Annotated in this window: 54 protein-coding genes, 2 tRNA genes and 1 pseudogene (1 of these 57 running past the window's edge); 36 read left to right on the forward strand and 21 right to left on the reverse strand. The window is 45.9% G+C overall.

From position 1 onward, the window contains the following. Positions 1-132: 132 nt before the first annotated feature. Positions 133-423 (forward strand): ComEA family DNA-binding protein, encoded by a 291-nt coding sequence (locus NXS09_RS02310; RefSeq protein WP_259290957.1) that lies wholly within the window; start codon positions 133-135, stop codon positions 421-423. Between the two features lie 304 nt (positions 424-727). Here NXS09_RS02310 and ileS read toward each other — a convergent pair whose 3' ends face one another. Then, positions 728-3,514, reverse strand: coding sequence for an isoleucine--tRNA ligase (gene ileS, locus NXS09_RS02315; RefSeq protein WP_259290958.1), 2,787 nt, complete (start codon positions 3,512-3,514; stop codon positions 728-730). Positions 3,515-3,753: 239 nt separating this feature from the next. Here ileS and NXS09_RS02320 point away from each other — a divergent pair, with 239 nt between their 5' ends. From NXS09_RS02320 to nfsA, 3 genes are all read left to right on the forward strand, one after another. Next, complete coding sequence (locus NXS09_RS02320) at positions 3,754-4,140, forward strand: MliC family protein (protein WP_259290959.1); 387 nt, start codon at positions 3,754-3,756, stop codon at positions 4,138-4,140. Between the two features lie 114 nt (positions 4,141-4,254). After that, positions 4,255-6,297, forward strand: a complete 2,043-nt coding sequence (gene recG, locus NXS09_RS02325) for an ATP-dependent DNA helicase RecG (RefSeq protein WP_259291304.1) — start codon at positions 4,255-4,257, stop codon at positions 6,295-6,297. Between the two features lie 178 nt (positions 6,298-6,475). Next, positions 6,476-7,207: an oxygen-insensitive NADPH nitroreductase gene (gene nfsA, locus NXS09_RS02330; protein ID WP_259290960.1), complete on the forward strand. Its 732-nt coding sequence runs from the start codon at positions 6,476-6,478 to the stop codon at positions 7,205-7,207. Positions 7,208-7,309: 102 nt separating this feature from the next. On the opposite strand, the gene NXS09_RS02335 is transcribed toward nfsA, so the two are convergent. Beyond that, positions 7,310-7,756: a hypothetical protein gene (locus tag NXS09_RS02335; protein ID WP_259290961.1), complete on the reverse strand. Its 447-nt coding sequence runs from the start codon at positions 7,754-7,756 to the stop codon at positions 7,310-7,312. Further along, a complete protein-coding gene (locus NXS09_RS02340; RefSeq protein ID WP_259290962.1) occupies positions 7,749-8,138 on the reverse strand; it encodes a YbjO family protein in 390 nt (129 codons plus the stop codon). The genes NXS09_RS02335 and NXS09_RS02340 overlap by 8 nt, the downstream gene beginning before the upstream one ends. A gap of 704 nt (positions 8,139-8,842) precedes the next feature. On the opposite strand from NXS09_RS02340, the pseudogene NXS09_RS02345 reads away from it, so the two are divergent. The 8 genes and pseudogenes from NXS09_RS02345 (at position 8,843) to NXS09_RS02380 (ending at position 17,807) form a co-directional block, all read left to right on the forward strand. Further along, positions 8,843-9,254: pseudogene (locus NXS09_RS02345) on the forward strand (YqaA family protein). Between the two features lie 98 nt (positions 9,255-9,352). After that, a complete protein-coding gene (gene hemH / locus NXS09_RS02350; protein WP_259290964.1) occupies positions 9,353-10,375 on the forward strand; it encodes a ferrochelatase in 1,023 nt (340 codons plus the stop codon). Between the two features lie 249 nt (positions 10,376-10,624). Then, the gene (gene erpA / locus NXS09_RS02355) at positions 10,625-10,981 is read left to right on the forward strand and encodes an iron-sulfur cluster insertion protein ErpA (RefSeq protein WP_259290965.1); all 357 of its coding nucleotides are present in this window, start codon (positions 10,625-10,627) and stop codon (positions 10,979-10,981) included. Positions 10,982-11,419: 438 nt separating this feature from the next. Continuing rightward, positions 11,420-12,082 (forward strand): hypothetical protein, encoded by a 663-nt coding sequence (locus NXS09_RS02360; protein ID WP_259290966.1) that lies wholly within the window; start codon positions 11,420-11,422, stop codon positions 12,080-12,082. Between the two features lie 263 nt (positions 12,083-12,345). Continuing rightward, positions 12,346-13,737, forward strand: coding sequence for a chloride channel protein (locus NXS09_RS02365; RefSeq protein WP_259290967.1), 1,392 nt, complete (start codon positions 12,346-12,348; stop codon positions 13,735-13,737). Continuing rightward, positions 13,738-14,958 (forward strand): bifunctional glutamate N-acetyltransferase/amino-acid acetyltransferase ArgJ, encoded by a 1,221-nt coding sequence (gene argJ / locus NXS09_RS02370; RefSeq protein ID WP_259290968.1) that lies wholly within the window; start codon positions 13,738-13,740, stop codon positions 14,956-14,958. It begins immediately after the preceding gene. Positions 14,959-15,852: 894 nt separating this feature from the next. Further along, positions 15,853-16,344: a MarR family winged helix-turn-helix transcriptional regulator gene (locus NXS09_RS02375; protein WP_151052710.1), complete on the forward strand. Its 492-nt coding sequence runs from the start codon at positions 15,853-15,855 to the stop codon at positions 16,342-16,344. A gap of 50 nt (positions 16,345-16,394) precedes the next feature. Next, positions 16,395-17,807, forward strand: a complete 1,413-nt coding sequence (locus NXS09_RS02380; RefSeq protein ID WP_259290969.1) for an efflux transporter outer membrane subunit — start codon at positions 16,395-16,397, stop codon at positions 17,805-17,807. Between the two features lie 49 nt (positions 17,808-17,856). Here NXS09_RS02380 and rsmI read toward each other — a convergent pair whose 3' ends face one another. Beyond that, positions 17,857-18,726 (reverse strand): 16S rRNA (cytidine(1402)-2'-O)-methyltransferase, encoded by an 870-nt coding sequence (rsmI, locus tag NXS09_RS02385; RefSeq protein WP_259291305.1) that lies wholly within the window; start codon positions 18,724-18,726, stop codon positions 17,857-17,859. 50 nt (positions 18,727-18,776) lie between these two features. Between rsmI and NXS09_RS02390 the strand changes: the two genes are divergently transcribed. From NXS09_RS02390 to NXS09_RS02420, 7 genes are all read left to right on the forward strand, one after another. Further along, positions 18,777-19,124 (forward strand): YraN family protein, encoded by a 348-nt coding sequence (locus tag NXS09_RS02390; protein ID WP_259290970.1) that lies wholly within the window; start codon positions 18,777-18,779, stop codon positions 19,122-19,124. A 3-nt stretch (positions 19,125-19,127) separates the two neighbouring features. Next, positions 19,128-19,721: a phosphoheptose isomerase gene (locus tag NXS09_RS02395; protein WP_259290971.1), complete on the forward strand. Its 594-nt coding sequence runs from the start codon at positions 19,128-19,130 to the stop codon at positions 19,719-19,721. An 84-nt stretch (positions 19,722-19,805) separates the two neighbouring features. Beyond that, positions 19,806-20,423 (forward strand): BON domain-containing protein, encoded by a 618-nt coding sequence (locus NXS09_RS02400; protein ID WP_259290972.1) that lies wholly within the window; start codon positions 19,806-19,808, stop codon positions 20,421-20,423. A 95-nt stretch (positions 20,424-20,518) separates the two neighbouring features. Further along, a complete protein-coding gene (locus NXS09_RS02405) occupies positions 20,519-21,226 on the forward strand; it encodes a hypothetical protein (protein WP_259290973.1) in 708 nt (235 codons plus the stop codon). A 73-nt stretch (positions 21,227-21,299) separates the two neighbouring features. After that, complete coding sequence (gene map / locus NXS09_RS02410; RefSeq protein WP_353617882.1) at positions 21,300-22,100, forward strand: type I methionyl aminopeptidase; 801 nt, start codon at positions 21,300-21,302, stop codon at positions 22,098-22,100. Positions 22,101-22,379: 279 nt separating this feature from the next. After that, positions 22,380-22,676, forward strand: coding sequence for a helix-turn-helix domain-containing protein (locus NXS09_RS02415; RefSeq protein ID WP_054599660.1), 297 nt, complete (start codon positions 22,380-22,382; stop codon positions 22,674-22,676). Between the two features lie 260 nt (positions 22,677-22,936). Next, entirely contained in the window at positions 22,937-25,762 is a 2,826-nt protein-coding gene (locus tag NXS09_RS02420; protein WP_259290975.1) for a valine--tRNA ligase, read from the forward strand. 265 nt (positions 25,763-26,027) lie between these two features. Here the strand turns inward: NXS09_RS02420 and NXS09_RS02425 are convergent. Next, positions 26,028-26,103, reverse strand: a tRNA-Arg gene (locus NXS09_RS02425). A gap of 430 nt (positions 26,104-26,533) precedes the next feature. Between NXS09_RS02425 and NXS09_RS02430 the strand changes: the two genes are divergently transcribed. Continuing rightward, positions 26,534-27,334: a c-type cytochrome gene (locus NXS09_RS02430; protein ID WP_259290976.1), complete on the forward strand. Its 801-nt coding sequence runs from the start codon at positions 26,534-26,536 to the stop codon at positions 27,332-27,334. Positions 27,335-27,390: 56 nt separating this feature from the next. Here the strand turns inward: NXS09_RS02430 and NXS09_RS02435 are convergent, their stop codons facing one another. Together NXS09_RS02435 and NXS09_RS02440 are read right to left on the reverse strand one after the other, a co-directional pair. Continuing rightward, on the reverse strand, positions 27,391-28,824 hold the full coding sequence (locus NXS09_RS02435) for an NAD-dependent succinate-semialdehyde dehydrogenase (protein WP_259290977.1): 1,434 nt from the start codon (positions 28,822-28,824) through the stop codon (positions 27,391-27,393). Between the two features lie 357 nt (positions 28,825-29,181). Beyond that, positions 29,182-29,850, reverse strand: a complete 669-nt coding sequence (locus NXS09_RS02440) for an isochorismatase family protein (protein WP_259290978.1) — start codon at positions 29,848-29,850, stop codon at positions 29,182-29,184. 444 nt (positions 29,851-30,294) lie between these two features. On the opposite strand from NXS09_RS02440, the gene NXS09_RS02445 reads away from it, so the two are divergent. After that, the gene (locus NXS09_RS02445; protein ID WP_259290979.1) at positions 30,295-30,642 is read left to right on the forward strand and encodes a helix-turn-helix domain-containing protein; all 348 of its coding nucleotides are present in this window, start codon (positions 30,295-30,297) and stop codon (positions 30,640-30,642) included. A 26-nt stretch (positions 30,643-30,668) separates the two neighbouring features. Then, positions 30,669-31,442 carry an IS3 family transposase gene (locus tag NXS09_RS02450; protein WP_259291306.1) on the forward strand — a complete coding sequence of 258 codons (774 nt, stop codon included), beginning with the start codon at positions 30,669-30,671 and terminating at the stop codon, positions 31,440-31,442. Positions 31,443-31,716: 274 nt separating this feature from the next. Here NXS09_RS02450 and pmbA read toward each other — a convergent pair whose 3' ends face one another. Next, the gene (gene pmbA / locus NXS09_RS02455; protein ID WP_259290980.1) at positions 31,717-33,045 is read right to left on the reverse strand and encodes a metalloprotease PmbA; all 1,329 of its coding nucleotides are present in this window, start codon (positions 33,043-33,045) and stop codon (positions 31,717-31,719) included. A gap of 127 nt (positions 33,046-33,172) precedes the next feature. Between pmbA and yjgA the strand changes: the two genes are divergently transcribed. Then, positions 33,173-33,697 carry a ribosome biogenesis factor YjgA gene (gene yjgA / locus NXS09_RS02460; protein ID WP_259290981.1) on the forward strand — a complete coding sequence of 175 codons (525 nt, stop codon included), beginning with the start codon at positions 33,173-33,175 and terminating at the stop codon, positions 33,695-33,697. An 81-nt stretch (positions 33,698-33,778) separates the two neighbouring features. On the opposite strand, the gene NXS09_RS02465 is transcribed toward yjgA, so the two are convergent. Further along, complete coding sequence (locus tag NXS09_RS02465; protein WP_259290982.1) at positions 33,779-34,732, reverse strand: MBL fold metallo-hydrolase; 954 nt, start codon at positions 34,730-34,732, stop codon at positions 33,779-33,781. Between the two features lie 583 nt (positions 34,733-35,315). On the opposite strand from NXS09_RS02465, the gene NXS09_RS02470 reads away from it, so the two are divergent. Genes NXS09_RS02470 through NXS09_RS02480 form a run of 3 tightly spaced genes read left to right on the forward strand, consistent with a single transcriptional unit; the run spans position 35,316 to position 38,316 of the window. Further along, on the forward strand, positions 35,316-36,440 hold the full coding sequence (locus NXS09_RS02470) for an ABC transporter ATP-binding protein (protein ID WP_259290983.1): 1,125 nt from the start codon (positions 35,316-35,318) through the stop codon (positions 36,438-36,440). 17 nt (positions 36,441-36,457) lie between these two features. Further along, positions 36,458-37,435, forward strand: coding sequence for an ABC transporter permease subunit (locus NXS09_RS02475; protein ID WP_259290984.1), 978 nt, complete (start codon positions 36,458-36,460; stop codon positions 37,433-37,435). Next, on the forward strand, positions 37,435-38,316 hold the full coding sequence (locus NXS09_RS02480; protein ID WP_259290985.1) for an ABC transporter permease subunit: 882 nt from the start codon (positions 37,435-37,437) through the stop codon (positions 38,314-38,316). The genes NXS09_RS02475 and NXS09_RS02480 overlap by 1 nt, the downstream gene beginning before the upstream one ends. A gap of 282 nt (positions 38,317-38,598) precedes the next feature. On the opposite strand, the gene xerD is transcribed toward NXS09_RS02480, so the two are convergent. The 4 genes from xerD to NXS09_RS02500 are packed head-to-tail and all read right to left on the reverse strand — an operon-like array spanning position 38,599 to position 41,032. Next, entirely contained in the window at positions 38,599-39,474 is an 876-nt protein-coding gene (gene xerD / locus NXS09_RS02485) for a site-specific tyrosine recombinase XerD (RefSeq protein ID WP_151052668.1), read from the reverse strand. A 20-nt stretch (positions 39,475-39,494) separates the two neighbouring features. Then, positions 39,495-39,956 (reverse strand): methylated-DNA--[protein]-cysteine S-methyltransferase, encoded by a 462-nt coding sequence (locus NXS09_RS02490; RefSeq protein WP_259290986.1) that lies wholly within the window; start codon positions 39,954-39,956, stop codon positions 39,495-39,497. A gap of 14 nt (positions 39,957-39,970) precedes the next feature. Then, positions 39,971-40,558, reverse strand: a complete 588-nt coding sequence (locus NXS09_RS02495; RefSeq protein WP_259290987.1) for a GNAT family N-acetyltransferase — start codon at positions 40,556-40,558, stop codon at positions 39,971-39,973. 36 nt (positions 40,559-40,594) lie between these two features. Then, the gene (locus NXS09_RS02500) at positions 40,595-41,032 is read right to left on the reverse strand and encodes a peroxiredoxin (RefSeq protein WP_151052664.1); all 438 of its coding nucleotides are present in this window, start codon (positions 41,030-41,032) and stop codon (positions 40,595-40,597) included. 202 nt (positions 41,033-41,234) lie between these two features. Between NXS09_RS02500 and NXS09_RS02505 the strand changes: the two genes are divergently transcribed. Both NXS09_RS02505 and NXS09_RS02510 read left to right on the forward strand, forming a co-directional pair. Then, on the forward strand, positions 41,235-42,512 hold the full coding sequence (locus tag NXS09_RS02505) for a NupC/NupG family nucleoside CNT transporter (RefSeq protein ID WP_259290988.1): 1,278 nt from the start codon (positions 41,235-41,237) through the stop codon (positions 42,510-42,512). A 35-nt stretch (positions 42,513-42,547) separates the two neighbouring features. After that, entirely contained in the window at positions 42,548-43,162 is a 615-nt protein-coding gene (locus NXS09_RS02510) for a riboflavin synthase subunit alpha (RefSeq protein WP_151052660.1), read from the forward strand. A gap of 102 nt (positions 43,163-43,264) precedes the next feature. Here the strand turns inward: NXS09_RS02510 and NXS09_RS02515 are convergent, their stop codons facing one another. From NXS09_RS02515 to NXS09_RS02525, 3 genes are all read right to left on the reverse strand, one after another. After that, positions 43,265-43,864, reverse strand: a complete 600-nt coding sequence (locus tag NXS09_RS02515) for a ubiquinone biosynthesis accessory factor UbiJ (protein ID WP_259290989.1) — start codon at positions 43,862-43,864, stop codon at positions 43,265-43,267. A gap of 66 nt (positions 43,865-43,930) precedes the next feature. Then, positions 43,931-44,707, reverse strand: coding sequence for an SDR family oxidoreductase (locus NXS09_RS02520; protein WP_259290990.1), 777 nt, complete (start codon positions 44,705-44,707; stop codon positions 43,931-43,933). A gap of 78 nt (positions 44,708-44,785) precedes the next feature. Further along, complete coding sequence (locus NXS09_RS02525; protein WP_259291307.1) at positions 44,786-45,580, reverse strand: 3'-5' exonuclease; 795 nt, start codon at positions 45,578-45,580, stop codon at positions 44,786-44,788. A 299-nt stretch (positions 45,581-45,879) separates the two neighbouring features. Here NXS09_RS02525 and NXS09_RS02530 point away from each other — a divergent pair, with 299 nt between their 5' ends. From NXS09_RS02530 to rpoH, 4 genes are all read left to right on the forward strand, one after another. Then, the gene (locus tag NXS09_RS02530) at positions 45,880-46,749 is read left to right on the forward strand and encodes a DsbC family protein (protein WP_259290991.1); all 870 of its coding nucleotides are present in this window, start codon (positions 45,880-45,882) and stop codon (positions 46,747-46,749) included. 183 nt (positions 46,750-46,932) lie between these two features. Continuing rightward, positions 46,933-47,811 (forward strand): DUF808 domain-containing protein, encoded by an 879-nt coding sequence (locus NXS09_RS02535; RefSeq protein ID WP_259290992.1) that lies wholly within the window; start codon positions 46,933-46,935, stop codon positions 47,809-47,811. A 63-nt stretch (positions 47,812-47,874) separates the two neighbouring features. Continuing rightward, entirely contained in the window at positions 47,875-49,440 is a 1,566-nt protein-coding gene (lnt, locus tag NXS09_RS02540; RefSeq protein WP_259290993.1) for an apolipoprotein N-acyltransferase, read from the forward strand. 328 nt (positions 49,441-49,768) lie between these two features. Further along, a complete protein-coding gene (rpoH, locus tag NXS09_RS02545; protein ID WP_434802997.1) occupies positions 49,769-50,632 on the forward strand; it encodes an RNA polymerase sigma factor RpoH in 864 nt (287 codons plus the stop codon). A gap of 165 nt (positions 50,633-50,797) precedes the next feature. Here rpoH and plsX read toward each other — a convergent pair whose 3' ends face one another. The 4 genes from plsX to NXS09_RS02565 form a co-directional block, all read right to left on the reverse strand. Next, positions 50,798-51,859, reverse strand: coding sequence for a phosphate acyltransferase PlsX (plsX, locus tag NXS09_RS02550; RefSeq protein WP_259291309.1), 1,062 nt, complete (start codon positions 51,857-51,859; stop codon positions 50,798-50,800). A gap of 347 nt (positions 51,860-52,206) precedes the next feature. Beyond that, positions 52,207-52,737, reverse strand: coding sequence for a phosphoribosyltransferase (locus tag NXS09_RS02555; RefSeq protein WP_259290994.1), 531 nt, complete (start codon positions 52,735-52,737; stop codon positions 52,207-52,209). Between the two features lie 153 nt (positions 52,738-52,890). Further along, positions 52,891-53,070, reverse strand: coding sequence for a 50S ribosomal protein L32 (gene rpmF / locus NXS09_RS02560; RefSeq protein WP_259290995.1), 180 nt, complete (start codon positions 53,068-53,070; stop codon positions 52,891-52,893). 42 nt (positions 53,071-53,112) lie between these two features. Beyond that, positions 53,113-53,616: a YceD family protein gene (locus NXS09_RS02565; RefSeq protein ID WP_259290996.1), complete on the reverse strand. Its 504-nt coding sequence runs from the start codon at positions 53,614-53,616 to the stop codon at positions 53,113-53,115. 51 nt (positions 53,617-53,667) lie between these two features. On the opposite strand from NXS09_RS02565, the gene NXS09_RS02570 reads away from it, so the two are divergent. The 4 genes from NXS09_RS02570 to NXS09_RS02585 all read left to right on the forward strand — a co-directional run bounded on the left by NXS09_RS02570 (position 53,668) and on the right by NXS09_RS02585 (position 55,707). After that, complete coding sequence (locus NXS09_RS02570; RefSeq protein WP_259290997.1) at positions 53,668-54,258, forward strand: Maf family protein; 591 nt, start codon at positions 53,668-53,670, stop codon at positions 54,256-54,258. An 86-nt stretch (positions 54,259-54,344) separates the two neighbouring features. Next, positions 54,345-55,055 (forward strand): SAM-dependent methyltransferase, encoded by a 711-nt coding sequence (locus NXS09_RS02575; protein ID WP_259290998.1) that lies wholly within the window; start codon positions 54,345-54,347, stop codon positions 55,053-55,055. Between the two features lie 53 nt (positions 55,056-55,108). Further along, a tRNA-Pro gene (locus NXS09_RS02580) sits at positions 55,109-55,185 on the forward strand. Positions 55,186-55,494: 309 nt separating this feature from the next. After that, on the forward strand, positions 55,495-55,707 hold the full coding sequence (locus NXS09_RS02585; RefSeq protein WP_259290999.1) for a cold-shock protein: 213 nt from the start codon (positions 55,495-55,497) through the stop codon (positions 55,705-55,707). A gap of 367 nt (positions 55,708-56,074) precedes the next feature. On the opposite strand, the gene NXS09_RS02590 is transcribed toward NXS09_RS02585, so the two are convergent. Next, positions 56,075-57,215 carry the 3' portion of a BCCT family transporter gene (locus tag NXS09_RS02590; RefSeq protein ID WP_259291000.1) on the reverse strand. It continues 683 nt past the right edge of the window, so 1,141 of the gene's 1,824 nt are visible here — the last part of the coding sequence; its start codon lies off the right edge, out of view; the stop codon is at positions 56,075-56,077.

The raw sequence follows: 57,215 nt of genomic DNA on the forward strand, positions 1-57,215 counted from the left end.
TTATTGTGACGTCATAACAACAGATATGGTAAAGGTAGTGACAATAATTGTTTATGCCGATGTACTGCTTTATGATGGGGTTGTTATTTGAGAAGAAGATAGCATTTAATACATTATGGAAAAGGAGTAGAGATGAAGCGTTATTTGTTGGGGATGTTAGCGGCGGCGTCAATGGCGATGGCGGGAGCGGCGGTGAATATCAATACGGCGGGTGCCGAGGAGTTGGCGGAATTGCCGGGGATTGGTCCGTCGAAGGCGGCGGCGATTGTGGCGTACCGTGATGAGAACGGTGCGTTTAAGACGGTATCGGAGTTGAAGAATGTGAAGGGGATAGGTGACGGTATTTTAGCGAAGGTGCGGGAGGAGGCGGTGACTTCTGACAAACCTAGCAAACGTAAGGCCAAACCCGCTTTGAAGAAATAAACCGTCATCGCGGTAGTGGTAGAAAAACAATACAACAAAGCCCCGTCAAGATGATGGGGCTTTGCTTTGGCTTGAGGCGGGTGGAAATCAAATAGATTACCATATCGGCCAAACCGGGGACAGACTGAGCGGGAAGATAAACAGCCGGGCTTGTATATGAGACCGGCTTGTTTAGGTTTGGGAAATTAAGGGGATATTATGCCTTTCCAACTTGCTTGATTATCAGCTTAATACATAGAGCCGTCTGAAAATATAAATTGAATATTTTCTGTTTACTCTTAGTTTAACGTATTAAATTAATATATCAAGCATATAGGCGCTCTTCGCCTTTTCCGCCAATATTATCAGCGCAACGTTTACAGATATGAGGGTATTCAGAAACTGAACCTACATCATCGGTATAGTGCCAGCAGCGTTCGCATTTTTCACCATCGCTGACTTTAGCGGTAACATTTAATTCGCTACCTTTGGTTAGGGTAGCTTTGGATACTAGCAGTACAAAACGCAATTCATCACCTAGTGTTTCCAGATAATGAGCCAGTTCTTCAGGGGCGGTAATTTCTACTTCGGCCTGTAATGAAGAACCGACGGTTTTATTGCTGCGTAATGGTTCGATAGCGGCAGTAGTGGCTTCGCGTACTTCGCGTACGGCCTGCCATTTTTTTACCAGCTCGGCTTCGCTTTTTTCATTGATGGGTGGGAATTCATGCCATGTATGGAATAAAACGCTGTCTTCTTCACCACCGCCGATAATATTCCATGCTTCTTCCGCAGTAAAACAAAGAATGGGTGAAATCAGCAAAACCAGACTACGGGTGATGTGATACAGCGCGGTTTGGGCGCTGCGGCGGGCATGGCTGTCGGCTTTGGTTGTGTAGAGGCGATCTTTTAAGATATCCAGATAGAATGCGCCCAAGTCCTCCGAGCAGAAGCTTACAATATCTTTAACCGCATAATGGAAAGCATAGCGTGGGTAGTGATCTCCTGCTAAGCGCTCTTGCAGACGGCGGGCCAGAATCAGAGCATAACGGTCGATTTCCACCATTTGATCTTGTGGTACGGCATGTTCGATGGGGCTGAAATCACTAAGATTGGCAAATAGAAAGCTGAGGGTGTTACGGATACGGCGATAGCTTTCTGTCACCCGTTTGAGAATTTCTTTAGAAATTGCCAATTCGCCACTGTAGTCCGTTGAAGCTGTCCATAGGCGTAGAACATCGGCACCAAACTCATTGTACACTTCTTGAGGCGCGACTACGTTACCGATAGATTTCGACATTTTCCTACCGTTTTGATCCACTACAAAACCATGAGTCAATAGTTGTTTGTAGGGCGCACGACCTATAGAGGCGCAACCTGTCAGCATAGAAGATTGGAACCAGCCGCGGTGTTGATCGCTGCCTTCTAAGTATAAATCAGCCGGCCAGGCTAACTCTTTGCGCTGCTTCAGTACTGAAAAGTGAGTGCTACCTGAATCGAACCACACATCCATTGTATCTTTTAGTTTTTCATAGTCCGCGGCTTCTTCGCCCAACATTTCTTCGGCAGAAAGTGAAAACCAAGCTTCAATCCCTTTTTCTTCAATGCGTTTAGCGACTTCTTCGAGTAGTTCGGCAGATCGGGGGTGCAGCTCGCCGGTTTCTTTGTGCACAAAGAAAGTCATCGGTGTGCCCCAATACCGTTGACGGGAAACTACCCAGTCGGGTCGGCCTTCGATCATGGCTTCCAGTCGTGCGCGGCCCCAAGATGGGAAGAATTCAGTATCGTCTACGGCAGTCAGCGCTTTATTACGCAAAGTTTTACCATCTGTGCCGGCTTTATCCATACCGATAAACCATTGGCCGGTGGCACGGTAAATCAACGGGGTTTTATGCCGCCAGCAGTGGGCATAACTGTGTTCGATTTTTGCGTTGGCCAATAGGCGGTTTTCTTCAGTAAGCCACTCGATAATTACGGGGTTCGCTTCCCAAACCGTCATGCCGGCTACACGCGGTACATCGCTGCGGTAGCGGCCTTCGCTGTTAACCGGGTTGTCGAGTTTGATGTTGTATCTGAGGCAGACGAAATAGTCTTCCAAACCATGTGATGGTGCGGTATGTACCAAACCGGTACCGGCGTCGGTGGTAACGTGTTCACCGTTTAACATGGGAATATCGCGCTCTAAGAACGGATGGCTCATGTGTAGGTTTTCAAGTTTATCGCCGGTAGTTTCTGCTAAGACTTTGGTTTCACCTGCTTCAATACCATAGCGTTTTAGTGCTTCTTCTGCCAAGTCTTTGGCTAAGACTAAAATGCCTTTAGGTGTGTCAATCAATTGATATACCACTTCGGCACCAGCGCTGACCGCTTGGCTGGCGGGTAATGTCCATGGCGTGGTTGTCCAGATCACTGTAAATGCCTCGCCGTTAATGCTTTCCAAGCCAAAAGCTTGGGCGAGTGCTTTGGTATCTTTAAATGGATAGGCAACATCAATAGCCGGGGAAATTTTGTCTTTATATTCAACTTCTGCTTCCGCCAATGAAGAGCCGCAGTCTAAACAAAACTGAACAGGTTTTTCACCACGGTAGAGATAGCCGGCTTTATAAATTTCACCCAGCGTTCTTACGGTATCGGCTTCGGTTTTGAAGTCCATAGTCAGATAGGGATTGTTCCAATCGCCTAATACACCTAAACGGATAAAGTCTTTTTTCTGACGGGCAATTTGCTCGGCAGCATATTCGCGGCACAATTCACGGAATTTTGCATCGGGCATGTTTTTGCCGTGCAATTTTTCAACCATTACTTCAATTGGTAAGCCATGGCAGTCCCAACCGGGCACATACGGCGCATCGAATCCTGCCAGTGTTTTACTGCGGATAATAATGTCTTTAAGAATTTTATTGACGGCATGGCCGATATGGATATCGCCATTGGCATAGGGTGGGCCGTCGTGCAGAATAAATTTCGGGCGGCCTTGTGCTTTTTGGCGTAGTTTTTGGTAGCGTTGCTGATCCTGCCAATCTTTTACCCAATTCGGTTCGCGCTTAGCCAAATTGCCGCGCATGGGAAAAGGTGATTCGTGAAGATTGACGGTTTTGCTGTAATCGGTCATGGTTTTCTCGTGATGGAAACGTTGATTTATTAAAGTTTTTAGACTGTCTGCTTAACAGATACAGTAAATTTTCTCATTTTATAAGGGATTGGGCCGTCTGAAAAGCACAACAGAGCGGGAAAACACAAGTAAATTCAGGTTAAGCGGAACGGTTGGTGCCCGAACAGGCAGTAGTATTGCATTCAGCCGTATATGAACCGGCTGTTATATTTTAGTTTTAATTCATTAAGGAAATATTGATGAAAACTTTAAAAATGCTTTTACCTTTGACTGCTGCTCTGGCTTTGGCCGCATGTGTGTCTGGCGAAACTCGCCAAGGTTTTGAAAGCAATGATAGTGCACAGGCAGGTTATAACCGTACACCACGTCCTACCCAAATGTTTACTTGCCGTAATGCATTTACTGTAACCGTTAAAGATGCAGGAACAGACAGAGTGGCTGTTGAATACGGTTTGAATGATAGAAAATACAATGCCGTATTGGATATTGCCGTATCCGGTTCAGGCGAGCGTTATGTATCTGCCGACAAAAAAACATCATGGCATCAAAAAGCCGGTGACGGTATCTTGTCCTTTACCGATCCTTATGGCAATGTAACTGAAACGACTTGCCGTCTTGCCTCATAAAGCCAATACCGTTTCTTAAGAATGTCAGGCCGTCTGAAAAGTTTTCAGACGGCTTTTTTAATTAAGGTATTGAGAAAATCGTTTAAAATAGCCGTCTGAAACCGTTTCTTGAATATTATGACCCCCGAACATCAAAAGCTGCTAAAAGTTACAGAAGCGACTGCCAAGAAATTAGACAAGCTTCGTCTTCAAACACCGTGGGATGTGGTGCTGCACCTGCCGCTGCGTTATGAAGACGAAACCCATATTATGCCGATAAAAGATGCGCCCTTCGGCGTGCCGTGTCAGGTTGAGGGTGAGGTCATTCATCAGGAAGTTCGGTTCAAACCGCGCAAACAGCTTATCGTTCAGATACGCGATGAGGGCGGCAGTGTTTTGTTTTTACGTTTTATCCACTTTTACCCCAGCCATCAAAAACAAATGGCGGTGGGTAAACGTATACGGGCAGTGGGTGAAATCAAACACGGCTTCTATGGCAGCGAAATGATTCACCCGAAAATCCGTGATGCCGAAAACAGTGGTTTGGCGGAAAGCTTAACGCCGGTTTATCCCAGTGTGAACGGATTAAACCAGCCCACTTTACGGCGGATTGTTCAGACGGCCTTAGAAGCCGTATCGTTACATGACACCTTACCGGATGAATTATTAGGCCGTCTGAAATTGCCGCACTTGGCCGAAAGCCTGCGGTTGTTACATGCACCGCCGCCCGAATACGGTATTTATCAGCTTTCAGACGGCACTTTGCCGGCATGGCAGCGTTTGAAGTTTGATGAATTATTGGCACAACAACTTTCCATGAGGCTGGCACGGCAGAAGCGTATCAGTGGCCAGGCTAAGCCGTTGGTGGGGACGGGAGCATGGTCGGATAAATTACTGGCGGCGTTACCGTTCGGGCTCACGCAGGCGCAGCAACGCGTATTGTCTGAAATTCGGACGGATATGGCGCAAACCCACCCTATGCACCGTTTATTACAGGGTGATGTCGGTAGTGGTAAAACCATTGTGGCCGCATTAGCAGCGCTGACTGCGGTGGAAGCCGGTTTTCAAGTGGCAGTGATGGCACCGACTGAAATTCTGGCCGAACAACATTATTTTAAGTTTAAACAATGGTTCGAGCCCTTGGGTTTGGCGGTGGCAAGGCTTTCCGGTAGCCAACGTAAAAAGGCCAAAGAACAAAATAAAACGGCTATTTCAGACGGCCTGGCACCGATTGCCGTCGGTACGCATGCTTTGTTTCAAGATGATGTTCAGTTTCAGCGTTTGGGATTGGTGATTGTGGATGAACAGCACCGTTTCGGGGTGGCGCAAAGGTTGGCATTGAAAAACAAAGGCAGCGATGTTCACCAGCTGATGATGTCGGCAACACCGATTCCACGCACATTGGCCATGAGTTTTTTTGCCGATTTGGATGTTTCGGTGATTGACGAGCTGCCGCCCAATCGGACACCGGTGAAAACCCGTTTGGTGAATAGTGCACGCCGTGCCGAAGTAGAAGGTTTTGTATTGAATACCTGCCGCAAAGGGCAGCAGGTGTATTGGGTTTGCCCGCTAATCGAAGAAAGTGAAGTATTACAGCTTCAGACGGCTGTTGATACGCAGGCAGAGCTTCAGACGGCCTTGCCTGAATTAACCGTCGGATTGGTGCATGGGCGGATGAAAGCGGCTGAAAAAGCAGCGGTTATGGATGAGTTTTCCTCAGGCCATCTGAATGTTTTGGTGGCTACTACGGTGATTGAAGTCGGTGTGGATGTGCCCAATGCGAGCTTGATGGTGATCGAACATGCCGAACGTATGGGCTTGGCTCAGTTGCACCAGTTGCGCGGCAGGGTGGGGCGTGGTGCGGCGGTTAGTACTTGCGTATTGCTGTTTTCGGAACCGTTAAGCGATTTAGCTAAGGCGCGTTTAAAAGTTATTTATGAGCATACCGACGGTTTTGAAATCGCACGCCAAGATTTGAATATCCGCGGGCCGGGCGAGTTTCTTGGTGCCCGCCAAAGCGGTGTGCCGATGTTACGTTTCGCTAATCTTGAAGAAGATTTGCATTTGCTCGAATATGCCCGTGAAATCGCCCCCCGTTTAATTGCTGAACGGCCGGATATTGTCGAAGCACATTTGGCACGATGGTTGGCCAGTAGGGAAAATTATTTGGGTGTATAACGAAGTTTCGGCCAAAGTATCGTTTTGGTTTATAGCTGTGCTTAGGTTGTATCGGAACTACTTCGGGTAGTATAGTAGCAAGTGATGTAAATTTCCGGCCGTCTTCGATCAATATGATTGCCATTAACTTGGTTAGTTGATGTACCGGATTGTGAATAATGACAACAGGAGAATACTCATGTCCGTTTTACCAAGCAAACCCGCGTTGGAAACAGCGTTAAACCACCGCTCCATCCGTAAATTCACTGAAGAGCCGATTACAGCTGAAATGCTGGAGGCCATTTTGAAAGCCGGTCAGGCCGCTTCGACTTCAAGCTTTATGCAGCCTGTGCATATTATCCGTGTAACCGATACTGAAAAACGTAAACAATTGCGTGCGGTAGGTGCCAATCAACATTATATTGAAACCAGTGCCGAGCTTTTGGTGTTCTGTATTGATTTTGCCAAACACAAAAAAATTGCAGAAGATGCGCAAGTAGATTGGACGGAATTGACGTTAATGGGCGCGATTGATGCCGGCATTATGGCGCAAAATGTATTGCTGACCGCAGAATCTTTGGGTTTGGGTGGCGTGTATATCGGCGCTTTGCGTGATGATATTAATTCTTTTGACCGTGTTCTAGATTTGCCGGAGCATGTTGTGCCGCTATTCGGTATGTGTTTGGGCCATCCTGCTCAAGATCCTATTATGCGCCCGCGTTGGCCGCTGACATGTGTGATTTCTGAAAATGGTTATAAACCGTTAGATGAAAAAGTATATGAAGAATATGATGAACTTATTAGCGATTACTACAAACGCCGTAGTAATTTGGATTTAAATTACACCAAGCAGGTGCGTGCCACTCTTTGTCATGAAGTCCGCCCGGATATTCTGCCGTTTTTACAACGCAAAGGCTTTGCGAAACGATAATTTACGTTTGAATATTCATTGCTGATATTTTGTAATAAGAAAGGCCGTCTGAAAAGTTTTCAGACGGCTTGCTTTCGTGAGGGTAGGATAAAATCGACTGTGTTATAAGCGCTGTATTCTTTGTTTGAGTGCAGTAATTTTATCGTTTAATTCGGTTACTTTGTAATGCCTTATTGTTAATAGGCCGGAGATAATTAGGAAAGCCGTTAAAATACTGCCTCCTGTTTTATAGTCTCCAAAATCTTTTAAAGACATAACACTACCGTTTCCTGCAATGACTAAGATTCCGGGTGCTGCCATAATGGTAAATAAAACACCGCAAACTATCAGACAGGCAGCCAAAAGTGTGAGTGCGGTATTTAAGCGCCAGTTTTTAAAGCGGCGTAATGCCAAGCCTATAAACAAACATACTAAACCTACTGCCGCAAAAAACACTGCTGCCGACCATTTATCCACTGTAGTTTGTGTCGAGATAAATGAAGTTAGTCCCAACATATAAAAACAAAGCACGACAACTAGGCAAAATATTATACTGATAAAGTTACGCATTACTTACACCACTAGAGGTTTGAAAATAACAATGTGTTTGTGAATGGAATAGAAAATATACGATACAGATGAATAATACAATACCATAAAGTATCATCGGGCGGTCAGGTGAAATAATGAACTCTGCCAAAATACCGATCGAACTGCATAATACATATAACCAACGCCCCCAGTTTTTCGCTTTAAGCATAGCAAATCCTGCTACTGTATTGATAGCAGAATCTGAACACAAGGTAATATGTACCCCCATGGGAACAGGTATTTGTTTCACCATTTCTTGTATCGCCTGATTATGTGGGTTTAGCAGTATGATGGTGGCTGAAGCCACGGATGTCATAATCAAAAACCAAGCAAGCACCGTAACAAAAGTCGGCCGTTTCATAAGTTATCTTAAAAAAACATAATTTAACAAACATTATTATGCCAAATAAATTATGAGTGCGCTATTTTTACAGTGATTTATACAATATAAATAATGCAAAGGTTTTTTTCAAAACCCTATATTCTTATGGAATATAGGGGTCGGCTAGAGTATTGAATATAGCAAATAAATTATTTTTTATATGGTAATCAAATGACTAAAATAAAAAATAATGAGTACATAGGCGACACCTTAATACATATTTATTTTGAATAAAATTGAACCAAGTTTACAACAAATTTACTTAAATTGACTTTTAGGTCTTTTCTTAAAGAACAGGATTGCTATTTCTTACTCAAATTATCTATTTGGCAATAGAGAAAATGATGTATTGATGCCATTGTTTGCTTAGTTTGATATATTCCCAACGCTATTTTTCGACGCATACATTGGATGTGCGCGATTTTCATTCATATATGAAAAAATAATATGAATGTATTGAAAAGCTTCGAAAGGGCGATATAGAAATACAAAACAAATTTTAACAAAATATCTACGTTATTTCACAAAATGCTATTTTTAGTCAACCCGAAATATATGAATGGTAATAGTGACAGTTTGGCGGTATTGCGGTATTGATTAAATCAATTAATAAGAAGAAATACATTGGGTGTTTATGTGTATACAATAACACTTATTTTTTGACACCGCTTATTTAATATACAATGGCATCATTCAGCCTTTATACAGCACTTGCAGCTTCGGCGTTTACATCGGCAACTATTTTGCCCGGTACATCAGAGGTTTCTTTGGCTTTGTTTGTTCAAAACCATCCTGAGGAAATGTCGAATGCATTATTTATTGTGGGTTTTTTTTAATAGCTTGGGCAGTATTTTTTCTTATTGGATGGGTAGGCTTTTACCGGCTCCTCAAAAAATATCTGAAAAGACTTCCGGCATGCTTAATCATTATGGCATTTGGGCTTTATTATTGGCATGGGTTCCGATTATTGGAGACGGATTGCCGATTACTGCAGGATGGCTTAAATTGAATGCCGGTAAATGTATGGTGATGTTATCCATAGGAAAAATGTTGCGTTATACGGCTTTATTGCTGGGAATGGAGATATTTGTTTAAATTAATGCAATTGATTGAAAAACATAATATTTATTCGTATTTTGTATCGGATAAATACTTTAGAATATTGACTAAAAAATAATAGGATACCGACTTTTATGTCTCGTTTTCTTCCTGAACCCGCATTGCCTTATACCCGTCAAAATAAAACAGCTGTCTTATTGCTTAATTTGGGTACGCCTGAAGCGCCGACGGCTGAAGCTGTTAAGCCTTATTTGCGCGAGTTCCTATCGGATACGCGAGTCGTAGAGCTGCCAAAGTTATTGTGGCAGCCGATATTACATGGTTTGGTTTTAACACTTAGACCTAAAAAAAGTGCTCGTGCGTATCAGAAAATTTGGTTGGATAAAGGTTCGCCTTTGGCGGTATATACAGAAAGGCAGGCGGAGCTGCTTGCGGATAAGCTTCCCAATAATATAATTGTGCGCCATGCCATGACGTACGGGCAGCCATCGGTGGCAAACGTGCTGGCAGAATTAAAAAGCGAGGGAGTTGCGCAAGTTTTGGTTATACCCCTTTATCCTCAGTATGCTGCGTCAAGTAGCGGAGCCGCTTTGGATAAAGTATTCGAACAGATTTTAAAACAACGTAATCAGATGAGCGTCCGCACGATAGCCCGCTTTTATGATGATGCACGTTATATCAGTGCCATGAAGAATCACATTGAAGCATTTTGGTCGCAAAACGGTAGAGGGCAAAAATTGATGTTAAGTTTTCATGGAATCCCTCAAAAAAATCATGATGAGGGAGATCCTTATCCCAATGAATGCTATCGCACTGCAGAGCTATTGGCTACAGAACTTTCTTTAACTGAAAACGACTATATTGTTTCTTTCCAAAGCCAGTTTGGTAAGGCTAAATGGATTAAGCCCAGTACACAGGCGTTGTTTGATGAATTGCCAAAGCAAGGCGTGACCGAACTGGATGTATTTTGCCCGGGCTTTGTTAGTGATTGCTTGGAGACCATGGAAGAATTGGCTATTGAAGGAAGAGAGCAGTTTTATGAAGCAGGAGGAAAGCAATTTCAATATATTCCTTGCTTAAATGCTAATCCAGATTGGATTGATGCATTAGCCGGATTGGCGAAGCGCCACTTGGAAGGGTGGTGTACGGCGATTTAAATTTCATAGAATTTGAATATTGTGCATCCCATTCTTTGATTTATTAGGTTAGAAAGTATCATAGTATCGGATAAAAAGGTGTTTATATCTGTATAATATTATTGTCAGAATATCTTAAATAAAACATCTATTTTTGATAAGCTATTGAAATTCGGTATAAAAGCCCTAAAATAATAGAAAAATGGTTTGTTTGGGCGTAAACTAGATAGAAAATATTTTTCAATATACTAAGTAAAAAGGAATCACATCATGTCAGAAGAAGCAACTGTTGTTGAAGAAACCCCTATTGTTTTTACAGAAAGCTGCTGCGCTAAAGTGGCGGATCTGATTGCAGAAGAAAATAACCCGGATTTGAAACTACGCGTCTTTGTTAATGGCGGCGGGTGCTCGGGCTTCCAATATGGGTTTACTTTTGATGAAATTAAAAATGACGATGACTTTGAAATTGAAAAAAATGGTTTAACCTTTTTGGTTGACCCAATGAGTTATCAGTATTTGGTTGGTGCGGAAATTGATTATACGGAAAGCCTGCATGGTTCTCAGTTTGTCATTCGTAACCCTAATGCAACAACCACATGTGGTTGCGGTTCTTCTTTTTCAGTATGATGATCATTTAAAAAATGTATCAATGTCTTTAGCATGTGCGAAAACCGGTTATTGTTTGAACTTATTAAAATAAATTGGTAAGTGGAGCAATAACCGGATTTAGTTTACAAAATATCACTATTTACATTGTCTTGAATATAACTATATTTATAATTTCTAAAGTAGATAATTTTTTACAATTATTCACATTTAATTTATAATCATAAAATCTTTTTAAAATATTCCATTGTTATATAAGTGTCATTTTTTTTGTAAGGCATCAGACTGTTGAGTAAATTATCGTAAATATATGCCGTTTATATGCATGGGCTGACAAGGGTCAGAGAATAAAATATTCTATCATCCTAACGTAATGTGGCTGTTTAGAAAGCAGCATAACATTTGGAATATAATTGATACTTAAAAATAATCTAATACTGGCTATTGTACGGAATAATCATGAAAGAAAAATATTACGATGTTTATGTATCCTATCCGCCCAGTGTTGATAAGGAACGTATTAATGCCTGCCTCCGTGACAATCTGCCGGAAAATCAAGCGGATGATTTAATTCAGGCATTAGCAGAAAGACCACAAGCAATTATTGCGGAAAATTGTTCTAAAGAAGAGCGGGAAAATGCACAACATTACTTCAGTTATTTGGGGTTGGATGTCATTATCAGGCATTCTTTGGAGTTAATTCCTGAAGAAAATCAGGAAGAAAATGCAAAGAAAATTGTTGAGCAGTGCCCGGTTTGTCGTACCATCATTGATGAACCGGAGGTCACTGAGGAATGTCCTACCTGTCATTTACATTTTGCAACAGCTACTGATGCGGTAATTGAGCGCAAACGGATTGAGTGGGAAGAAAAAGTTGCTTTTGAGCGCAAAAAACAACAAGAAATAGCATTAAGGCTGCAATTGGAAAAACAAGAAGAAGAAAAGCGGTTGCGTAAACAAATCCGTTCCGAGTTGGAGCAAAAATTAATACAAGAAAGAGGGGGCTTTAATTGGCGTTTTTGGTTTAAAGGAACCAGGGCATTTATTTCAATTGGCATTATTTTGTTGATAGTGTTTATTTTAATTGCTATCGGCTATTTTTTAGCTTCTTTTATGAATTAAAAATATTTTGTGATTAATTGAAAATAAGTGAATTATTAAAAGTTAAGAAAAGGCTGTCTTTAATCATTAAAAAGCCGTCTGAATGTTTCAGACGGCTTTTTAATATATAAGATTTTGTGTAAGACATGTATAAATCTTTTTTGAAAAGTTGCAAACGGTAAAGCAAAGCAGATTATAATAAAGCGATTGCATTGAAAGGAATACGGACTCTCTATTTTCTAAAGAAGGCTGTTTGAAAACTATATGGCACAGGTTATTTTTCTATGAATGTCTTTTTATCTATTCGTTTTCATAAATTCAAACGTAAAATTCTACACAAACTCAAACAAACACAGCGGCTTTCAAAAAAGACACTGGCTTTCACTTTTTTATTGGTTGGAGCGGCATTTGTTGCACTGGTATCGTTGGCTTTTGCAGAGGCTGCCGATTGGGCATTAGAGGAAAATGCGCGATTGGTTCAGGAGTATCCGTGGTTTGCATGGGTTGCGTTGCCATTAGGTCTGCCTTTGATTGTTTGGCTGACCCGACGTTTTGCGCCTTATACGTCAGGCAGTGGCATTCCACAAGTATTAGCCTCGTTGTCATTGCCTTACGGGGCACAAAAAATACGACCGATTGTGTTTGTACAGACCATATTGAAAATCCCACTCACCTTTTTAGGTATGCTTGTCGGTGCATCTATCGGACGCGAAGGGCCCTCTGTACAGGTTGGTGCCGCGGTAATGGCTGCGTGGGGTGCGTGGTGCAAAAAGCATAATTTGGCTTTTAAGGGTATGCAGGAAAATGATTTGATTGCCGCAGGTGCGGCGGGGGGCTTAGCGGCCGCATTTAATGCGCCGCTTGCAGGAGTGGTATTTGCGATTGAAGAACTGGGACGGGGTGTGTTGTTACGTTGGGAGCGGCAGATTTTTATCGGCGTATTGGCAGCAGGTTTTATTCAGGTTGCCATACAGGGTAATAACCCTTACTTTTCAGGTTTCCACGGTATCGAATTAGATGATATGTTGGTTTGGGTATTGGTTTGCGGCTTAGTTTGCGGTTTAGCCGGTGGGTTGTTTGCCCGTTTGCTGTATAAGGGGGCGACATCTGTAGTACCCGAAAAGTATAGAGGATGGGTTCGTCGGCATCCTATTTTATTGGCGGGTCTGATCGGTATTATATTGGCGGCTTTAGGTACGTTTTATCAAGGGCAGACGTTTGGTACGGGTTATCAGGAAGCATCGGAAGCCCTACGCCGTTTATATGATGCGCCACAAGGTGTCGCCATAGCCAAATGGGCGGCAACCATTTTATCTTATTGGGCGGGTGTTCCGGGTGGAATTTTTACTCCGTCTTTAGCTGTTGGTGCTATGCTTGGACAGCATATGGCTGATTTTGCCGATCTGCAAACCGGTGTGAACGTAGTTGTGTTAATTTGTATGGCCGCTTTTCTTGCGGCTGCGACACAAGCGCCATTAACCTCAAGTGTGGTGGTCATGGAAATGACAGGAGGGCAGAATTTGTTGTTTTGGCTGTTGATTGGTGCTATTTTTGCATCTCAGGTATCACGGCAGTTTTCACCCAAACCGTTTTATCATGCTGCAGGTGCGCGTTTCAGGCATCGTGTTCAGGAAGAACATGCAGCTAAACAGGCGGAAACAAAGGAGAGTTCATAAATGGCAGTTAATTTAACAGAGAAAAAAGCGGAAGACTTATTGATTATCGATGGTGTTCAGGTTTTTGTAGGCCAAGCCGGTATTAAGAAAAATGAACATAATGATTTAACCTTGATTGTGTTGAATCATAACAATACAACAGGCGCCGTATTCACACAAAACCGATTTTGTGCTGCTCCGGTTTATCTTGCCAAAGAACATTTGTTTGATGAAAACGGTGTGCGTGCATTGGTGGTTAATACCGGGAATGCCAATGCCGGCACGGGGGCGGAAGGCCGTTCGCGTGCGCTGACTATTTGTGAGGCTGTCGCAAAACAGGTTGGTTGCAAATCAACTCAAGTATTGCCGTTTTCTACCGGTGTGATTCTTGAACCGTTACCTCATGAGAAAATCCTTACTGCATTGCCTAAGGTTAAACCTGTTCACTGGAATGAAGCGGCCCGTGCCATTATGACAACCGATACCGTGCCTAAAGCAGCCAGCCGCGAGGGTAAAGTGGGAAAAAATCATACCGTGCGCGCTACGGGTATTGCTAAAGGCTCCGGCATGATTCACCCTAATATGGCGACCATGTTGGGTTTTATTGTGTGTGATGCTCATGTTTCTCAGCCGGTTTTACAGTTAATGACACAAGAAATTGCTGATATGTCGTTTAACTGCATTACGGTCGATGGCGATACCAGTACTAATGACAGTTTTGTGATCGTTGCGACAGGAAAATCCGGACAGAGTGAAATTGATAATATTGTCGACCCGCGTTATGACGAATTAAAGAGTCTGCTTGGCGAATTGGCTTTGGAGTTGGCGCAAGCGATTGTGCGCGACGGTGAAGGTGCTACTAAATTTATTTCTATTATGGTAGAAAATGCCGTTGATAAAAATGAAGCGAAAAAAGTTGCTTATGCTATTGCGCACTCACCATTGGTAAAAACGGCTTTCTTTGCTTCGGATCCTAATTTAGGACGGTTGCTGGCAGCCATAGGTTATTCCGGATTGGATAACTTTGATACCGATAAAGTAAGGTTGTGGCTGGGGGATACTTTGGTGGCGGAAAACGGAGGAAGGGCGGAAAGTTATACGGAAGAAATGGGCCAGGCAGTAATGAATCAGCCAGAGATTACCGTTCGCGTCGATTTACAACGTGGTAAGCATAAGGCAACGGTTTATACTTGTGATTTATCACATGAGTATGTGTCTATTAATGCCGATTATCGGAGTTGATGCTTGTGGTATTTGTGGTGCGATAGATTTTGGTTGGAATTAGGCACTAAGTATTTTTGTTATAACGACTGATTAATTGGCCGGTACGGGTTATTTTGCAAATCCGACACTGTTTACTGTTGTTTTAAACGGTAAACAGTGTCGGATTTTATTTAAATTGTTATTTTCAGACGGCCTGATTTAGGGAAGTTAAATATATTTCTGTTGATTAGGAATAGATATATTGGATTTATGTTGGTTATTGTTTGTGTGAAATGACGGTATAGAAATGACGGTATAGGAAGAGAAGTTTATTGGCGTGCAAACATATCCAAACGGATATGGTAACGGCAGGGGTATAAGATTTTATTGTTTTGGAATATGAATCCGCTAGAAAATCGACAGTGGTTTTTATGTGATTTCATTATATCTGGAAAGTAAGTTATTTGATTGTTGTGGAAAAAATAACTTTATATTATTTTTAATTAGCATGCATTATGCGTAAAGATATGTTGTGTACCCGAACTATATTGCAAAGTACACACTCTAAAAATACCAGTTCGAATGAGATGGATGACGTTGTATAAAAAGTCCGATGGTATATTCGATAATCGAGGCTATGTTGGCTTAGATAAAAAATGATAATCGGTTATTTTTTTTCTTAAAAGGCTGTTTTTTATCATTTTATATTAAATGTTAGACCGCCTGTTAGAAGAGTAAACCGATTGTCTGTTTTTTGAGAAATTATATACGAATATATTAAAATGACTATATCGGAATGAGTTTTAACCGTTTTTAAGGGCAAAATTATTTTGCTGTTTTATTAAGTAAAATGGCAGTAGATGCTTATATTTGTGTAATGATATGTAAAGCATGTACTGCTGAATGACTAATCATCACTGAGAAGAGAATACAATGAGTTTTTCACAAGCCGAATTGGTTAATGCACTGCGCTTACTGTCAGGTCGTTTACCTGAATTTTCCGAACAGCAAACCCAGGCAGGTAGATTGTTGCGTGTTGTTACAGAACGTTTGAGCAGCCATCTGAATGAAAGCTTGAAAGAGTTTGGGATTAATGAAAATCTATGGTTCGCCATGATGGCTGTTTATGTTAGCCCAAATAGCGAAATTCTGCCTTCACGTTTGAGTGATTTAATGGACTTAACGCGCACCAGTGCCACCCGTCTTTCTGACGAGATGGTAGAACGCGGTTGGGTTGAGCGTCATATCAATCAACAAGACCGCCGCCAAATCGTGTTAAAATTAACCCCTGAGGGTGAAGCCTTTATTCAAAAAATCTGGCCGCAAATTTCCAGTAAGAGTGGGGAGGCGTGGGAAGATTTTACCAATGAGGATTATGCCCAGCTTCAACATTTGTTGAGTAAACTTTTAGCCAAACTGGGTTAATGGTTCAATAGTGTTGTGCTGAGGCTTTAACGCAAGCGGACACTGATTTTATGAAATTTGATGCTATCGTACGCAGTTTGGCAGTGACAGGTTTGGTTTTTGTTACTGCTTGTGCACCGTTTGGCAAACAGACGCCGTTGGAGTATCCAACGGCGTATTTGCTGCCCGAGGGTCATTCTACTCGGGAAATTCAAGGTGCTTGGTGGACAAGTTTAAAAGATGCCAAGCTGAATACACTGGTTGCACAGGCATTACAAAACGCCCCGAACTTGAGAATAATCAAAGCCCGTTTTGAACAGGCGCAAGCTCAGTTGGGCGTAGTGCAGGCATCGGGGAAAACACAAGTCGGTTTGTCTGTACAAGGTGTCGGTACATACGTTACCCCCAAACCGTCTGCACCGCAATTCGATACCAATCACCTTCTTCTACTGGCCAATATGGCGGTGGAAGGAAGTTGGTCTTTCGATTTTTGGGGAAAAAATCAAGCACGCATTCAATCTGCGTTAGGTCGTCGTCGGGCGATTGCTTATGAGGCTATTCAGGCGCGTTTGGAGGTGGCACACGCCGTTGCGGTTCAATATTTTGTTTGGCAGGCATTAGAGGCACGATTGCAATTGGTTGAACAACGGATTGAGCTTGTTGCAGCCAATGAAAAGTTATTGGAACAACGGGTTCGTGCCAATATTTTGGCACCTTCTGCACTTTATCAGGCGGAATCTGCCAAACAGCAGTTGGATATGGAAAAATTACAATTGTCTCGTCAGATTCAACAGGTGCGCCATAGTTTGGCAACTGCTATCGGTAGAAGCCCTAATGAATTGGATAATTGGAAGCCTTCCGCTCAAAAAGATGCGCCGGTATTGGCGGTGAATAAGATTCGTGCCGATTTATTGTCACGACGGCCGGATATTGCCGCACAAAAAGCATTGTTACAGGCAAGTGAGCAGGATATTCGTGAGGCAAAAGCCGAGTTTTACCCGAATATCGAATTGAGGGTGTTGGCAGGCCTCAGCCATATTGATGCTTTTGATATCGTGAGAGGAAAAAATTCCGGTGCTTTGACCGTGTTGCCGGCGATACACTTGCCGTTGTTTACATCGGGGGCTTTGCAATCAAATTTAGCCGTTCGTAATAGCCAATTTAACGAGCAAGTGGCTGTTTATGATCAGACTGTGTTAAATGCCATGCGCTCGGCTGCAGATGCGGTGTCGGCATATCAAAGCTTGCGTAAACAAGTAGATTTGCAACAGCGAATGATTCGTACGGCTGAAAAATCGGAAGCGGCATCAGCCCGCCGTATGCGTGCAGGGTTGGAAAATGGTATTGATTCTTTGCGTAAGCAGGATGAAACCTTGCAATATCAGATTCAGCTCGTGCAAGGGCGAGCCGATTTATTGGCGGCGTGGAGTAATCTGCATATGCAGCTTGGTGGTGGATTCAATAGGAGAGTGAAAAGCAGATAATATTTCAGACGGCCTGTATTAAGCAGGCCGTCTGAAATATATAGGGTTGTTATTTCCATGTTAATGCCAAATCGTACAATGCTTTTTTGCTTTCCCCTGTAATTTTTGCCGCTAATCCTGCCGCTTGTTTGGTAGGTAGTTCTTCCGATAGGATTTTCATAATATGTTGTGCCGTTTCCGGTAAATTGGCATGTTTTTCCGGCAGGGCGGGATGTAACACCAAAACCATTTCGCCGCGGGTTTGATTGGTGTCGTTTTGTAATATTGTCTGAATTTCGGTGATTGTACCGCTTAAGAAGGTTTCAAATGTTTTTGAAATTTCCCTGGCTAACATCAGTTCCCGCTCAGGATAAAGGGCAGCCATATCGGCCAATGTTGCTGAAATACGGTGAGGTGTCTCAAACATAACGGTTGCGCAATAATTGTTTGCCCACGTTGCGAGCAGCTTGCGGCGTTCACCCGGTTTGGCGGGCAGAAAGCCGTGAAAATAGAAATTCGGTTCGGTAATGCCGGCTACGCTTAAGGCGCCTATAACGGCGCTTGCACCAACGATAGGGCTGACTTTAAAGCCTGCCGACTTTACCCGTTCGGTCAGCTTGGCACCGGGATCGCAAACCGCCGGAGTGCCGGCATCGGAAACTTGAGCGACAATCAGGCCGTCTGAAAGCGCATCAATAATTTTTCCCGCCATATTTTGTTCGTTATGTTCGCGGACACTCACCAATTTTGCTTGTATGCCGTATGCACTCAGCAATTGCGCGGTAACACGGGTGTCTTCGGCGCAAATGATGTCGGCACGTTGTAGCACTGCCAACGCATGCAGGGTAATATCGGCCAAATTGCCGATGGGTGTGGCAACAACGTATAATGTTTGCGTTGCAATGCTGTCGAGTGCTTTTTGATAGTGTTTTTGCATCATCATAATAAACAGGCCGTCTGAAAACTTTCATTATAACGGGGATAAACAAAATGCGTTTGAATCATCGACAAGGCGTGGCCGGAGAAGATGCCGCATGGTCGTTTTTAAAAGCACAAGGTTGTGTACTGGTTAAGCGTAATTGGCACTGCCCGTTTGGTGAAATTGACTTAATAGTTAAAAACGGTAATATGATAGTATTTGTTGAAGTAAAATACCGTAACAATCGCCGTTTCGGTGGGGCTGCATACAGCATTACGCCGGCCAAACTGATGAAACTTCGGAAAAGCGCGGAACATTATCTGCAAAAGCATGGTCTGAGTCACGCGCCGTGCCGCTTAGATGCCGTATTCATTGAAGGAAACGAAGCACCTAAGTGGGTGCAAAATATTACAGGTTGAAATATGACTGCTTTACAAGAGCGCGTAGCCGCCCATTTTGCCCAAAGTATCGAGGCTAAACAACAGGCTGTTGATGTTTTGAAAGAGCCGACGGCTGAGGCTGCCAAGTTGATGCTGCAGTGTTTGATGGCTGATGGGAAAATATTGGCTTGTGGCAACGGCGGTTCTGCTGCCGATGCGCAACATTTTGCGGCGGAAATGACCGGACGCTTTGAAAAAGAAAGAATGGAATTGGCCGCCGTTGCCCTCACTACGGATACTTCCGCACTAACCGCCATTGGTAATGACTACGGATTTGATCATGTGTTTAGCAAGCAGGTTCGTGCTTTGGGTCGGGCAGGTGATATTTTAATCGGCATTTCTACATCGGGAAATTCTGCCAATGTGTTGGAGGCTATTAAAGCGGCGCACGAGCGTGATATGAACGTGATTGCGCTTACCGGCAGGGATGGTGGAAAAATTGCTGCGGCTTTGAAAGATAACGATATTCTTTTAAACGTACCGCACCAGCGTACTGCCCGTATTCAAGAAATCCATATTCTTCTAATACATGCATTGTGTGATTGTATTGACACGATGTTGTTCGAAGGTATGTGAGATACGAACAGATTAATTTGTTTTCAGACGGCTTAATTATCTATAAAAGGCCGTCTGAAAGCCATTAGAAAAGGATACTTATTAATGAATATTAAACCTTACATTCGTCCGCTGGTTGTTGCTACGGTAACTTCCGTTTTGTTGAGTGGTTGTGTCGGGGCTGTTTTAGGTGGCGCCGCAGTTGGCGGTGCATCTGCTATTGACCGCCGTACCACCGGTACACAGGCAGATGATAATCTGATGGAAGTGCGTATTAAAAATACAGCGATGAGTTATTTGCGTCAAAATGCAACAACGACAAACGGGGTTGAACCGACTTTATCTGTAGTCAGCTATAACCGTCATGTGTTATTGCTTGGGCAGGTGGCTACCGAAGGTGAGAAAGCCTTTGTCGAGCAGGTGGCACGTTCCGAATCTGCGGCTCAAGAGGTTTATAACTACATTACCGTTACTTCCCAGCCGCGTACATTCGGTAACGTGAGTGCCGATACTTGGAATACTTCAAAAGTACGGACGACATTGCTCGGTATTCAAGGCGTTATTCCTAGTAGGGTTAAAATCGTTACTTATGATGGTACCACTTATGTGATGGGCATTCTCACTCCTGCCGAACAGGCTGCGGTAACTGAAAAAGTCAGCACAACATCGGGTGTGCAAAGAGTGGTGACACTTTACCAAACCTATACCCCTCGACAACCATAAGTCATCTGTTTTACCAATGGGATTGGTCAGAAAACAGGATTTTTAAAGACTCAATAAGGCCGTCTGAAACATTCGGACGGTTTACAGAGAAACCAATGAAAACAAATCGATCCACCGGAAGCAGCAAACAAAGGTTTCTTTTAAAACCCAAGCATTTGCTGGCCGCTTTATTTGCCATCGCCGTCGTTGCTGTCGGTGGCGTGGTTCTCGGCATTATGCATACTTCTACACAAACACAAGCAGAAGAGGAATCGGCATCGGCAAGCGATAATGCTGCGAGTCGGGTTGAAGTGTGGGCGCCGCAGGGTGCTTCCGTGCCGGCAGGAGTTTCAACAGAAATGGTGGATTCCATATCCGATAGCAATCAAGAAGCGGTAGCACAGGCTTCCGAATCGGATAGTGTAAACCGTGAAAATACAGAAACGGTTGAAGCTAAGGTTGAGAATGGAGTAACTGAAAAACCCGTTATTCGTCATACGCCGCGAAGAAATGCAACCAGAGAGCGTCAAAGGGCAGAAAGTGTAGTAGAAAAAACGGAACAGGAGCAAGGCGCTGCTACGGTCACCGGAAAGCAGGCTGTTGAAGCCCAACGTGGGGGAAATATAGACTCAGGTATCGGCTCGGCGAAACCGACGAGATCTGAGCCTTCTTCGTCTCAGAATAAAAATACGGCTACTGCGGCAGAAACACCTCCTGCACCACCGGCACAACAAGATCGCCCGATAGTGAAAACACCCCAAGCTTCACCACCGCAACCGGTCGGATCGAATGAATCGAGGCCGATTACCGATAATCTGTTTTAAAAACAAGATTTGTGTACTTAATATAAAATAATGACTCAGACGGCCTTTCGGGTCATACCGATAGGCCGTCTGAATCCATCAAGAAAAGGAAAAAGTCATGGCTGTTGTGATTAAAACGCCGGAAGAAATTGAAAAAATGCGCGAATTAGGCAGATTGGCTGCCGAAGCACTCGATTATATCGGGCAATTTGTGAAGCCCGGAGTGACCACAAACGAACTGGATAAATTGATTTATGAGTATCATACGGAAGTTCAGGGCGGTTATCCGGCACCGTTACATTATGGCAACCCACCTTTTCCGAAATCGTGCTGTACCTCGGTCAATCATGTTATCTGTCACGGCATTCCCAATGATAAACCATTGAAAAACGGCGATATTATTAATATTGATGTTACCATCAAAAAAGATGGCTTTCATGGTGATTCCAGCCGTATGTTTGCCGTAGGGCAAATCAGTCCGCAGGCCAAGCGCCTGATCGATGTGACCCATGCCAGCATGATGGCGGGTATTGAAGTGGTTAAACCGGGAGCAACATTGGGCGATGTCGGATATGCCTGCCAGCAGGTTGCAGAAAATGCCGGTTATTCAGTGGTACAAGAATTTTGCGGGCACGGTATAGGCAGGGGTTTTCATGAAGACCCTCAGGTTTTGCATTATGGTAAAAAAGGACAGGGTTTGGTTTTGAAGCCCGGTATGATTTTTACAATTGAGCCGATGATTAACCAAGGTAAACGTCATTTACGAATTTTGGCAGACGGATGGACGGTCGTAACCAAAGACCGCTCTTTATCCGCCCAATGGGAACATGAGGTTTTAGTGACCGAAATAGGCCATGAAATTCTAACAATTAGCCCGCAAACAGGTAAACCTTGATTTTTTTACGTTTTTTTATGTAAATTATTTTAGGTTAGAATCTTTACTTTAAAAAATAACTATTTGTTTTTTAATTAAAATATAAATAAAGATATACGTTTATCGCTTTTTTCGACCGCTTGATATTAAAAAAAATTAAACTTATCCTAAATTCATTGTCTAAGCATTTATACTTATTTGAATATAATATTCTTACTTTGGGTATATTTATTTTCGGTATTATATTCGGGTAGGTGGTTTGACAGATTTAAGCTTTAACAGAAAAAAGAAGGAAATTTCATGAAGTCGTTCGAGAAAATTGAAAATATCCGCGATATCCGTAAAAAACTCGGCTTAAACCAAATGGACTTTTGGAGTCGTATAGGTGTTACCCAATCAGGCGGTTCCCGCTATGAGTCAGGCCGAAATATGCCGAAACCCGTGCGCGAGCTACTTCGTTTGGTACACATCGAAAAAATTGATTTGGCCAAAGTAAACCGTGATGACCTCGCGATTGCTTCGTTGCTGAAGAGCCGTCAGCCGGACTTATACGCTTCTTTGAAAAAGGAAGCAAAAGCCGAAGCGAAAAACAAATGAGCCGAGACCCGACAACTGCCCGTTAGCTAATAACGGGCAGTTTTATTTTATATAAATGTGTTTAAAGCAAAAAAAGAATGATGAAACGCTTTTTATAAAGTTTTTCCAAGTAATAAAGAGGAAGCGTGGCAGATAGATTTTGAGGTGTTTTTATCTCAAAGTTTTTAGGCCGTCTGAAAAGCCTTTTAATAGGTTTCAGACGGCCTTTTGCGTTATAATCTTTCGATTCAATATTATTTCCAGTTAAATCGAATATTACCATGTTAAATAAATACCAACCTGCCGAAATTGAAGCCAAACATTATCAAAATTGGGAAGAAAAAGGCTATTTTCAGCCTAATATGTCTTCGGATAAATCATTTGCCATCCAACTGCCGCCGCCTAATGTAACCGGTACGTTGCACATGGGGCATGCCTTTAATCAAACGATTATGGACGGCCTTACCCGCTATTACCGTATGAAAGGCTACAATACCTGCTGGATTCCCGGCACCGACCATGCCGGCATTGCCACTCAAATTGTTGTAGAGCGCCAACTTGCCGAACAAGGTATTTCCCGACATGATTTAGGGCGGGAAGCTTTTTTAGAAAAAGTATGGCAATGGAAAAATGTTTCCGGTGGCACCATTACGCAGCAAATGCGCCGCATGGGGTGCTCGGCGGATTGGTCACGTGAATATTTTACGATGGATAAAGTTCGTGCCGAAGTGGTAACGGAAGTATTCGTTCGTTTGTTTGAACAAGGTTTGATTTATCGCGGTAAACGATTGGTTAACTGGGATCCGGTATTGGGTACGGCGGTTTCTGATTTGGAAGTGGAAAGTGTTGAAGAACAAGGTTCTATGTGGCATATCCGTTATCCGTTAACAGATGGCTCCGGTAGTTTGACCGTTGCGACAACCCGCCCTGAAACCCTGTTAGGCGATGTGGCCGTTGCCGTGCATCCGGATGACGAACGCTATCAAGCGTTAATTGGTAAAACCGTTGCATTGCCCCTTTCAGGGCGTGAAATTCCGATTATTGTCGATGAGTATGTTGAAAAAGATTTTGGTACGGGTTGCGTGAAAATTACGCCAGCACACGATTTTAACGACTATGAAGTGGGTAAACGCCACGATACTGTTTTAATCAATGTATTGGATTTAGAAGCCAAAATTCTAGCCAATGCTGAAGTATTCAATTTTAAAGGGGAAGAACAACAGGGCTTTGCATTGCCCGAACAATATGCCGGATTAGATCGTTTTGCCGCCCGTAAACAAATGGTAGCCGATTTGGAAGCGCAGGGTTTATTGGTGGAAGTGAAGCCACATACCTTGATGACGCCGAAGGGGGATCGTACCGGTAGCGTAATCGAACCGATGTTGACCAGCCAATGGTTTGTGGCCATGAGTGCGCAGCCTAACGGCGGCGAACCGGAAAGCGAATTTAAAGGCATGAGCTTGGCACAAAAGGCCAAGTATGCCGTTGACTCCGGCCAAGTTAAATTTATTCCTGAAAACTGGGTGAACACCTATAACCAGTGGATGAACAATATCCAAGACTGGTGTATTTCCCGCCAATTGTGGTGGGGGCATCAAATCCCGGCTTGGTATGATGCGGAAGGGAAGGTTTATGTGGCACGCAATCAGGCCGAAGCGGAAAAATTGGCGGGTACTGATGGACTAACCCGCGATGAAGATGTATTGGATACTTGGTTTTCATCTGCACTGGTACCGTTTTCTACTTTAGGATGGCCGTCTGAAACTCCTGATTTGAAAGCGTTCCTGCCTTCTTCGGTATTGGTTACCGGTTATGAAATTATCTTCTTCTGGGTGGCACGCATGATTATGATGACGACCCATTTCACCGGTAAAGTGCCCTTTAAAGATGTTTATATTCACGGCATGGTACGCGATCATGAAGGCAAAAAGATGTCTAAATCAGAGGGCAATGTTATTGACCCGGTTGACTTAATTGACGGTATTGATCTGGAAAGTTTGTTGGTAAAACGAACCACTGGACTGCGTCGTCCGGAAAAAGCGCCGCAAGTGAAAAAAGCTACGGAAAAGCTGTTTCCGGAGGGCATTCCTGTTTTCGGTACCGATGCTTTGCGTTTTACTATGGCCAGCTATGCCAGCTTGGGACGCAGCATTAACTTCGATTTCAAACGTGCCGAAGGTTACCGTAATTTCTGCAATAAATTGTGGAATGCAACCAATTTCGTGTTAATGAATACCGAAGAACAAGATTGCGGGCAAGATGAAACCCAGCCTTTGGCCTATACCTTTGTCGACCAATGGATTATCGGCCGTCTGCAACAAGTGGAAGCAGCCGTGGCGGAGGCGTTTGATACCTATCGTTTTGACTTGGCAGCGCAAACACTGTATGAATTTGTGTGGAACGAATATTGCGATTGGTATATTGAATTGGCCAAAGTCCAATTGCAAACCGGTTGCCCGACAACGCAACGCACCACTCGCCGCACCTTGGTTCGTGTATTAGAAGTTATCTTGCGGATTCTGCATCCGATTATGCCGTTTATCACTGAAGAGTTATGGCAAGTCGTTGCCCCGTTGGCCAATGCCAAACACACGGAAAGTATTATGATGGCCGATTGGCCGCAAGCCGATAACGAGAAAATCGTACCGACTGCTTTTGAAAAAATGGCAGCGTTGCAAGATTTAATCGGAGCAGTGCGTAATTTGCGTGGCGAAATGGGGTTGGCGCCCAGTGTGAAAGCACCGTTATTTATTGAAGGCGGCAACAGTGTAGAAGACTTGTTGAAATATCTGCCGATGATGGCACGCCTAACCGAAGCCAAGCTGGTGGATAAGCTGCCTGAAAGTGAAGATGCGCCGGTAGCCGTTTGCCAAAATGCCCGTTTGATGCTGAAAGTGGAAGTCGATAAAGCGGCGGAAACAGCCCGCTTGACTAAAGAGGCGGAAAAACTACAAAAAAATATTGATAAATTAACGGCAAAACTGAGTAAGCCCGGATATACTGAAAAAGCACCGGCTCATTTGGTTGAAAAAGACCAAACAGAGTTGGCGGATTTGCAGGATAAGATGGCTAAAGTGCAAACTCAGTTGGCTAAATATAAAGACTAATTATCAGTGATAGCCTATGTAAAACAGCAGGTTGATATATTTTGATAACAAAATATGTTTACTTGCTGTTTTGGCTATTTTTAATTTTTTTGAGTAGTATCGTGTTATAGATAAGGTAAAACAGCACGATACCGGCTAATTTATTTTGTGATGGGCTTTGTATGGTTGCGATGTTTTCATATTGTAGGGAACATGGCAGTATCGGAGAGAGTCTAAAAAAATTGAGCGGTTCCCAATAAAAATAGGAGCCGCCCTCAAAATAGTTTGGCGCACCCAACAGGGATCGAACCTGTGACCTCCAGCTTCGGAAACTGACGCTCTTCCAACTGAGCTATGGGTGCGGAAAAGACGTAAGATTAGCGCAAAAATATAAAATTGGCAAAATTATTTGTGTGATTGTTTGTCGGGTATTACGATTAACTGGTATTAAAAAGACTAAAAATACGTCGGCATGGTAGTGAAAATATTTAAATATTTTACTGTTTTGTCAGGGCGTTTGAATAAATAAGAAAGTTTGGAGTCTTTTAAATTGCGTAGAGTAGAGGGCAACCACCCTGAAAATATTTGAACAGATGATTTTTATTGTGGTGGTGAGGACGATATATTTGGTATATCCGCACTTTATTTGAGCAAAGTTAAACTTAAAGATTGGAAAGCTGCCGTTAATTCAGTATAATCCAGCAAAATATTGTTAATCCGAATTAACAAAATTAAAAAAATATATAACTCCCTATTCGTCACAACCCACCAAAAACGGCGAGGCCATATCAAATGAATTCATTGAGCAACCATAAAGCCAGAGGCTCTGCACTCACCACCCTATTGGGCGGTATCGTTATTTTGATTGCGGTATTGTTTTTCTTAGTAAAATTAGCAGGTAGTAATTATTACAGCACTGTTGAGGAAACCACCCAATCTGCAACCGAAACCCGTATTATGCCGGCTGGTAATATTACAATGGGAGATGGTACGCCTATAGGTCAACGTACAGGGGAGCAGATTTTCAATAAGGTATGTATTCAATGCCATGCAGCGGACAGTGCCGTTCCTAATGCCCCTAAAGTTACCCATAATGATCAATGGGGTCCGCGTATCGCCCAAGGTCTTGATACATTGTTTGATCATGCTTTAAATGGCTTTAATGCCATGCCGGCTAAGGGTGGCCAAGCTGATTTGACGGATGATGAATTGAAACGTGCCATTGCTTATATGGCTAACCAATCTGGTGGTAGCTTGGTTGCTCCTGAAGTGAATGCCGATGCATCCGGTGAGGAAGATGCTTCTGCCACTCCTGTATCAGAAGCAGACGGCCAAAAAGTTTTTGAAAGTATCTGTATGGCTTGTCATGGCGCATCTTCTGCAATTCCACTGTCACCTAAAATCACGCATAACGACGAATGGGCACCGCGTATTCAAAAGGGTAAGGAAGTTTTATTTACACATGCGCTTGAAGGCTTTAATGGTCCTGACGGTGGCGTAATGCCGGCCAAAGGTGGTAATTTAGGACTGAGTGATGATGAAGTGCGGGCCGCCGTTACCTATATGGTGAATCAATCAGGTGGTAATTTTTAATCTGAGTGTATTGATAAAAAAGCGTACTGTTGAAAGTACGCTTTTTTATTGGCTGTTTAGCTGATATCCGAGCATAAATATTTGAGTTCTACATACTCTTCTATGCCGTATTTGCTGCCTTCGCGCCCCAGACCGCTCATTTTGATGCCGCCAAATGGTGCCACTTCATTACTAATCAGCCCCACATTGATGCCGACCATGCCATATTCCAAAGCTTCGGATACACGCCATTGGCGTGCTGTATCCCTAGTAAACAGATAAGAAGCCAGACCGTATTCGGTGTCATTGGCTTGGGCAATGGCTTCGCTTTCGGTTTCAAAGCGGAATAGCGGGCATACCGGGCCGAATGTTTCCTCACGGGCTATCCGCATATCAGAAGTCATATGGCTTAAGACAGTAGGTTCGAAGAAAGTGCCGCCTAACGAACTTCTTTTACCACCGGTTAGACAACGCGCCCCTTTACCGAGCGCATCGCTAATATGTTCTTCTACTTTAGCAACAGCTTTTTCATCAATCAGCGGGCCGATTTGTGTCTCTTCATTTAAGCCGTTACCCAATTTCAGACGGCCTGTTTCTTCAGTGATACGGCGACAGAATTCATCATATATTCCGGCTTGGACATAAACACGGTTACTACAAACGCAGGTTTGGCCACCATTACGGAATTTGCTTTGCATCACACCTTGAACGGCTTTATCCATATCGGCATCGTCAAACACAATAGCAGGTGCATTTCCGCCTAATTCCAAACTGATTTTTTTAATCTGGTTGGCGCTACTGCCATAAATTTTGATGCCGACTTCAGTTGAACCGGTAAAGCTGATTTTCCGGACAATCGGATTTTGAGTGAAGGTATCGCTGATTTCTTGTGCATTGCCACAGACAATGGTGAATAATTCACGGGGAATGCCTGCTTCATAAGCCAATACCGCGTGTGCATAAGCGCTTAATGGGGTTTGTGAGGCGGGTTTGACAATCATGGCGCATCCCGCAGCTAGAGCCGGTGCGGCTTTGCGGGTAATCATTGAGGCAGGAAAGTTCCAAGGAGTAATAGCAGCGGTGACACCGACAGGCTGCTTAATGACCATCAACTTTTGGGTATTTTTCAAGCCGGTTAGAATATCACCGTCGATACGGCGGGCTTCTTCTGCAAACCATCTGATAAAGCTGGCGGCGTAGTCAATTTCACCACGCGACTCGGTGAGGCTTTTACCTTGCTCCATCGTCATAATGCGGGCAAGGTTTTCTTTGTTTTCTTTTAGAAGACGGTACCATTCCCATAATATATCGGCACGCTCAAGTGCCGTTTTCGTAGCCCATTTCTGCTGGGCAGGTTGGGCTTGTTCGATGAGCTGGGTTACCTCTTGGGCAGAGGAACGTTTGACGTGGGCAATTGTATCGCCTGTTGCCGGATTTTTAACCGATAGGCCGTCTGAAATAGGAGTGAATTGTACATCGGGGTGATTTAATAATTGTTCGATAGACTTCATAGCAGAACCTTTCTAAATTTGGGTATGAGGTAGGTTGCTTTAATAAATAGAAAAACCATATTGTGCCATTTAGTATATTTGTTACGAGCCGACTGCTTCAAGGGCTATGGATGTTATATTTTGTTTGTATTTTTTGTTTCTTAGACAGTAGGGGAAAACCAGTAGCTGAGCTATTGAATAATGGTAGTGGGGTAGTAGAACTTTTGTCGTATATTCTAGGAGGGGAATGTTTTGTCTGAACGAAAAAGAGGCCGTCTGAAAACGGCCTTGAAGAACTCTTACAGATGGGAGTGTCTGTGAAGAGATTTTTAATATTTAACTGAAAAATCATTTAAAAGCAAGCAATTATCCTTTGGTTTAAGAAGCTTGAGACATTAAACGGGTCGCACCGGCAGCAATGGCGGCAGGCAAGTCGTCAGTATCAAAAACTACGGTTATACCGGCTTGTCGTAATAAAGAAACCGTTTTCAGCGTTGCTTCGGGCGTGTAACCACGGCAGGCAGAAAGGTTAACGATAATATGCCAGTTGTCGTTATACCAACCTAGATGCAAAGCGGTTTCCAATACGGCGTGCTCGGTAGCCAAACCGCCGAGAATGATGGTATCGGCTTGCTGGGTATGCAGCCATTCTATTAAACCGGTACTGTGCTTTTCTTTTGCATCATGAAAACAGGCGCTACCGGTTTCTTCGCCGTCAACCTCGATAGCATGATCATAGTCTGCACCACAAGGCAGGCCTTTGAGCATATGCTTGCCACGGCAAGATTCTGCTTGAATGGCGAAATGGGTTTCACGGCTAAACGTGAAGCTACTGCGCAATAAGTTATCTGTACCAGCGCATAAACTTGCACATAATGTATCTTTCGGGTTAGATACATTTTCCACCAATACCCGCTTATGAGCCAAACGTGCTTGACGGTTCAACTCCGGCACAATGCTTTCCGGTTGATGAACGCATTGTTGATCGTTCGCGGCAAAGCAGGAAAAGCGGCATTGTGGTTGAAGGTCGATAGCAATAATAGTCATGATAAAAGGCCCCTTTAAGTGTTACTTTCCATAATGTGTGCAGATAAACGGAAATTTTTTTAGATATTCGGCTTATTTTTAGATATTCGGTATATTATCAAGATAAACGTATTTTCTCCAGTAATTATTTTTAACCATTCATATAATTTACTTTAAAAATATTTATCAGGTTACTAAGTAATATACCAGATATTCGGTATTTATTTGGAATATTTGAATTACATATATGATTTTAATATGTTTTTATTTTTACGGAATGATAAATAGAAACAATGGCAGGCTAGTTTGATTTTGTTGTTTTTATGTATAAGGTAGTGGAAGAGGATATTTGAGAATATAAATATTCCTTAAGCATTCTTCTGATAGGTTGCATGAATGTATTGGTTTTTGAACTGCACCCCAAAAGTTGGACACCCCTCCAACCCATTAAGGTGCAGTTTTCTTATGAGCAAATATACATTAGAATTTAAATACCAAGCCGTACAATATTATCAGCGCGTACGCAGCCAGCAACGTACCGCCGATCACTTTAATATTTCCCGTACCCATTTACGCCGTTGGATAGCCGCATACAACCAAGGCGGCATCCGCGCACTGGAGCATCCGCAGGCCATTATGACCATCAAACGTAAAAACCCCTTTATCGTCGACAAACCCGACCACGAAAAAACACAAGCGGAACTGATCGAAGAGTTGCGCTATATGCGGGCGGAGAATGACTATCTAAAGGAATTAAAAGCCCTCAGGCAGAAAGAAGCGGCCGCCAAAAAAGCGAAGCCGTCCAAGCGCTGAGGGCAAAACATCCGCTTAAATACCTGCTGCATAGCGCCGCTCTGCCCAAAAGCAGCTTTTATTACCACCACGGCCGCCCCGATCCGGACGAACAGGACAAAGCCGCCGTTGCCGAAGTTTATGCCCGCCATCAAGGGCGTTACGGATACAGGCGGATTGCCGCCACTTTGTCATGGAATAAGAAAAAGGTTGCCCGTTTGATGAAACTGTTGCAATTGAAAGCCAAAGTGCGTCCGAAAAAAGCCTACCATCACCCGGCAATGGGCGAACCGTCGGATAATCTTCTGAACCGCCGCTTTGATGCGCAAAAACGCAATGAGAAATGGCTGACGGATGCCACCGAATTCAAGTGCAGCAATGGCAAACTGTATCTGTCACCGATATTGGATGTATTTAACCGCGAAATCGTCGCTTACTCGATGAGCCGCCGCCCGAACAGCGAGATGGTGGAAAGCATGCTGAATGATGCGGTTTGTAAGCTGACAAAGGCAGATAAAGTGCTGCTGCATTCCGATCAGGGTGTGCTGTACCGTACGGAAGCCTACCGCCGTACGTTGGCGGAACACGGCATAGTGAAAAGTATGTCGCGTAAAGGCAATTGTTGGGATAATGCCCCGATGGAAAGCTTCTTTGCGATACTGAAGACGGAATGCTTTTATCAGGAAGGCAGACTTTCGACAACAGAGCTGATGCAGACAATAGACGACTATATACGATACTACAATCATGACAGATGTAGTTTGAAATTGAAAAAGCTGAGTCCCGTAGCATACAGAACCCAGCTCGAAAAGGCAGCCTGAAAAGGCTTTTATGTTTGTCCAAGATTTGGGGGGCAGATCATTTTTCAGACGGCCTTATTAATAGCAAATAATTTTATGCTGTGTTCATTATATGTAAAGAAATGTGCACATTATCTGATAAATCTGTTTTTATGAATAAGTAATGCAATAGGCTGCTGAATCTTGGGTGGTTGAAAGCCGGTATGAAAACAGCCGGAACCGATTGAATACGGTTTCGGCTGTTTTATAGAAGTGGCTAACTGCTATGTTAGCGATACTGTTTTGTATGCGGCATTTAAATGCCGGCTATGGTCATTTCACTAATCAATATCGAACCGATTTTGTTGGAAGAACGTTTGAGGGCGTCATCGGCAACGCCGACAATTTGGCGGTACATATCCTGTAAACGGCCGGCTATGGTGATTTCCTGTACGGGGTAGGTAATGACACCGTTTTCAACCCAATAGCCTGCTGCGCCACGGGAATAATCGCCGGTCAGCATATTAATGCCTTGCCCCATCAATTCGGTAATCAGTAGGCCGTTGCCCATTTCTTTGAGTAGTGCGGCTTGGTTTGGATGGGTGTGGTTTAAACAGAGGTTATGCGCACCGCCTGCATTGGCCGTGGTTTGCATACCTAGTTTTCTGGCACTATAACTGCTTAAAAAATAGCCTTGAATGATACCGTTCTCAATCACAAAGCGCGGTTGGGTCGCCACACCTTCACTGTCGAAGTAAGTGCTGCCGAAGGTTTTCGGAATATGGGGTTCTTCCCGTAAATGAAGAAAATCGGGTAAAACCTGTTTACCTAAGCTGTCGATAAGGAAACTGCTTTGCCGATATAAAGCGCCGCCGCTTAAGCCGCCGACAAGATGGCCGATTAGGCTGCCGGCTACGGTAGCATCAAACATAACGGGATAGCTTCCGGTAGGCAGGCTGCGACCGCCCAGACGGCGTACAGTGCGCTCGGCGGCGGTATGGCCGATACTTTCTGCCGAAGATAAATCATTGTGTCGGCAGGCGGCATCAAACCAATAATCACGTTGCATACCGTTTTCGTCGGATGCAACAACACTGCATGAAATACTGTGGCGCGTGCCTTGCTGGTGTGCGGCAAAACCGTGGGAATTACCATATACATATTGATAATGGCCGGTTTGTACGCCTGCACCGTCTGAATTGCTGATGCGGCTGTCGGTATCCCGTGCGGCTTGTTCGCATTGTTTGGCCAACTCTACTGCGGCTTCGGTGGATAAATCCCATTCATGGTATTTATCTAAATCGCCGATATGTTCGGCCATTAATGCCGCATCGGCCAAACCGGCACAATTGTCTTCCGCCGTATATTTGGCAATATTGACCGCTGCTTTTACCGTGTCGCTTAACGCTTGGGATGAGAAATCGGCAGTGCTTGCCCTGCCTTTGCGCTGTCCGACATAGACGGTAATATCAAGCGATTTGTCTTGCTGATATTCAATCTGTTCGATTTCATTGAGGCGGACATTCACACTTTGGCCGATGGCTTCGCTTAAGTCGGCTTCGGCAGAAGTTGCGCCGTGTTGTTTGGCTAAGGTTAAAACCTGCCCGCATAATTGCAGGAGTTCGTCTTTATTGTGGTTAAACATGGATTATCCGATAGAAAAGGTTGCGTTATTTTAACTGCTTTCAGACGGCCTCTGCAAAATTGTGATGATAGTCGGAATAGCTTGGGTGCTTATGCTAAAATGCGGCGACTATTGAAAGAGATAAATAATGAGTAACCACGAACAAGAATGGGTGAGTAAAACCCAAATGAAAAAACAGATGGACAGTTTGCAAGATTTGGGTATGCAACTGACCAAACTCTCAACCGATGCGCTGAAAAAAATCGGGTTGCCGGAAGATTTATATGAAGCGGTAGCGGAGTATAAGAAAATCACGTCAAACGGGGCGCGTAAACGTCAGTCACAATATATCGGCCGTTTGATGCGTGATACCGATCCGGAACCTATTGAGCGTTATTTGGCGAAGTTGCGCGGCGATAATGCCGCACACAATGCTTTTTTACAGCGCGTGGAACAAACCCGCGAGCGGTTGATTGCTGCGGATGATGCTTTAACTACTTTTATTGCCGATTATCCGCAAGCCGATGCCGGTAAGTTGCGGACGTTAATCCGCAATACCCGTAAAGAACAAGAGTTGAATAAACCGCCGAAAAATTTCCGGGCGCTTTTCCAAGAAATTCGTGCTGTTATGGATGAACAGCAAAATCAAACGGATGCCGAAGCGGACGAATAGCAAAGTTTGTTGATTTGGAAACAAGAAAAAGCTGACTATATAGTCAGCTTTTTTATCTTTCAATACTAAAGAATGATGTTCTTACCACATGCCGCGGCGATGGTTATTCACCCAACGATACATGCCCATAACATTCAGGGTTTTCATATTGTTGAAGTTGGTCCATTTTTGAACTTCCGGGCTGAACTTCACATTGCGGTATAGCTGGTCCCATGATTGGCCGGCGCGGGATAGGTCAAGTACTTGTTGATGCAAATCAACCATATAGTTGCGTAATGCAGCCTGATCGGCTTTGGTGGCCGGCGTGTAGTGGCCGATGTCGATAATATCGACGTCTTGATCCAGAATCCAATCTAAAGTAGCAATCCAGCCGGGATAGTAGAAATCTAAGAAATCGTTGTACGGCATGGTTTTGTTTTGGCAAACATCGGTACATTGCAGAGCTTTTTGTCTGGGGAATAACACCATCGTCATGCTGTCGGAATGGCTCGGGCTGACATGATGTAATTTCACGGTTTCGCCGCCTAAGCTGATGGTCATGTCTTTGTCGAATACGCGATTAGGGATGGCGTAAGGAATTTTTTCACCGACAATCGGTTCAATCGCTCTTTTGTTGGCAACAATCGTTGCACCGGCTTTTTGGAAGACTTGGCTACCGGCCATATGGTCGGCATGGGCGTGGGTTAAAACAACATATTTTACAGGTACGTTAAAACGTCTCTTAATTTCGGCATTCAGCCATTCGGATGCACAAGTCGCGCCGCCGTCAACAACTAAAGCGCCTTCTTTGGTGATCATGACGATACCGCTATGCACGGCCAAGCCGGAACCGTTGGTGTGACGATAGAGGTTGTCTTTTAAATGAACCAAAGTGGGGGCGGCATTGTCGCACATGCCGGCCGTAAAGTCGGGCAATACTTGGCGGTTGGCATATTTGGATTGATCAACGGTGATACCGGTATCAGATGCGGCTGTCGCAGCCAGAGATAAGGTAAGCCCGAAAGCGGCAAATAAGGTTTTTTTAAATAAATTCATTAAGTTTCCTATGATCCTATTGTGTGTGGTTATTGATAGTTCAATAGTATTGAACGGGTTGAAAGAGCCGGTGAAAGAGAAATAATCCATTTCAGAATGGCTGCACTTTATCAATAAAATAATATAAGTTAAATGTTTTTTACGATTTGTTTCAATTTGTCTATATTTTTCAAGTTTTGTATTTTTATTCATTTTTTTAATGAAATCCTTATGACTCAGGCCGTCCGAAGGGATATGGTTATTTTGATTTGTATTTATTTTGTTTTTTTGTGTAAAGTTAAGTGTTTTATCGATGTGTTGGCGGCCGTGTTTATTCGGATTGTTGCGAATAAATAAAGACAAATACTTTACAAAATTTATAAAAAGTTTGATTTTATATTGCCCCGTCAAGGCATTGGCTACTATAATTACGGGTTCAAAAAATAGGGCTGTCGGCAACCTTAAATATCTTAAGGTTTCTTGCAGCCCTTAGAAATTTTTTCTCGCTGAGCGTGCGCTTTTTAACCAGCAATCAAACAGCTTTTTATCACCCAAGCGAAAATCCGTTTTGCCGGTACTCGTTATTGATTGGAGTATTGCCATTATGAACGCCTCCGTAGCGTCTTCCGCCCAACCTTATTTGCAAATACAAGGCTTGGTTAAAAAATTTGGTGACAACTATGCTGTCGATGACATCGACCTGAGTATTGAAAAGCATGAAATTTTTGCCCTTTTGGGCAGTTCGGGCAGTGGTAAATCAACATTACTGCGCATGTTGGCAGGTATGGAAACGCCGAATCAGGGCAAAATTATTTTGGATGGCCAAGATATTACCAAACTTGCTCCATACGAGCGCCCGATTAATATGATGTTTCAAAGCTATGCTTTGTTTCCGCACATGACGGTAGAGCAAAACATTGCCTTCGGCTTAAAGCAAGACAAAATGCCGAAAGATGAAATTGCCAAACGTGTGGAAGAAATGCTGCGCTTGGTGCAAATGAGTAAATACGCCAAACGCAAACCGCATCAGCTTTCAGGCGGCCAACAGCAACGTGTCGCTTTGGCACGCAGCTTGGCGAAACGTCCGAAAATTTTATTGCTGGATGAGCCTTTGGGGGCGTTGGATAAAAAACTTCGCCAGCAAACCCAACTGGAATTGGTGAATACGCTGGAGCAAGTAGGTGTAACCTGCATTATGGTGACCCACGATCAGGAAGAAGCCATGACCATGGCGACCCGTGTGGCGATTATGTCGGAAGGGAAGCTGGAGCAGGTGGGCACGCCGAGCGATGTTTATGACTTCCCCAACAGCCGCTTTACCGCCGAGTTTATCGGTGAAACCAATATTTTCGAGGGTACGGTTTTTGAAGATCATGCCGATTATTCGATTATAGAATTACCCGAATTGGCAAACAAAGTGCGTATCGACCACGGTTTGGGCGGCCCTGCCGAGCAGCAGCTATGGATCAGTATCCGTCCGGAAGATATCGACCTGCATAAGGAAAAACCGGATAACTTGGGCGATTACAACTGGGAAAAAGGCACGGTGAAAGAAATCGCTTATCTAGGCAGCTTTGCCATTTACCATGTGGAATTGGCGAGCGGCCGCCGGATTAAGAGCCAGGTGCCGGCACCTTATTGGTATGTGCGTAATGTTACGCCGCCGACTTGGGAAGAAACCGTGTATGTGAGCTGGCCGGAAAACCAACCGACGCCGTTGTTCAGCTAAGCTGTAAGGATACTGCAATGACATTAGCCATGTTGAAACGCAAACTGACACGCCGGCCGGGACAGAGAGCGGTGATTGCCGTGCCTTATCTCTGGCTGCTGGTGTTGTTTCTGATTCCGTTTGTGATTGTGTTGAAAATCAGCTTTGCCGAACAAGAGTTGGCCATTCCGCCTTATTCGCCGCTGATTACGACCGATCCCGATTTCGGACGCTTAAATATCGCATTAAATTATCAAAATTATGCCGATATTTTCCAAAATTTCTGGAGCAGCTTGAGTAGTATGCTCAATCCGTTTTCAGACAGCAACGGCAACAATATTTATCTGCTGACCTATTGGTTGTCGATTAAAACTGCGCTGACCACCACGTTTATTTGTTTACTGTTCGGTTATCCGATTGCCTATGCTATTTCACGGGCCAATCCGTCTATCCGCAACGGCTTATTGTTGGCGATTATGCTGCCTTTCTGGACGTCTTTCCTACTGCGTGTTTACGCATGGATGGGGCTGCTCGGACACAACGGTATTATCAATAACTATCTGATGGAATACGGGATTATCAGCCAGCCCTTAGATTTGTTTTATAACGCTTTTTCACTGAATTTGGTGATGGTTTATGCCTATCTGCCGTTTATGATTCTGCCGCTGTATACGCAGTTGGTGAAAATGGACGACAGGCTGCTTGAAGCCGCTTCCGACTTGGGCGCCGGGCCGATTAAGGCGTTTTTTGCCATTACGCTGCCGTTGTCGAAAACCGGAATTATTGCCGGCTCCATGCTGGTGTTTGTGCCGGCTGTCGGTGAATTTGTGATTCCCGAATTGGTGGGCGGTTCCGAAAACCTGATGATTGGTAAAGTATTGTGGCAGGCGTTTTTCGACCAAAACAACTGGCCGCTGGCTTCCGCCATTGCCGTGATTATGGTGATTTTGCTGGTGATTCCGATTGCCTTGTTCCACCATTATGAAAACCGTGAAATCGAAGAAGGAGCAAGATAATGTCTAAATATAAGCTTTCTTGGTTCCTGAAGCTGATGTTGGGCTTAGGCTTGGCCTTCCTTTATATACCGTTGGTGATTTTGGTGATTTACTCGTTTAACGAATCCAAACTGGTAACGGTTTGGGGCGGGTTTTCAACCAAATGGTATGGCGAATTGGCTGAAAACAGCACCATTCTCGAAGCGGCATGGTTGTCGTTGCGGATTGCCGTGGTGTCTTCTTTGGCGGCCGTGATTCTCGGCACGCTGGCAGGCTATGCCTTGGCGCGTATCAAACGTTTCCGCGGCAGCACATTGTTTGCCGGTATGGTATCCGCGCCGATGGTGATGCCGGATGTGATTACCGGCTTATCCATGCTGTTGCTGATTATTCAGGTTCAGATATTTTTGCAAAACAGCGAGCTGTTGGGGTGGCTGTATTTCGACCGCGGTTTTTTCACCATTTTCTTAGGGCATACCACATTGTGTATGGCTTATATCACGGTGGTGATCCGGTCGCGTTTGGTCGAGCTAGACCAATCTTTGGAAGAAGCCGCGATGGACTTGGGCGCGCGCCCGCTGAAAATCTTCTTTGTGATTACCCTGCCGCTGATTGCACCGGCGATTGCTTCGGGTTTCCTGCTTGGTATCACTTTATCGTTGGATGACTTGGTGATTACATCATTCTTATCCGGCCCCGGCTCTTCAACCCTGCCGCAAGTGATTTTCTCAAAAATCAAACTGGGTCTGGATCCGCAAATGAACGTATTGGCGACCATTATGATTACCATTGTCGGCACGCTGGTAATTGCCATTAATTATTATATGATGCGCCAGACAACCAAGCGCGAACGGGAAGCCGCCGAAGCCTACCGTCAGGAAAAAATAGCGTTAGACGCTTAATAGATGGTGATAATCATAGAAGCTGCCTGAAAACGGCAGCTTTTCTTATTGCCGTTGTACGGCGGATGAAAAGGTGGTGGGATGTGGCGAATATAAAGATTCAGGCCGTCTGAAAAGTAAGCGTAGGGCGGATACTTGTATCCGACAAAACGGTTAGTATTCTGTCCATGTCGGATACAAGTATCCGACCTACATGGGGGTTATTAATGGATAAGGCCGTCTGAAAAGCCTAAATAAAGGGCTGATACCTAGCGTGTATCAGCCCTTTATTGATTGAACCGTTTAACCGCGCGGGTGGTGTGTTTGCACGATATTTTTTAAGCGTTCGTTGGCAACATGGGTATAAATCTGGGTGGTGCTGATATCGGCATGGCCGAGCAGCATTTGCACGACTCGGAGGTCGGCACCATGGTTCACCAGATGGGTGGCAAATGCATGGCGCAGGCCGTGCGGGCTGAGTTGGCTGATGCCGGCGGCTTCGGCATATTTTTCGACAATCATCCAAGCCAGTTGCCGTGAAATACCGGTGCGCTTTTGGCTGACAAACATTTCATCGCAGGCTTTGTGTTTGAGCAGTTGCGGGCGGGCTTCGGCGGCGTAGCGTTCTATCCAGTAGGCCGCTTCCTGCCCTAGGGGAACAATGCGTTGCTTGTTGCCTTTGCCGATGGTGTTGATAATGCCTTTTTGCAGGTTGATTTCGTTGATTTTGAGTTTGACCGCTTCGCTGACGCGCAAGCCGGTGGCATAGAGTAGTTCGAGCAGGGCTTTATCGCGCAAACCGTGCGGGGTATCGGTGTCGGGGGCGTCGAGCAGGCGGTCGATTTGGGCTTCGGTAATCAGTTGGGGCAGGGTTTTAACCTGCTTGGGGGCGGTGAGGTGTCGGGTCGGGTTGTCGGGCCGTTGTTCGGTTTCGCTCAGCCAGCCGTAGAGCCGTTTGCAGGCGGATAGGGCGCGGGCTTGCGAACGGGGTTTTTCGTTTGGGTGATAAATGGCGGCGGCCAAGTCGGTGCTTTGGGCGGTTTGCCAGTTCAAACCTTGTTCGGCTAGGCGGGCGGCAATTTTTTGCAGATCGCGACGGTAGCCGTCGAGGGTGTTTTGGCTGAGTCTGTTGCTTAGCCAAAGGTGTTCGAGCAGGCGGTCGGTAAGCGGATCGGTCATGGCGGGTATCGGTGCGGTGGTTATAGGTTGATGCCTTCATGCTTTAACAGCCAGCGTTTGATGGAAAGGGCATCGCCTTCTTTGCAGGAAAACCCGCCTAAGCCCTGTTTGGCGACCACACGGTGGCAGGGTACGACCAAAGACAGCGGGTTTTTCCCGCAGGCGGAGCCGACGGCGCGGGGATGGCTGCCGATACGGCGGGCGATATCTTGATAAGTTTGCACTTCGCCGGCCGGAATCTCGGCGATGGCCTGCCAGACTTTCTGCTGAAACGGTGTGCCGTGTGTAGATGCAGGGTGGTTAAAGTTTTTCAGACGGCCTGAGAAGTAGTCGTCGAGCTTTTGCCGCCAAGCTTCCGGCAAGGGGTAGGGGGCGTGCTCGGGGCGGCCGTAGAGGTGCACTTCGAGCAGGTTGTCCTGTCCGTCGAAAATCAGGGTGATATTGCCGAACGGGGCGGCGTAAAGGCAGGGATAATTCATCATAGGCCGTCTGAAAATCAGGTGGGGGAAAGGTTGAGTTTGCTTTGCAAACGCGCTTTGTGTTCGGGCCATTCTTCGCGTGTCATGCTGTACATCACGGTGTCGCGTACACTGCCGTCGCGACGGGTTTGGAAGCCGCGTATAACGCCGTCTTTCTTCGCGCCCAAACGTTCGATGGCCTGTTGGGAACGGGTATTGAGTATATCGGTTCGCCAGCCTACCGTTTGGCAGCCGAGTGTTTCAAAGGCATGACAAAGCAGCAGGTATTTGCAGGTGGTGTTGACATGGCTGCGCCAACGGCTTTTTGCATACCATGTATGGCCGATTTCCACACGGCCGGCCGCTTGATTGATATCGTGATAACTGGTGCTGCCGATGACTTCGCCGGAGGTTTCGTCTATCACGGCGAAAGCCAAGCGGTTGGGCGTGGATAAGGCCGTCTGAATATAGGCTTCGGTTTTGTCGGGTTCGGGTGCCGAAGCAAAAACCAGCCGCCACACTTCGCCGTCGGCGGTGGCACGGCTCAGGGCTTCTGCATGCTCGGCCACCAGCGGCTCCAGGCGGATGGCGTTGAGGCGTAAAACAACGGCTTGAGGTGTCTGCATGGTGTGCGCTTTCAATTTTTAAAGAGAGCGGACAGCTTACCGGCTCAGGGTTTCCAATACTTCTTGGGCGTGTCCGGCGGCTTTGACTTTGCGCCATTCGTGGATGATTTCACCTTTTTCGTTGAGTACAAAGGTGCTGCGTTCGATGCCCAATGATTCTTTGCCGTAGAGTTTTTTCAGTTTGATGACGTCGAACATTTTGCACACGGTTTCTTCTTTGTCGCTCAAAAGTTCGAAGCGGAAACCTTGTTTGTTGCAAAAGTTTTGATGCGATTTGACGCTGTCGCGCGAAATGCCGACCACGGTATAGCCGAGTGCCTGGAATTGTTCCAAACGGGCGTTGAAGTCCAGCCCTTCGGTGGTGCAGCCGGGGGTGTTGTCTTTGGGGTAAAAATAGATAATCAGCGGCAGGTGTTCGTCGGAAACGAAATCTTGGCCGGAAGACGAGGGTAGGGTAAAACGGTATGAAGACATGGTATTTCCTATCTTAAGTTTCAGGTTTATTGCATGTTTTTATATTCAGACGGCCTGTTTTACGGGCAGTCCGGCCGTGCGGTTTTTGCGGTAGGCTACTGCGGGGCAACGGCTGTTTTTTTTATCTTATCAGTTTTCAGATGGCCTGAACGAGTTTGTTTTATTTATAATGAGGCCGATTTATCCGAAAAGGAAGAGGCTCATGGGCGTATTGCATAGTTTGCTCGGTATGGCGGTTTTAATCGCGATTGCCGTATTGCTTTCCAGTAGCCGGAAAGCGATTAATTTACGCACCGTTGCGGGGGCGTTTCTGATTCAGGTGGCTTTGGGTGCGCTGGTGCTTTATGTGCCGTGGGGGCGCGACGGCCTGCTGGGTATTTCCGAAGCGGTTGATAATGTGATTGCCTATGGTAACGACGGGGTGGCTTTCCTGTTTGGCGGTTTGGTGTCCGATCAAATGTTTGAAGTGTTTGGCGGCGGCGGTTTTGTGTTTGCGTTTCGTGTGTTGCCGATGATTGTGTTTTTTTCATCGTTGATGGCGGTACTGTATTATATCGGCGTGATGCAGCTGCTGATTAAGTTGATCGGCGGTTTTTTGCAAAAAATTCTGGGCACGTCGAAAACGGAATCGATGTCGGCGGCCGCCAATATTTTTGTCGGCCAAACCGAAGCGCCGTTGGTGGTGCGCCCGTATATCCGCACGATGACCGAGTCCGAACTGTTCGCTATTATGAGCGGCGGTTTGGCTTCGGTGGCCGGGTCGGTGTTGGCCGGTTATGCCCAAATGGGGGTGCCGCTGCCTTATCTGATTGCGGCATCGTTTATGGCGGCGCCGGGCGGGTTGCTGTTTGCCAAGTTGTTGGTGCCGGAAACCGGAAAAAAGCCTGAAATCACTGAGGTGGAAGAAGATACCGAAACGGAAAAACCGGCCAATGTGATTGATGCGGCGGCCGGCGGCGCGGTAACCGGGGCGCAGATTGCGTTTGCCGTCGGCGCTTCGCTGCTGGCGTTTGTGGCGCTGATTGCGTTGATTAACGGCATGATCGGCGGTGTGGCAGGTTGGTTCGGCTATGAAGATGTAACCTTGCAAGGCATTTTAGGGGTATTGTTTGCGCCGCTGGCGTGGGTAATCGGTATCCCGTGGCAGGAAGCGGGCGTGGCCGGGTCGCTTATCGGGCAGAAGTTGGTGGTGAACGAGTTTGTGGCGTATGCCGAATTTGTGAAGTATCTGACGCCCGAATCTGCCGTACAATTAAGCAGCCATACTCAGGCGATTATTTCTTTTGCTTTGTGCGGGTTTGCCAACCTGGGCTCGATTGCGGTGCTGGTAGGCGGTTTGAGTATTATGGCGCCGAACCGCCGCCATGATGTGGCGCGCTTGGGGTTTAAGGCCATGATTGCCGGCTCGCTGTCGAATTTGATGAGCGCGGTGATTGCGGGCATGTTTATCAGTTTGTCGGGCGTGCCGCCGCTTGGCTGATAATTTAATATATTGTTTATTTAGGAAAATTATTTATGTTTACCGGTATTGTACAAGGCGTGGGCAAAATTGTTGCCAAAGAGATGCCTGCTGCTGATTTCTGCACGTTTACGGTCGAGCTGCCTGAAAATATGGCCGACAATCTTCAAACCGGCGCTTCGGTGGCCAACAACGGCTGCTGCCTGACCATTACCCGCATTAACGGGCGGCAGGTTGATTTCGACCTGATGGCGGAAACTTTGGCCAAAACCAATCTCGGCGGATTGGAAGCGGGCGGTTTGGTGAACTTGGAACGTGCCGCCCGTTTCGGCGATGAAATCGGCGGCCATTTGATGAGCGGCCATATTATGGCAACGACCAAGATTACCCGTATCGAACAAAACGAACACAACCGTACTTTGTGGTTTGCGCTGCCGGCCGAATTAAAACCCTATATCCTCACCAAAGGTTTTGTCGGTTTGGACGGATGCAGTCTCACCATCGGCAGCGTGACCGATAATGAATTTAATGTGCACCTGATTCCCGAAACCTTACAACGCACTTTGTTCGGCAGCCGTCAGGTTGGCGATGTGGTGAATATTGAAGTAGACCCGCAAACGCAGGCGGTGGTGGATACGGTGGCTAAGGTATTGGCGGCGGAAAAACGTTAACACGGATACCGCTTTGATAATGGCTGGATAAAACAACGGGCGGATATTATCCGCCCGTTGTTTGGTGTTGAGGCCGTCTGAACAATATATCCGGTATCGGTCTTATTCGTGATTCGGATGCGTGGCTTCAGCTTGGTCGACGGCTTGTTTTTCCAGCTTGGCCAAGCGCGCTTCCAGCCGTGAGGTGTCGTCGCGCAGGGTATCGACTTCGGCAGACCATGCGGCCAGCGTTTCGCGGTCGGGCACGGGCGATTCCGGTTCGCGGGCAAATTCGCCGAGTTGTTCCAAAACGCTTTGCCCCATTTGTTTGAAGAGGCGGTTAGCGTGTGCCGTGCGTGTGCCGATATTGCTGGCGAGGTTGTCGCCGAGCAGGCGGCTTAAGTCGTCTTGTGCGTAGTAGCGCAGGCTGCCGATAAGCGGCAATAAGGCCATGCCCAAACGGGTGTCGCCGCTGATGCCGACGTCGCCGATGCCCGGAGTTTGGCCTTGTAGGATTTTTTGTACGGCGCTGGGGCGGAATGTGATTTGGGTGTCGGGTTGGCCGTTGTCGGGTTTGAGAAAACCCTGATCGTCTAAAATGCCGTGAATATGTAGGCCGGCGGCCTGCATGCTGAACGATTTGCCTGAAAATCCGGCCAAGCCGGCTTGGGTTTCGCGGTTTTGGGCGATTAAATGGTTCATAACGGGAAGAAGTGCGCTCATATTGGTGCTTTCATTCTTAGGCCGTCTGAAAGGTTTCAGACGGCCTGTTTGTTGGGTAAACAGGGTTTAGGCTAAAAAACGGGCAAAATCATGATAAACCGTGGTCACGATTTTACCGCTGCTGTCGTCGTCGGGGGCGAAATCGGCTTCGGGCAGGCCGAGCTTGGCGGCTTCCTGCTGATAAAATTGCTGTTTGGGCGGATGTCGGTTTTCGACAATATTGCGTATGCGCCTGCCGTTGGGGGTGCAGGCGGCGTAATGTAGGGCTTCTACGGCGCGGCTTTGGTGTATCACGTTGACCGGTTGGTGGGCACCGGCGATTTGGCGGCGTTTCAATAAGCTGTTGAGCGGATGCCGCTCGATCGAATAGAGGCCGCCGAAGCGCAGAATGTCAATATTTTCAATACTGCTATTAAGAAACAGTTGTTCGGCCTGCCATACTTTGCGTGCGCTTTCGGTTTGCGGGTTCGGTGTGCTGCTTTCGCTGCATTCTCTGGCTTCGTTGCCATAAACGCCGGTACTGCTGCCGTAAACAATATGGCCGATGCCGTATTGTTCGGCTAATGCAAGCCATGCGGCCAATACGTCGGCATATTGGGTTACGGCCGAGGGCGGCAGCAGGCAGAACCAAACGGGTTTGTCTGCCCAAGTCGGCCAAAAGTTTGCCTGAAAAGCGGCGGCTTGGTTTAAATCGGCGGCGTGTAGGTCAATCGGCAGATTGATGTCGTCAGACGTTATGTGTCGTTTTAATGCCGATACGCGGCTGCCTTGTTCAAAAAATTTTTCTGCCAACGGCCGGCCTAAATAGCCCATGCCGAGAATGGCGCAATCGGGTGTGTTCATTTTTTCAGACGGCCTTAGCTGTTTGCGGTGGTGAAAAAAGGATTGTATCGCAAAGGCGGGTTGGCTTGCCGATAGGGGTTATTTCCATTCGCTGCAAAACTCCGCCCAGTGTGTTTTCTCTTCGGCCAGTGTTTTCAGATAGTTTTTCAGCCGTTTGATTTCCATTTCGTATTCGTCGGCATCGAGTGCGCCGCTCATCATGCGGAAGCGCAGATACATCAGATAGGTGTTGGCGGCATCGGTTTCGCAATAGTCGCGGATGTCTTTCAGACGGCCTGCATGATAGGCTGCCCAAACTTTGCTGCCGTCCATGCCGAGTTTGCCGGGAAAACCGCAGAGCTTGGCCATGTCGTCGAGCGGTACGCTGGCGCGGGGCTGGTAGAGTGCGAGTAAGTCCATGAGGTCGCAATGGCGGTTGTGATAGCGGCTGATGTAGTTGTTCCATTTGAAATCGCGGCTGTCGCCGAAATCGCCGTCGCCGGTATCCCAATAGCGGGCGGCGGGAATGCCGTGGATGAGGGCGCGGTAGTGCAATACGGGCAAGTCGAAACCGCCGCCGTTCCAGCTGACCAGTTGCGGGGTATGGGTTTCGATTAGATCGAAAAACTTGGCAATCATGGTTTCTTCGCTGTCGCTGGTTTCGCCGATGGTGCCGACGTGGATTTTATCCTGCCCCCAGCGCATACAGCAGGAAATGGCAACCACTTGGTGCAGGTGGTGTTGCATAAAATCGCTGCCGGTGCGGGCGCGGCGTTGCTGTTGGGCAAATGTAACCACATCGGCATCATCTACATCTGCGGGTAAATCGTTTAACAGGCGTATGCCTTGTACATCGGGTACGGTTTCGATATCGAAAGCTAAAATAGGGTGCATGGCGTCGCTCCGTTGAGGGATATGGCATTGTGGCATGAAGCGGGCGGTGCGCCAAGTGTGGCGGTAATGCCGCATGAATAGCGGTGCGGATGGTTTTTCGGTTTGGGGAATAAGAGCCGAATCGGTGTGTTTATGTGAAAATGTTATATAAGATAATATGGTTTACTATTGTATTGTTTATGTTATTTTTACGGCAACCGCGTAAGATTTGGTACAATCGAACTTTCAAAACGTTTATGAAATCATAACATCAAGAGGTCGGGCTGGTTTTCAGACGGCCTGATGAATACGGAAATATTATGAGTAAAAAGTTTTTATATGCTACTTTGCCGGCCATCTTGCTGCCTTTATTGGCATGCGGTCAGACGCCGGTAGAAAAAAGTGAGTCCGCACCGGCGGCTTCTGCGGCTCAGTCGGCTTCTGCCGCTTCTAGTGCCGCTGCGAATACAGGTTCGGCTTCGGATGCAGGCGCCAGTTCGAGCGCTGAGTTTACGACCAATATTGATAAAAAATTGGCCACTTCCATTAAAACCAAGCTGGAAGAGGCTTATGCCAGCCAGAACCTGAAAGTCAAAAGCGTACGGGGTACGCCGATGGACGGCCTGTATGAGGTGGTGGTGTCCGGCAAACAGATTATCTATACCGATGCCAATGCCGGCTATTTGGTTCAAGGCAGCATGCTCGACGTGAAAAACCGCAAAGACCTTACCCAAGAGCGCGTGGCCGAGTTGAATGTGGTCGATTTCAATGCGTTGCCGCTGGCTAAGGCGATTAAGGAAGTACGCGGTAATGGTAAATTAAAAGTGGCGGTATTTTCCGATCCGGATTGTCCGTTCTGCCGCCGCTTGGAAAATGAATTTGTTAAAATGAGCGACATCACGATTTACAACTTTATGATGCCGATTGCCAGCCTGCACCCCGATGCGGCGCGAAAAGCGGAACAAATCTGGTGTCAGCCCAATCCGACCGCCGCTTGGAATACTTGGATGCGCGAAGGCAAATTGCCGCCGCAGGTGGCAACGTGTGATAACCCCGTGGCGGAAACCACTTCATTGGGCGAACAGCTCGGCTTTAACGGTACGCCGACGCTGGTGTTCCCAAATGGCCGCAGCCAAAGCGGATTCAGCCCGCTGCCGCAGCTTTTACAAATTATTGCCGGCAACCAATAATCGGTGTCGGCAGAATGAAACAGGCCGTCTGAAAACTTTTCAGACGGCCTTTGTATTCGAAGACATTGTTTCATAATAGCAGCCGCTTATCTTATTCAGTTTAAGGCCGTCTGAAAGAGCATACGCACATCTGAAATCCGCTATAATGCGCGGTTGGATAAACGGATTGTTTAGGAAAGCAATATGGCTTTTGCCTCTTTATTTACATTACTCGATGATATTGTTTCGGTATTGGATGATGTGGCCTTAATGACCAAAATGGCCGCTAAGAAAACCGCGGGCGTGGTGGGCGATGATTTAGCCTTGAATGCCAATCAGGTTACCGGTGTGAAAGCCGATAGGGAGTTGCCGATTGTATGGGCAGTGGCCAAAGGCTCGCTGGTGAATAAGGCGATTTTAGTGCCCGTTGCCATATTGCTGTCGGTATTTATACCGGTGTTGATTAAGCCGTTGTTATTGTTGGGCGGTGCTTTTCTTTGCTTTGAGGGTGTGGAAAAGTTATTGCACCAATATTTAAACCGCGAGACTGCCGAAGAGCCCCGTCATGCCGTCGGCGATGAACTCACCGATGAGAAAACCAAAGTTAAAGGTGCGATTCGTACCGATTTTATTCTTTCCGCCGAAATCATTATTATTGCTTTGGGCGTGGTCGAGGATTATGGTGTGGCCAGCCAAGCGGTGGTGTTGGCGATTATCGGTATTGCCATGACCGCGCTGGTATACGGCGTGGTGGCGGTTATTGTGAAAACCGATGATTTCGGTATGTGGCTGATGAGAAAACCGAGTGCTGCCGCGCAGGCGTTGGGCAAGGGTATGATTTTGTTTATGCCGTGGTTTATGCGTGCTTTGAGTGTGATCGGCATGTTGGCGATGTTTTTGGTGGGCGGCGGTATTATTGTGCACAATTTGGATTTCGTACATCACTTCTTACATGCTTTGCATTGGGATACCGGTATCCGCAGCCATATTGCTACTTTGGTGGTGGGCGTATTGTCCGGCGCGTTGGTATGTGCCGTGGTATTGCCGCTTATGAAACTGATGGGCAAGAACGCGGCACATTAATCATTAAAATCCAGCCGTTTTCAGACGGCCTCTCTTAACCTAACGGGTGCGGATGATGAATTTATGAATCTGATACAGAAAACCGAAGTGCTTTTTCAAAAGCCGTTGTTTTATTGGCCGCTGGTGGTGGTGATTGCCGCCGCCACACCGCTGACATTCGCGCCGTATTATCATTTTTGGCTGATGCCGTTATTATTCGGCGCATTGATACGCCTCACCGAACTACGCCCGCAATATACCGTCCGCACGGCTTATCTTTTCGGCCTGATTGCTTATACCACGCAGTTTTATTGGATTTATACCGCCTTGCATACCGTATCGGGTTTGCCCAATCTTTATGCCGTTCCGCTCACCTTCCTATTGCCCGCTTTCCTTGCCCTGTATCCGGCCGCCGCGTTTTGGCTATTGAAAAAAATCACCTTGCCACGCGCTTGGCGTATCGGTTTGGCACTGCCGATATTATGGACATTAACCGAGTTTGCCCGCGAACGCCTGCTCACCGGCTTTGCATGGGGTGCGCTCGGTTATTCGCAGATTGCCGATAGCAGCCCGTTGGCCGGCTTCGCGCCCTTGGGCGGCATCCATTTGGTTACCTTGGCAACGGCTTTTGCCGGCGCTTGGCTGGTGTTGTTGGCGGATCAACCGCAAGGCCGTCTGAAAGAACGTATCGCCGCCGCAGTTGCCCTAATCGCGTTATTCGCCGTCGGTTATGTGGCACGCCAAACCGACTTTACCCGGCCGGACGGCAGCACCGCTACCGTGGCATTGGCGCAGGGCAATATTCCGCAAGCGTTAAAATGGAGCCCCGAACAGTTCTACCCGACGCTAAACCGCTACTACGGGCAAATTGCCGCCACTCATGCGGATATTGTGATTTTGCCGGAAACCGCTATTCCGTTAATGCGGCAGGATTTACCCGAAGGATTAATCGATCAGTTTGCCGCACAAGCACGGCTGAACGGCAGTGCGCTGGCTATCGGCATCAGCCAATATACTTCAGACGGCCAAAACTATGAAAACGCCGTGATTAATCTGGCCGAATACAATCCGGCCGCACCCGATGATGTGCCTTATTATGCGAAAAACCATTTGGTGCCGTTTGGCGAATACAAACCGTTGCCGTGGCTAACCGAACCGTTATACCGCTTAATGAATATGCCGTTGGCTGATTTCCAACGCGGCGGCAGTGCGCAAAAGCCGTTTCAGATGGCCAATCAGAAAGTGGCGTTTAATATTTGCTATGAAGACGGTTTCGGCGACGAATTGATTGCCTCTGCCAAACAGGCCAGTCTATTGGCCAATGCCAGCAATATGGCTTGGTATGGCGAATCGAATGCCATGTTCCAACATTTGCAGCAATCACAAGCGCGCGCATTGGAATTGGGGCGTTATATGGTGCGCGCCACCAATACCGGTGCAACGGCGATTGTGGATCCGAAAGGGCGGGTTGTCCGCAGTATAGAACCGGATATCGATGCCGTATTGGAAGGCACTATCGAAGGCTATGAGGGGGAAACGCCTTATATGAAATTAGGCGGTTCGTGGCCGTTGGTGATATTATTAACCGTTGCGGCTGCCGTATTGTGGTTATCGGGCAGGCGCAGAAGAAATGTTTCAGACGGCCTTTGATAGCAGTCATAGCGGCCGTCTGAAAAACACGGTTTTAGTAGATAAGGCGTAAAAAGAACCTTAACCGTATAACGATAGAGTCTTTCCTGTGGGTAAAGCACAAGGGATACATTCTTTGCTATAATACAAACAATCCTGATAAAAACACTCAAATATTTAAAATCAATCGAAAACTTAAAAATACAAAAATTTACCTATCATGTATAGAAAATATACATAAAATTTTTGTCTAATATAAGTTAGAAGCATAGAGTTGAATAAATAATATTTAATCAAAAGCTGTCATATAAACGACAGTTCAACACATAAACATAAGGAAAGCCAACAGATGAAAATGAACGCCATTGCATTACCCGTACCTAGCGGTCATGGTAGCTTGGAACAATACATTCATACTGTAAACAATATTCCCATGCTTTCTGCCGAGGAAGAAACTTCTCTGGCGGAACGCCAACAAAAAGGCGATTTAGAAGCCGCTAAAAAACTGATTCTTTCACACTTGCGTGTAGTCGTATCGATTGCCCGCGGTTATGACGGCTACGGTTTGAACCAAGCCGACCTGATTCAAGAAGGCAATATCGGCCTGATGAAAGCGGTAAAACGTTTCGAGCCGACCCGTGGCGCACGCCTGTTTTCGTTTGCCGTGCATTGGATTAAAGCCGAAATTCACGAATTTATTTTGCGCAACTGGCGCTTGGTTCGTGTGGCTACCACCAAACCGCAACGTAAATTGTTCTTTAACCTGCGCAGCATGCGTAAAAATTTGAATGCTTTATCACCCAAAGAAGCCCAAGCGATTGCCGATGATTTGGGGGTAAAACTTTCAGAAGTGATGGAAATGGAACAGCGTATGACCGGTCGCGATATCGGTATTATGGCCGATAACAGCGACAATGAAGACAGCTTCGCGCCGATTGACTGGTTGGCCGACAACGATACCGAACCGACCAGCCAGATTGCCCAAAAAGCCCATTACGCATTGCAAACCGAAGGCTTGCAAAACGCCTTGGCGAAATTGGACGACCGCAGCCGCCGTATTGTCGAAAGCCGTTGGTTGCAAGATGACGGTGGTTTGACACTACACGATTTGGCTGCCGAGTATGGTGTATCTGCCGAGCGTATCCGTCAAATCGAAGCCAAAGCCATGCAAAAACTGCGCGGATTCTTGGCCGAGGAAGCCGATGCCGTATAACTTTTAGTTTGAATCATTTATGCAATAAAAGGCCGTCTGAAAACTGTTCAGACGGCCTTTTCGTTAAGCCTATTATTTGATCGGATATGCTTTTAATTCAAAAGTATACCGATATTTTTAGCAGCGATATTCCTTAGACGGATAAATCCGCCTAAGGATGGCTTTTTAACCGATATTGTCGGCAACGGCCGAATCATTGGCTATTTGGTTTTCAGCCAAAACTGCCAGTTGTGTGGCGACGCCTTGTTCGATTTTGGCCAAGCTGTCGGCATGGGCTTCGTGATAGGCTTCTTCCAGCGCATAAGCAAAGCCGAGTGCATCGGTGCCGCCGTGGCTTTTAACCACTACACCGCGCAAACCGAGAAAAATAGCACCGTTGAAGCGGCGCGGGTCGAATTTGCCTTTAAAGCCTTTTAAAGCAGGCATGGCAACTAAAGCGGCCGCTTTAGTAAACAGATTGGCACTAAATTCGTCTTTGATAGCGCCACCCATAAATTTGGCTACGCCTTCAATGGTTTTTAAGACGATATTGCCCACGAAACCATTGGCCACAATCACATCAACCGTGCCGGTGAAAATATTATTTCCTTCCACATTGCCGATAAAATTCAGCTGGGTTTGTTTTAACAATTCAAAAGTCTGTTTAACGGATTCCGTTCCCTTGATATCTTCGGTGCCGACATTCAATAAACCGACACGCGGCGGAGTATTCTCCGGATACAGTGCCTGATAAAGTTCGCTGCCGATAATGGCAAACTGCACCAATTGCTCAGGTGTGCAATCGACATTGGCACCCAGATCCAGTATTAAAGTCATGTGATTGTCGGCAGAGGGGATGAATTTGGCAATCGCCGGCCGCTCGATGCCCGGAATGGTTTTCAATACGAATCTTGCCGTTGCCATCAGGGCGCCGGTATTGCCTGCCGATACGGCAGCTTGCGCCAAACCTTCTTTTACTTGGTTGATGGCCACGCGCAGAGAAGAATCTTTTTTGTTTTTCAATGCCAGTTGCGGAGCCTCGTCCATTTCGATGATTTGGGTGGAGTGTCGGATGGTGATACGGTCCATCGGTGCATGTGCGGCGGTGAGGGCGGTTTTTAAAAGTTCTTCATCGCCTACCATTATCAAATGCACATTACTTTGTTGTTTCAGGAAAGCTACGGCTCCGGGAACGGTAACCTTTAAGCCGGCGTCGCCGCCCATGGCATCTACTGCCAATGTAATCATGGTTTTCTCCATATTGCTATCTGTATTTTAGCGGCATAAGGCCGTCTGAAATACCGGTTTGTTTTGTTCGAATCACTATCAGGCCGCTACCGTATTTGCTTGTTGTTTATGGCAAGGTGTGCATACGGTTGTTTTATGTGGGTGGGCATTAAGATTTGGTGTTGTGTGGTTCGTACGGATATTTTTGCGGCCTCAGGCTGCTCGGAATGTCAGCCGGATAAATAGAGTGTATCAGATCGTAAAGATCATAATAATACGGCGGAATGCGTCCGCCGGATATATATTTTTCAGACGGCTTACTCTATACCGCCGAAACGGTTGCTTGTTTGTTATGCTGCTTGGCAATGTTAATCGATTTTGGATTGTGCCGCCAAGCTGTTGTGCGCATCAATATCTTCGGCATCCCAAGGATAATTAATCCACCAGTCCGGTACGGTAATGCCGCTGAAGTAGGGCATGTCTTCCGGTATTTTGCCTGCTTTTTCTTTGATTTTTTCATGCAATACCGCTACGCCGATACCGGCAAAATCTTCTTTTGCCAATTCGTTTAAACAAAATTCGAGTGTCACCCGGCTGTCGTCGACTTCATCAACCACCAACACGTTTTTGCCGTGCAATGATTCCGGCAGCGGATCCAGCCATTGGATTTTTTTCACGCTGTCGGTAACCTGTCCGGCATGATCGTTATCATAATAAGCGGTGGTAACGGCATAAATGGGGATATTTAAAAAGGAGCGCAGAATGCGTGCCGGAATAAACCCGCCGCCGCCGATGGCAATCATGGCGTCATAGTGAACACCGGAATTTTTGATTTTTACAGATAGCTGTTTGATAACACGGTGTATGTCATCATAGGTATACCAAATTTTCTTTTTCATGATTTTAGTGCCGGAAAAGGCCGAAAAATCATACCCTGTATGGCGTGATTCAGACGGCCTCGGTTTCATTTAGGAGGCGGTTATTATGATGCAAAAAAGCCAGCAGTTGCATTAGATAGGCAATCTTCTGGCTTTCATCTGATAAAACGCGATTTACTCGTCTTTGGCCTTAGCCACTTTACGGCCACGGTACATACCGTTGGGGGAAATGTGGTGCGGGCGGTGTACTTCGCCGGTTGCGCTGTCAACAGACAGAGCGGGCGCAGTCAGGGCATCGTGTGAACGGTGCATACCGCGTTTAGAGGGGGATTTTTTGTTTTGTTGAACGGCCATTTCAAGCTCCTAAAATATAAAACTGTAAAACTATAAAACCGGTTAGCGGTTGCTTTTCAGCCCTGCCAAAACGGCAAACGGATTGGGTTTGTCTTGATTTGCTTTTTCCAGTGCCGCATTGTCGCAGTTTTCGTGGCGGGGTGAAAACGGCAATGCCATCAAGATTTGGTCTTCTACCAAAGTGCGCACATCCAGCTCTTTTTCAATCAACATCCCTTCCAACTCATCATCGGAAAGCATGGCATCGTCAAGGCTTTTTTCATCGTCAAACAAAACGATACGGCTTGTTTCATTTAATTTGAACGGAAAGGGAAGCATGCAGCGCTGGCAAACCAGCGGTATTTCTTCTTTTATGCTCAAATCTAAAAACAAACGTTGTAAGTTATCGGTTCCGCCTTGCAGCGTAAACGATACTTCGGCCTGTTTGTCGGCAAAATATTCGTGCGACCAAACGCGTTCGTCCAGCTCGCTCAGCAAAAATCTGCCGTGCAGACTTTGCTTTTCGGTGGCGAAAGCAACGGGGTCAATCAAATTAAGGTCTGACATAAACGGGGTATGATATAATTTTAACAGTTTAACGTCAATGTTTTTACATGTATGAAAGCCACTTTGCCGCTTATTTTAGGTTCCAGTTCGGTATTCCGCCAAGCACAATTGCAACGGTTGGGTTTGCCTTTTCAGACGGCCTCCCCTGATTATGACGAAATCCCGCAATCCGGTGAAACCGCCGAACAAACCGCGCTACGCCTTGCCGTGGGCAAAGCACGCTCATTGGCGGCTAAATTCCCGCAGGCGCTTATTATCGGCGCCGACCAAGTGGCATGGTGCAACGGGCGCCAACTCGGCAAACCGATGACCGTAGCCAATGCGCAACAAATGCTTGCCGAATTAAGCGGGCAACGGATTGAGTTTTATAGTGCCGTTTGCTTATTGAATACGGTTTCAGACGGCCTGCAAACCCATGTGGATAAAACCGTTGTCACCATGCGCACGCTTACACCCGAACAAATCCGCCTGTATCTAGAGCGCGAGCCGGATGCCGTTTATTGTGCCGGTGCGGCAAAAAGCGAAGGATTAGGGGCGGCTTTATTAGAGCGGATTGACAGTAGCGATCCGAATGCCTTAATCGGCTTGCCGATTTTCAAACTGATTGATTTTTTAATGCTTGAGGGCGTTACGGTTTTGTAACTGCCATATTGAACACAAAGGCCGTCTGAAAGATAAGTTTTTCAGACGGCCAATATAACTTTTCCTTATTTCATACGGATAATATTATGCCGGCTATTCTTTATCTTATTCCTACTCCGCTTGGCACGCCCGATACGCCTTGTTTGTTGCCGCACGAGCAACAGCAGATTATCGGGCTGACGGATTTTGTGGTGGAAGCGGAAAAAACCGCCCGCGCCCATTTAAAGCATTTGGGTATAACCACGCCGATTCGCGAGCTTAACCTGCAAACGCTCAACGAACATACTAATCCGAAAACCATTGTGGAGTTGCTCACACCTTTGAAAGAAGGGCGCAGTATGGGTATTCTCAGCGAAGCAGGTTGCCCTGCGGTGGCCGATCCGGGCGCAAACTTGGTGGCTTTGGCGCATCAACACGGGTTTGAAGTGCGGCCGCTTGTCGGTCCGTCTAGTTTGTTGCTGGCGTTAATGGCTTCGGGTGCAAACGGGCAGAGTTTTGCCTTTAAAGGCTACTTGCCGACCGATAAAGCCGAGCGTATCCAAGCCCTGAAAATGCTGGAACAGCATTCGCGACGGCAGAATGAAACCCAAATTTTTATCGAAACGCCGTATCGCAATGATGCTTTGTTGGCCGATGCCGTGGCAACGCTTTCCCCTGCGGTGCGCTTGTGTGTTGCCTGTGATTTAACCCTGCCGACACAAACCATTATCAGCAAAACCGTCGCCGATTGGCGCAAGCTGCCTACGTTGCCCAATTTGAAAAAAAGGCCGGCCATTTTTGTGGTGCATGCCGCTTGATTTGCCGCTTGCCAAAGTAGGCGGCTTGCGCCTATAATACGCCACTTAAATTTCGGAATGTAGCGCAGCCCGGTAGCGCACTTCGTTCGGGACGAAGGGGTCGGAGGTTCGAATCCTCTCATTCCGACCAATATATTCAGGCAGCTTTGGTTTACCAAGCTGCCTGTTTTGCATTTTCATTGCGGGTATATTTGAGAGTTAAATACTCAATTTCAGAAACGGTTTTTGAAACATGCGAAAAAAATAAAAAAGAAAACGCTTGACCATACTGATAAAGCCATCCATACTGCATCGCTTGGTTAGTATTAATTTTAGGTTTCTGTTGTTCTCTGTGTTCCGTTTGATATTCTTGATAAGTATTTCATTTGTGTTTCCTTAGTTTTCAGTTCCCCGGCTTTAGTTCTGGCTATGTTTAATTTTTATTTAAAGGAAATATCTTATGAGTACCCAACAATTCGGTTCAGTAAAATGGTTTAACGAGAGCAAAGGTTTCGGTTTTATTACACCGGAAGCCGGTGGTAAAGATTTGTTTGTACACTTCTCTGCTATTGAATCAGATGGATTCCGTACTTTAGCTGAAAACCAACGTGTCAGCTACACTGCCGGTGATGGTCCTAAAGGCCCGCAAGCGTTGAATGTTAAAGCCGCCTAAGTATGAGCGCATCACGCAGACGTACCCGTATATTCTATATGTTGCAAAAACTGAAAGAAGAAACCAACAAGCCTGTTTAGGTGAGGGTTGGACAAGATAAGTAAACCGCCTGTTCGAGATAATCGGACAGGCGGTTTTGTTTTGTGTGCGGTATAAAAGAGCGTGGTGATAGAAAGATAAGTATCCGACCAAACGCTCGGTATGGTGGAAATATTTCATCATTGGGATGATGTGCCCATGTCGGATTCGGAAGTCCGGCCTAGATGGGTTATTAATTGATAAGGCCGTCTGAAAGATAATATTCAGACGGCCTTTTCTTTTATAGCAAGAAAGATAGATGGCTTTTTAGCCCATTATGTTTGAAACGTTATGACTGCGCTTCCGTATCACTGTCGCTGCTATGGCGCATTTCTTCATATTCTGCCTGTTGCGCCCATACCGAACCTTCCGGCGCTTGCGAGGTTTCACCGTGTTCCCACGGTGCATTGGAAGGTATTTCCTCGATATGGATGGTTTTCAGCGAATAATCGGGCTGGTAATACAAGTCATATTTAGCCGCTCTGATAACAGAAAGCATCATCATACTCATAATAATCAGTAGCGGCGCACCGGCGAAAATAGAGGCCGTCTGAAGCGTATCCAAGCCGCCGATAAACATCAGTGTGGCCGGCATAAAGCATAAGGTAAACGCCCAAAATAAACGGTTCCAACGGTGGGGTTCGCCATCTACTTCGTTTTGCACCACGGAAGAAAGAATGTAGGAAATACTGTCAAACGTGGTTGCGGTAAAGATAACGGCCAAAATGGTAAACACGGCAATGGCCAGTTTGGCAAAAGGCAGGGTGTTTAAAATAGCGAAAATAGTATCCGTCGCCCCTTTTTCGTTTAACACGGCCACTACATCCAAAGTATCTGATAATTGCAGATACAGGCCATAGTTACCTAATACGATAAAGAATACGGCACAACCCAGCGAACCGAAAAACAATGAACCGATGGTCATTTGGCGGATGGTGCGGCCTTTGGAAATTTTGGCAATAAACAAGCCGATAGTGGGGGCGAATACCAGCCACCAAGCCCAATAGAAAATAGTCCAATCTTTTGGGAAGCCGGTATTTTTAAAGCCGTGTTGTTCAAACTGGCCGAATGCTTCCGTCCACGTCATCATAGTGAACATTTGTGTTAACGAGCGGCCGAGGCCTTCCAAGCCGGTATTCAAGATGAAAACGGTGGGGCCGGCGAGTAACACAAAAATTAAAAACGCAATAGCCATATAAAAGTTGATATTCGATAAGAATTGAATACCGCCTTTTAAGCCTTGATAGGCACTATATGCGAAAATCATGGTGGTAACCAGCAAAACGGCCAGCTGCATATAGAGGCTGTTGGGGGTGCCGAACAGTTCGTAAAGCCCGTGGGTAATCATCGGGGAAGCCAAACCGAGCGTGGTGGCGCCGCCGCCGATCATACCGAAAACGAAGAAGATATCGATCATCCGCCCCCAGTTG

Source organism: Neisseria montereyensis (assembly GCF_024834045.1).
GTDB lineage: Bacteria > Pseudomonadota > Gammaproteobacteria > Burkholderiales > Neisseriaceae > Neisseria > Neisseria montereyensis.

What these genes read in the sequence shown, in the direction of transcription:
- NXS09_RS02310 (WP_259290957.1), top strand. Translation starts at nt 133, where the DNA reads ATGAAGCGTTATTTGTTGGGGATGTTAGCGGCGGCGTCAATGGCGATG.
- ileS (WP_259290958.1), bottom strand. Translation starts at nt 3,514, where the DNA reads ATGACCGATTACAGCAAAACCGTCAATCTTCACGAATCACCTTTTCCC.
- NXS09_RS02320 (WP_259290959.1), top strand. Translation starts at nt 3,754, where the DNA reads ATGAAAACTTTAAAAATGCTTTTACCTTTGACTGCTGCTCTGGCTTTG.
- nfsA (WP_259290960.1), top strand. Translation starts at nt 6,476, where the DNA reads ATGTCCGTTTTACCAAGCAAACCCGCGTTGGAAACAGCGTTAAACCAC.
- NXS09_RS02335 (WP_259290961.1), bottom strand. Translation starts at nt 7,756, where the DNA reads ATGCGTAACTTTATCAGTATAATATTTTGCCTAGTTGTCGTGCTTTGT.
- NXS09_RS02340 (WP_259290962.1), bottom strand. Translation starts at nt 8,138, where the DNA reads ATGAAACGGCCGACTTTTGTTACGGTGCTTGCTTGGTTTTTGATTATG.
- hemH (WP_259290964.1), top strand. Translation starts at nt 9,353, where the DNA reads ATGTCTCGTTTTCTTCCTGAACCCGCATTGCCTTATACCCGTCAAAAT.
- erpA (WP_259290965.1), top strand. Translation starts at nt 10,625, where the DNA reads ATGTCAGAAGAAGCAACTGTTGTTGAAGAAACCCCTATTGTTTTTACA.
- NXS09_RS02360 (WP_259290966.1), top strand. Translation starts at nt 11,420, where the DNA reads ATGAAAGAAAAATATTACGATGTTTATGTATCCTATCCGCCCAGTGTT.
- NXS09_RS02365 (WP_259290967.1), top strand. Translation starts at nt 12,346, where the DNA reads ATGAATGTCTTTTTATCTATTCGTTTTCATAAATTCAAACGTAAAATT.
- argJ (WP_259290968.1), top strand. Translation starts at nt 13,738, where the DNA reads ATGGCAGTTAATTTAACAGAGAAAAAAGCGGAAGACTTATTGATTATC.
- NXS09_RS02375 (WP_151052710.1), top strand. Translation starts at nt 15,853, where the DNA reads ATGAGTTTTTCACAAGCCGAATTGGTTAATGCACTGCGCTTACTGTCA.
- NXS09_RS02380 (WP_259290969.1), top strand. Translation starts at nt 16,395, where the DNA reads ATGAAATTTGATGCTATCGTACGCAGTTTGGCAGTGACAGGTTTGGTT.
- rsmI (WP_259291305.1), bottom strand. Translation starts at nt 18,726, where the DNA reads ATGATGCAAAAACACTATCAAAAAGCACTCGACAGCATTGCAACGCAA.
- NXS09_RS02390 (WP_259290970.1), top strand. Translation starts at nt 18,777, where the DNA reads ATGCGTTTGAATCATCGACAAGGCGTGGCCGGAGAAGATGCCGCATGG.
- NXS09_RS02395 (WP_259290971.1), top strand. Translation starts at nt 19,128, where the DNA reads ATGACTGCTTTACAAGAGCGCGTAGCCGCCCATTTTGCCCAAAGTATC.
- NXS09_RS02400 (WP_259290972.1), top strand. Translation starts at nt 19,806, where the DNA reads ATGAATATTAAACCTTACATTCGTCCGCTGGTTGTTGCTACGGTAACT.
- NXS09_RS02405 (WP_259290973.1), top strand. Translation starts at nt 20,519, where the DNA reads ATGAAAACAAATCGATCCACCGGAAGCAGCAAACAAAGGTTTCTTTTA.
- NXS09_RS02415 (WP_054599660.1), top strand. Translation starts at nt 22,380, where the DNA reads ATGAAGTCGTTCGAGAAAATTGAAAATATCCGCGATATCCGTAAAAAA.
- NXS09_RS02420 (WP_259290975.1), top strand. Translation starts at nt 22,937, where the DNA reads ATGTTAAATAAATACCAACCTGCCGAAATTGAAGCCAAACATTATCAA.
- NXS09_RS02430 (WP_259290976.1), top strand. Translation starts at nt 26,534, where the DNA reads ATGAATTCATTGAGCAACCATAAAGCCAGAGGCTCTGCACTCACCACC.
- NXS09_RS02435 (WP_259290977.1), bottom strand. Translation starts at nt 28,824, where the DNA reads ATGAAGTCTATCGAACAATTATTAAATCACCCCGATGTACAATTCACT.
- NXS09_RS02440 (WP_259290978.1), bottom strand. Translation starts at nt 29,850, where the DNA reads ATGACTATTATTGCTATCGACCTTCAACCACAATGCCGCTTTTCCTGC.
- NXS09_RS02445 (WP_259290979.1), top strand. Translation starts at nt 30,295, where the DNA reads ATGAGCAAATATACATTAGAATTTAAATACCAAGCCGTACAATATTAT.
- pmbA (WP_259290980.1), bottom strand. Translation starts at nt 33,045, where the DNA reads ATGTTTAACCACAATAAAGACGAACTCCTGCAATTATGCGGGCAGGTT.
- yjgA (WP_259290981.1), top strand. Translation starts at nt 33,173, where the DNA reads ATGAGTAACCACGAACAAGAATGGGTGAGTAAAACCCAAATGAAAAAA.
- NXS09_RS02465 (WP_259290982.1), bottom strand. Translation starts at nt 34,732, where the DNA reads ATGAATTTATTTAAAAAAACCTTATTTGCCGCTTTCGGGCTTACCTTA.
- NXS09_RS02470 (WP_259290983.1), top strand. Translation starts at nt 35,316, where the DNA reads ATGAACGCCTCCGTAGCGTCTTCCGCCCAACCTTATTTGCAAATACAA.
- NXS09_RS02475 (WP_259290984.1), top strand. Translation starts at nt 36,458, where the DNA reads ATGACATTAGCCATGTTGAAACGCAAACTGACACGCCGGCCGGGACAG.
- NXS09_RS02480 (WP_259290985.1), top strand. Translation starts at nt 37,435, where the DNA reads ATGTCTAAATATAAGCTTTCTTGGTTCCTGAAGCTGATGTTGGGCTTA.
- xerD (WP_151052668.1), bottom strand. Translation starts at nt 39,474, where the DNA reads ATGACCGATCCGCTTACCGACCGCCTGCTCGAACACCTTTGGCTAAGC.
- NXS09_RS02490 (WP_259290986.1), bottom strand. Translation starts at nt 39,956, where the DNA reads ATGATGAATTATCCCTGCCTTTACGCCGCCCCGTTCGGCAATATCACC.
- NXS09_RS02495 (WP_259290987.1), bottom strand. Translation starts at nt 40,558, where the DNA reads ATGCAGACACCTCAAGCCGTTGTTTTACGCCTCAACGCCATCCGCCTG.
- NXS09_RS02500 (WP_151052664.1), bottom strand. Translation starts at nt 41,032, where the DNA reads ATGTCTTCATACCGTTTTACCCTACCCTCGTCTTCCGGCCAAGATTTC.
- NXS09_RS02505 (WP_259290988.1), top strand. Translation starts at nt 41,235, where the DNA reads ATGGGCGTATTGCATAGTTTGCTCGGTATGGCGGTTTTAATCGCGATT.
- NXS09_RS02510 (WP_151052660.1), top strand. Translation starts at nt 42,548, where the DNA reads ATGTTTACCGGTATTGTACAAGGCGTGGGCAAAATTGTTGCCAAAGAG.
- NXS09_RS02515 (WP_259290989.1), bottom strand. Translation starts at nt 43,864, where the DNA reads ATGAGCGCACTTCTTCCCGTTATGAACCATTTAATCGCCCAAAACCGC.
- NXS09_RS02520 (WP_259290990.1), bottom strand. Translation starts at nt 44,707, where the DNA reads ATGAACACACCCGATTGCGCCATTCTCGGCATGGGCTATTTAGGCCGG.
- NXS09_RS02525 (WP_259291307.1), bottom strand. Translation starts at nt 45,580, where the DNA reads ATGCACCCTATTTTAGCTTTCGATATCGAAACCGTACCCGATGTACAA.
- NXS09_RS02530 (WP_259290991.1), top strand. Translation starts at nt 45,880, where the DNA reads ATGAGTAAAAAGTTTTTATATGCTACTTTGCCGGCCATCTTGCTGCCT.
- NXS09_RS02535 (WP_259290992.1), top strand. Translation starts at nt 46,933, where the DNA reads ATGGCTTTTGCCTCTTTATTTACATTACTCGATGATATTGTTTCGGTA.
- lnt (WP_259290993.1), top strand. Translation starts at nt 47,875, where the DNA reads ATGAATCTGATACAGAAAACCGAAGTGCTTTTTCAAAAGCCGTTGTTT.
- rpoH (WP_434802997.1), top strand. Translation starts at nt 49,769, where the DNA reads ATGAAAATGAACGCCATTGCATTACCCGTACCTAGCGGTCATGGTAGC.
- plsX (WP_259291309.1), bottom strand. Translation starts at nt 51,859, where the DNA reads ATGATTACATTGGCAGTAGATGCCATGGGCGGCGACGCCGGCTTAAAG.
- NXS09_RS02555 (WP_259290994.1), bottom strand. Translation starts at nt 52,737, where the DNA reads ATGAAAAAGAAAATTTGGTATACCTATGATGACATACACCGTGTTATC.
- rpmF (WP_259290995.1), bottom strand. Translation starts at nt 53,070, where the DNA reads ATGGCCGTTCAACAAAACAAAAAATCCCCCTCTAAACGCGGTATGCAC.
- NXS09_RS02565 (WP_259290996.1), bottom strand. Translation starts at nt 53,616, where the DNA reads ATGTCAGACCTTAATTTGATTGACCCCGTTGCTTTCGCCACCGAAAAG.
- NXS09_RS02570 (WP_259290997.1), top strand. Translation starts at nt 53,668, where the DNA reads ATGAAAGCCACTTTGCCGCTTATTTTAGGTTCCAGTTCGGTATTCCGC.
- NXS09_RS02575 (WP_259290998.1), top strand. Translation starts at nt 54,345, where the DNA reads ATGCCGGCTATTCTTTATCTTATTCCTACTCCGCTTGGCACGCCCGAT.
- NXS09_RS02585 (WP_259290999.1), top strand. Translation starts at nt 55,495, where the DNA reads ATGAGTACCCAACAATTCGGTTCAGTAAAATGGTTTAACGAGAGCAAA.